General features: G+C 51.9%; 42 protein-coding genes, 1 tRNA gene, 2 other RNA genes and 1 pseudogene. 30 read left to right on the plus strand and 16 right to left on the minus strand.

Annotated elements, in window-relative coordinates; all coding sequences use genetic code 11:
• Positions 1-993, plus strand: a pseudogene (locus tag FTE26_RS02355) (IS3-like element IS150 family transposase); the annotation flags it as partial.
• Positions 994-1094: 101 nt separating this feature from the next.
• Positions 1095-1247, plus strand: a complete 153-nt coding sequence (gene hokA / locus FTE26_RS02360; protein WP_001135738.1) for a type I toxin-antitoxin system toxin HokA — start codon at positions 1095-1097, stop codon at positions 1245-1247.
• Here hokA and FTE26_RS02365 read toward each other — a convergent pair.
• From FTE26_RS02365 to FTE26_RS02375, 3 genes are all read right to left on the minus strand, one after another.
• Positions 1236-1295, minus strand: a complete 60-nt coding sequence (locus FTE26_RS02365) for a hypothetical protein (RefSeq protein WP_212591412.1) — start codon at positions 1293-1295, stop codon at positions 1236-1238. The genes hokA and FTE26_RS02365 overlap by 12 nt on opposite strands.
• A gap of 139 nt (positions 1296-1434) precedes the next feature.
• The gene (gene cspE / locus FTE26_RS02370; protein ID WP_000014594.1) at positions 1435-1647 is read right to left on the minus strand and encodes a transcription antiterminator/RNA stability regulator CspE; all 213 of its coding nucleotides are present in this window, start codon (positions 1645-1647) and stop codon (positions 1435-1437) included.
• Positions 1648-1927: 280 nt separating this feature from the next.
• Positions 1928-2218, minus strand: a complete 291-nt coding sequence (locus tag FTE26_RS02375; RefSeq protein WP_000455798.1) for an HTH-type transcriptional regulator — start codon at positions 2216-2218, stop codon at positions 1928-1930.
• Between the two features lie 433 nt (positions 2219-2651).
• Here FTE26_RS02375 and FTE26_RS02380 point away from each other — a divergent pair, with 433 nt between their 5' ends.
• Positions 2652-3362: a DUF3053 domain-containing protein gene (locus FTE26_RS02380; RefSeq protein ID WP_000190517.1), complete on the plus strand. Its 711-nt coding sequence runs from the start codon at positions 2652-2654 to the stop codon at positions 3360-3362.
• A 49-nt stretch (positions 3363-3411) separates the two neighbouring features.
• Here FTE26_RS02380 and ghrB read toward each other — a convergent pair whose 3' ends face one another.
• The gene (gene ghrB / locus FTE26_RS02385) at positions 3412-4386 is read right to left on the minus strand and encodes a glyoxylate/hydroxypyruvate reductase GhrB (protein ID WP_000805027.1); all 975 of its coding nucleotides are present in this window, start codon (positions 4384-4386) and stop codon (positions 3412-3414) included.
• A 103-nt stretch (positions 4387-4489) separates the two neighbouring features.
• Positions 4490-5149 (minus strand): OmpA family lipoprotein, encoded by a 660-nt coding sequence (locus tag FTE26_RS02390; RefSeq protein ID WP_000747625.1) that lies wholly within the window; start codon positions 5147-5149, stop codon positions 4490-4492.
• Between the two features lie 152 nt (positions 5150-5301).
• On the opposite strand from FTE26_RS02390, the gene bisC reads away from it, so the two are divergent.
• On the plus strand, positions 5302-7635 hold the full coding sequence (gene bisC / locus FTE26_RS02395) for a biotin sulfoxide reductase (RefSeq protein WP_000013916.1): 2334 nt from the start codon (positions 5302-5304) through the stop codon (positions 7633-7635).
• Here the strand turns inward: bisC and FTE26_RS02400 are convergent.
• Positions 7604-8044 carry an N-acetyltransferase gene (locus FTE26_RS02400; RefSeq protein WP_000617478.1) on the minus strand — a complete coding sequence of 147 codons (441 nt, stop codon included), beginning with the start codon at positions 8042-8044 and terminating at the stop codon, positions 7604-7606. The genes bisC and FTE26_RS02400 overlap by 32 nt on opposite strands.
• A complete protein-coding gene (tag, locus tag FTE26_RS02405; protein WP_000438953.1) occupies positions 8041-8604 on the minus strand; it encodes a DNA-3-methyladenine glycosylase I in 564 nt (187 codons plus the stop codon). The genes FTE26_RS02400 and tag overlap by 4 nt, the downstream gene beginning before the upstream one ends.
• Positions 8605-8761: 157 nt before the next feature.
• On the opposite strand from tag, the gene FTE26_RS02410 reads away from it, so the two are divergent.
• The 11 genes from FTE26_RS02410 to dppF all read left to right on the plus strand — a co-directional run bounded on the left by FTE26_RS02410 (position 8762) and on the right by dppF (position 19845).
• The gene (locus tag FTE26_RS02410) at positions 8762-9460 is read left to right on the plus strand and encodes an autotransporter outer membrane beta-barrel domain-containing protein (protein ID WP_001296791.1); all 699 of its coding nucleotides are present in this window, start codon (positions 8762-8764) and stop codon (positions 9458-9460) included.
• A gap of 228 nt (positions 9461-9688) precedes the next feature.
• Entirely contained in the window at positions 9689-10897 is a 1209-nt protein-coding gene (locus tag FTE26_RS02415; RefSeq protein WP_000189037.1) for an L-lactate MFS transporter, read from the plus strand.
• A 323-nt stretch (positions 10898-11220) separates the two neighbouring features.
• Entirely contained in the window at positions 11221-12912 is a 1692-nt protein-coding gene (gene eptB, locus FTE26_RS02420; RefSeq protein WP_001269222.1) for a kdo(2)-lipid A phosphoethanolamine 7''-transferase, read from the plus strand.
• A 91-nt stretch (positions 12913-13003) separates the two neighbouring features.
• A tRNA-Pro gene (locus FTE26_RS02425) sits at positions 13004-13080 on the plus strand.
• Positions 13081-13114: 34 nt separating this feature from the next.
• Positions 13115-13248, plus strand: a non-coding RNA gene (locus FTE26_RS02430) — RtT sRNA.
• Between the two features lie 34 nt (positions 13249-13282).
• Positions 13283-13416: non-coding RNA, RtT sRNA (locus tag FTE26_RS02435), on the plus strand.
• Between the two features lie 744 nt (positions 13417-14160).
• Positions 14161-15768: a dipeptide ABC transporter substrate-binding protein DppA gene (gene dppA / locus FTE26_RS02440; RefSeq protein ID WP_001222883.1), complete on the plus strand. Its 1608-nt coding sequence runs from the start codon at positions 14161-14163 to the stop codon at positions 15766-15768.
• Positions 15769-15918: 150 nt separating this feature from the next.
• Entirely contained in the window at positions 15919-16938 is a 1020-nt protein-coding gene (gene dppB / locus FTE26_RS02445) for a dipeptide ABC transporter permease DppB (RefSeq protein WP_000938855.1), read from the plus strand.
• Positions 16939-16947: 9 nt separating this feature from the next.
• Positions 16948-17850 (plus strand): dipeptide ABC transporter permease DppC, encoded by a 903-nt coding sequence (gene dppC / locus FTE26_RS02450; protein ID WP_000084677.1) that lies wholly within the window; start codon positions 16948-16950, stop codon positions 17848-17850.
• A 10-nt stretch (positions 17851-17860) separates the two neighbouring features.
• Positions 17861-18844: a dipeptide ABC transporter ATP-binding protein gene (gene dppD / locus FTE26_RS02455; protein WP_001196486.1), complete on the plus strand. Its 984-nt coding sequence runs from the start codon at positions 17861-17863 to the stop codon at positions 18842-18844.
• Positions 18841-19845: a dipeptide ABC transporter ATP-binding subunit DppF gene (gene dppF, locus FTE26_RS02460; RefSeq protein WP_000107026.1), complete on the plus strand. Its 1005-nt coding sequence runs from the start codon at positions 18841-18843 to the stop codon at positions 19843-19845. Before dppD ends, dppF begins: the two co-directional genes overlap by 4 nt.
• A gap of 29 nt (positions 19846-19874) precedes the next feature.
• Here dppF and FTE26_RS02465 read toward each other — a convergent pair whose 3' ends face one another.
• Positions 19875-21146: an aromatic amino acid transport family protein gene (locus tag FTE26_RS02465; RefSeq protein WP_001296805.1), complete on the minus strand. Its 1272-nt coding sequence runs from the start codon at positions 21144-21146 to the stop codon at positions 19875-19877.
• 475 nt (positions 21147-21621) lie between these two features.
• Here FTE26_RS02465 and FTE26_RS02470 point away from each other — a divergent pair, with 475 nt between their 5' ends.
• Positions 21622-21729: a type I toxin-antitoxin system toxin Ldr family protein gene (locus FTE26_RS02470; protein ID WP_001295224.1), complete on the plus strand. Its 108-nt coding sequence runs from the start codon at positions 21622-21624 to the stop codon at positions 21727-21729.
• A gap of 86 nt (positions 21730-21815) precedes the next feature.
• Here FTE26_RS02470 and bcsG read toward each other — a convergent pair whose 3' ends face one another.
• From bcsG to bcsE, 3 genes are read right to left on the minus strand one after another with little or no spacing between them, the layout of a single operon-like run.
• Positions 21816-23495, minus strand: a complete 1680-nt coding sequence (gene bcsG / locus FTE26_RS02475) for a cellulose biosynthesis protein BcsG (protein ID WP_000191596.1) — start codon at positions 23493-23495, stop codon at positions 21816-21818.
• On the minus strand, positions 23492-23683 hold the full coding sequence (gene bcsF / locus FTE26_RS02480) for a cellulose biosynthesis protein BcsF (protein WP_000988308.1): 192 nt from the start codon (positions 23681-23683) through the stop codon (positions 23492-23494). The genes bcsG and bcsF overlap by 4 nt, the downstream gene beginning before the upstream one ends.
• Positions 23680-25251: a cellulose biosynthesis c-di-GMP-binding protein BcsE gene (bcsE, locus tag FTE26_RS02485; RefSeq protein ID WP_001204931.1), complete on the minus strand. Its 1572-nt coding sequence runs from the start codon at positions 25249-25251 to the stop codon at positions 23680-23682. Before bcsE ends, bcsF begins: the two co-directional genes overlap by 4 nt.
• A gap of 272 nt (positions 25252-25523) precedes the next feature.
• Between bcsE and bcsR the strand changes: the two genes are divergently transcribed.
• From bcsR to FTE26_RS02530, 9 genes are all read left to right on the plus strand, one after another.
• Positions 25524-25712 carry a cellulose biosynthesis protein BcsR gene (bcsR, locus tag FTE26_RS02490; RefSeq protein WP_001063318.1) on the plus strand — a complete coding sequence of 63 codons (189 nt, stop codon included), beginning with the start codon at positions 25524-25526 and terminating at the stop codon, positions 25710-25712.
• Between the two features lie 11 nt (positions 25713-25723).
• Entirely contained in the window at positions 25724-26476 is a 753-nt protein-coding gene (gene bcsQ / locus FTE26_RS02495; RefSeq protein WP_000279528.1) for a cellulose biosynthesis protein BcsQ, read from the plus strand.
• A complete protein-coding gene (gene bcsA / locus FTE26_RS02500; protein ID WP_000025892.1) occupies positions 26473-29091 on the plus strand; it encodes a UDP-forming cellulose synthase catalytic subunit in 2619 nt (872 codons plus the stop codon). The genes bcsQ and bcsA overlap by 4 nt, the downstream gene beginning before the upstream one ends.
• Before the next feature lie 10 nt (positions 29092-29101).
• Positions 29102-31441 (plus strand): cellulose biosynthesis cyclic di-GMP-binding regulatory protein BcsB, encoded by a 2340-nt coding sequence (bcsB, locus tag FTE26_RS02505; RefSeq protein WP_001300150.1) that lies wholly within the window; start codon positions 29102-29104, stop codon positions 31439-31441.
• Positions 31442-31447: 6 nt separating this feature from the next.
• Positions 31448-32554 (plus strand): cellulose synthase complex periplasmic endoglucanase BcsZ, encoded by a 1107-nt coding sequence (gene bcsZ / locus FTE26_RS02510; RefSeq protein WP_001307453.1) that lies wholly within the window; start codon positions 31448-31450, stop codon positions 32552-32554.
• Complete coding sequence (bcsC, locus tag FTE26_RS02515) at positions 32536-36009, plus strand: cellulose synthase complex outer membrane protein BcsC (RefSeq protein ID WP_001225112.1); 3474 nt, start codon at positions 32536-32538, stop codon at positions 36007-36009. The genes bcsZ and bcsC overlap by 19 nt, the downstream gene beginning before the upstream one ends.
• An 81-nt stretch (positions 36010-36090) precedes the next feature.
• On the plus strand, positions 36091-38079 hold the full coding sequence (gene hmsP / locus FTE26_RS02520) for a biofilm formation regulator HmsP (protein WP_001266306.1): 1989 nt from the start codon (positions 36091-36093) through the stop codon (positions 38077-38079).
• Positions 38080-38261: 182 nt separating this feature from the next.
• Positions 38262-39548 (plus strand): C4-dicarboxylate transporter DctC, encoded by a 1287-nt coding sequence (gene dctA, locus FTE26_RS02525; protein WP_000858214.1) that lies wholly within the window; start codon positions 38262-38264, stop codon positions 39546-39548.
• Positions 39549-39768: 220 nt separating this feature from the next.
• Positions 39769-41265 carry a M16 family metallopeptidase gene (locus FTE26_RS02530; RefSeq protein ID WP_001163140.1) on the plus strand — a complete coding sequence of 499 codons (1497 nt, stop codon included), beginning with the start codon at positions 39769-39771 and terminating at the stop codon, positions 41263-41265.
• Positions 41266-41360: 95 nt separating this feature from the next.
• Here FTE26_RS02530 and kdgK read toward each other — a convergent pair whose 3' ends face one another.
• Positions 41361-42290, minus strand: a complete 930-nt coding sequence (kdgK, locus tag FTE26_RS02535; RefSeq protein ID WP_001296796.1) for a 2-dehydro-3-deoxygluconokinase — start codon at positions 42288-42290, stop codon at positions 41361-41363.
• 231 nt (positions 42291-42521) lie between these two features.
• On the opposite strand from kdgK, the gene pdeH reads away from it, so the two are divergent.
• The gene (pdeH, locus tag FTE26_RS02540; protein ID WP_001295219.1) at positions 42522-43289 is read left to right on the plus strand and encodes a cyclic-guanylate-specific phosphodiesterase; all 768 of its coding nucleotides are present in this window, start codon (positions 42522-42524) and stop codon (positions 43287-43289) included.
• 69 nt (positions 43290-43358) lie between these two features.
• Positions 43359-45419 carry an AsmA family protein gene (locus tag FTE26_RS02545; RefSeq protein WP_001296794.1) on the plus strand — a complete coding sequence of 687 codons (2061 nt, stop codon included), beginning with the start codon at positions 43359-43361 and terminating at the stop codon, positions 45417-45419.
• Between the two features lie 233 nt (positions 45420-45652).
• Here the strand turns inward: FTE26_RS02545 and FTE26_RS02550 are convergent, their stop codons facing one another.
• The 3 genes from FTE26_RS02550 to FTE26_RS02560 all read right to left on the minus strand — a co-directional run bounded on the left by FTE26_RS02550 (position 45653) and on the right by FTE26_RS02560 (position 49347).
• Positions 45653-46975 (minus strand): MFS transporter, encoded by a 1323-nt coding sequence (locus FTE26_RS02550; protein ID WP_001149003.1) that lies wholly within the window; start codon positions 46973-46975, stop codon positions 45653-45655.
• Between the two features lie 410 nt (positions 46976-47385).
• A complete protein-coding gene (gene yhjD / locus FTE26_RS02555) occupies positions 47386-48399 on the minus strand; it encodes an inner membrane protein YhjD (RefSeq protein WP_000191257.1) in 1014 nt (337 codons plus the stop codon).
• A 48-nt stretch (positions 48400-48447) separates the two neighbouring features.
• Entirely contained in the window at positions 48448-49347 is a 900-nt protein-coding gene (locus FTE26_RS02560) for a LysR family transcriptional regulator (protein ID WP_001307449.1), read from the minus strand.
• 519 nt (positions 49348-49866) lie between these two features.
• Here FTE26_RS02560 and FTE26_RS02565 point away from each other — a divergent pair.
• Positions 49867-50469: a helix-turn-helix transcriptional regulator gene (locus FTE26_RS02565; protein WP_001167676.1), complete on the plus strand. Its 603-nt coding sequence runs from the start codon at positions 49867-49869 to the stop codon at positions 50467-50469.
• A gap of 50 nt (positions 50470-50519) precedes the next feature.
• Here the strand turns inward: FTE26_RS02565 and FTE26_RS02570 are convergent, their stop codons facing one another.
• Positions 50520-52169 carry an alpha,alpha-trehalase gene (locus FTE26_RS02570; protein WP_000934224.1) on the minus strand — a complete coding sequence of 550 codons (1650 nt, stop codon included), beginning with the start codon at positions 52167-52169 and terminating at the stop codon, positions 50520-50522.
• 404 nt (positions 52170-52573) lie between these two features.
• Here FTE26_RS02570 and ccp point away from each other — a divergent pair, with 404 nt between their 5' ends.
• Positions 52574-53971 carry a cytochrome c peroxidase gene (gene ccp / locus FTE26_RS02575; protein WP_000784830.1) on the plus strand — a complete coding sequence of 466 codons (1398 nt, stop codon included), beginning with the start codon at positions 52574-52576 and terminating at the stop codon, positions 53969-53971.
• A gap of 210 nt (positions 53972-54181) precedes the next feature.
• A partial coding sequence (locus FTE26_RS02580) for a pyridoxal-dependent decarboxylase (RefSeq protein WP_032201315.1) occupies positions 54182-54508 on the plus strand: 327 nt, incomplete at its 3' end.

The raw sequence follows: 54508 nt of genomic DNA on the forward strand, positions 1-54508 counted from the left end.
AGTTGATCCAGAAAAAGCGGCATCAGCATTGGAGCTGTCAAAAGACCGACGCATTGAGGATCTTGAAAGGCAAGTTCGATTTCTTGAAACGCGGCTTATGTATCTAAAAAAGCTGAAAGCCTTAGCTCATCCCACGAAAAAGTGAAAGTACTCAACGAGCTAAGGCAGTTTTATCCTCTTGATGAGCTTCTCAGGGCTGCGGAGATACCGCGCAGTACGTTTTATTATCATCTAAAGGCTCTCAGCAAGCCTGACAAGTATGCGGACGTTAAAAAGCGTATTAGTGAGATTTATCACGAGAATAGAGGCCGATACGGATACCGTAGGGTAACGCTGTCTCTTCATCGAGAAGGGAAACAGATTAACCATAAAGCTGTTCAGCGCCTGATGGGAACCCTCTCACTTAAAGCAGCGATTAAGGTCAAGCGATACCGCTCTTACAGAGGAGAGGTAGGGCAAACCGCCCCTAATGTTCTCCAAAGAGATTTCAAGGCTACGCGGCCAAACGAGAAGTGGGTTACCGATGTTACTGAATTTGCAGTCAATGGGCGCAAGCTGTATTTGTCTCCAGTAATAGATCTCTTCAACAACGAAGTTATTTCTTACAGCCTTTCGGAAAGACCAGTGATGAACATGGTTGAGAATATGCTCGATCAGGCATTCAAAAAGCTTAATCCTCACGAGCATCCTGTTCTGCACTCTGACCAGGGATGGCAGTATCGTATGAGAAGATATCAAAATATCCTTAAAGAACATGGTATTAAACAAAGCATGTCCAGAAAAGGCAATTGTCTGGATAATGCTGTGGTGGAGTGTTTCTTTGGAACCTTAAAGTCGGAGTGTTTTTATCTTGATGAGTTCAGTAATATAAGCGAACTGAAGGATGCTGTTACGGAATATATTGAATACTACAACAGCAGAAGAATTAGCCTGAAATTAAAAGGTCTGACTCCAATTGAATATCGGAATCAGACCTATATGCCTCGTGTTTAACTGTCCAACTTTTTGGGGTCAGTACAAAGTGAGGCTACCCTATGCCTGAACACCATAAGGTTAGCCTCTTACTCGTTGGAAATCAACACAGGGGGCTGGGAATGCCGCAGAAATATAGATTACTTTCTTTAATAGTGATTTGTTTCACGCTTTTATTTTTCACCTGGATGATAAGAGATTCACTGTGTGAATTGCATATTAAACAGGGGAGTTATGAGCTGGCGGCATTTTTAGCCTGCAATTTAAAAGAGTAAGAGTCTTCGGCGGGAAGTTATTCCCGCCTTTCTTACGGCGTTGCGCATTCTCATTGCACCCAAATTTATTTTTCACAAAAATAATACTAGATTTTATTACGCGATCGATTATTTATTTCCTGAAAAACAAATAAAAAAATCCCCGCCAAATGGCAGGGATCTTAGATTCTGTGCTTTTAAGCAGAGATTACAGGCTGGTTACGTTACCAGCTGCCGGGCCTTTAGCGCCGCTTTCGATGGTGAAGGACACTTTCTGACCTTCGTCCAGAGATTTGTAACCATCGTTCTGGATAGCAGAGAAGTGTACGAACACGTCTTTAGAGCCATCGTCAGGAGTGATGAAGCCGAAGCCTTTGTCAGCGTTGAACCATTTTACGATACCAGTCATTTTACCGGACATAGTGTATTACCTTTAATAATTAAGTGTGCCTTTCGGCGATATGGCGTGCTTTACAGATTTTGAAGCGTTAAAGGAATGTGCACTACGAGGGGTATCAACGATAACTCTTGAAGGGACTTGCCTTACTACACTGCTTTAATGGTCTGTACGTCAAACCGTTGATGTGCATTAAGCCACGCATTGGCGGGTGATGCAACAATTATTTTTCATATTTATGATTAATCGGTTGGAAAACGGTCCTGTCATCAGGACCGTAAACAGCAATAAAGTGGATAAAAGTCTATTCCATCAACTGCTTACTTAATGCCGGGTTGGCTTGAATCAAACGCATCAATTTTAGTTCGGCACTTGAAGGCTTCACGCGTCTGGATTCCCATTCCTTTACCATGGCGACTGATACGCCCAAAACCCGGGCGAAATCATCGATTTTTAACCCTGTCCCTTTTCGTAACTGCTCAATTTCGGTACAGGACGTTGTTCTGTGCGTCAGGGTAATTTTCTGCGTTTCATCTTTAAAAACAATCTGTTCCAGGCTGCTCAACAGCTCATGCATTGGATCTTTATATTCCATTGAAAACTCCTCAAATCACACTGCGGGATCGTGAATTGCATCGAAGCTCATTAAGAATAGTCGGGAAAAGCAGACACAGCGGGGTGAAGTCAGGGCATGCTCTGGCTATGATTCGATTCAGCCTGTCATTTAGCGTGACTTATAGCCACCTAACGATCTGATAAATGCCGATATATCTCTTACCACTCCTGTTTTGTAAAGATTTCGAAAATCTAACCTTCTGCGAAGGCGTAAATCTCTGGCTACAAAAAAGGCAACGGCACTATCATTTTTTAACAATGAAACAACAAATTAACCTTGTTTCATTTTCTCCATGATTTTACCAGGAAGATTACGTAGAAAGGGTATCCTGCAAGCCTGTCCTGGACTATCCTTGTCACGTCAGACACGCGTGTGTCGTTGTGCGCTTTTTTTGGGTGAAAGGAGTAAGAAAATGGCGACAGGAAAGTCCTGCTCTCGCTGGTTTGCGCCTCTTGCGGCGTTATTAATGGTAGTTAGCCTGAGTGGGTGTTTTGATAAAGAAGGCGATCAGCGTAAAGCGTTTATCGACTTCCTGCAGAATACAGTGATGCGTAGCGGTGAACGTCTACCAACCCTGACTGCCGATCAGAAAAAACAGTTTGGTCCTTTTGTCTCTGATTACGCGATTCTGTATGGTTATTCTCAGCAGGTGAATCAGGCGATGGATTCCGGTCTGCGCCCGGTCGTAGACAGCGTTAACGCAATTCGCGTACCGCAGGATTACGTTACGCAAAGCGGTCCGCTGCGTGAAATGAACGGTTCGCTGGGTGTGCTGGCGCAACAACTGCAAAATGCGAAGTTGCAGGCCGATGCTGCGCACTCTGCGCTAAAACAGACCGATGATTTGAAACCGGTCTTTGATCAGGCATTCACCAAAGTGGTAACGACGCCAGCTGATGCATTGCAACCGTTGATTCCGGCTGCACAAACTTTCACGCAACAACTGGTGATGGTTGGAGACTACATTGCTCAGCAAGGTACTCAGGTGAGCTTTGTCGCAAATGGCATCCAGTTCCCGACTTCACAGCAGGCAAGTGAATATAACAAACTGATTGCGCCATTACCGGCACAACATCAGGCGTTTAATCAGGCCTGGACTACAGCAGTTACTGCAACCCAATAAAGAGTAAAAGCCCGAGCGATTATCGGGCTTTACTTCACGCAGTCGCGGCTTAGTCCGCGACGTGCGGATTCACACAGTTCTTCTCAACCTTTCCTTGTAACGCATCAATCAAATTATCCACGGCACAGGCGGCCATGCCATAACGCGTCTCATGGGTGGCAGATCCAATATGCGGTACTGCGACGACGTTGGCCATTGAGAGCAACGGCGAATCTACGGACAGTGGCTCTTGTTCGAAGACATCCAGCCCGGCGGCGTGAATTTCGCCTTTCTGCAATGCAGCAATCAGTGCATTTTCATCAACCACCGGGCCACGTCCGGCATTAATGAAAATGGCGGAGGATTTCATTTTGGCGAATTGTTCTGCGCCAAACAGATGATGCGTCTCATCAGTTAACGGCAGGATCAGGCAAACGAAATCTGACTCTTGTAACAGAGTATCCAAATCGCAGTAGCGGGCGTTGAAGCGTTCTTCTGCTTCTTTATGGTGGCGGCGCGCGTTATAGAGGATGGGCATGTTGAAGCCAAAGTGCGCACGTTGTGCCAGCGCCATACCGATCCGTCCCATCCCGACAATGCCCAGTGTTTTATGGTGAACGTCAGTGCCGTACCAGTCCGGGCCTATGCTCGCGGTCCATTCGCCTGCTTTTACCCGTTCTGCTACCTCCACAACCCGACGAGCGGTAGACAACACCAGCGCCATCAGCGTATCGGCGACGGTTTCTGTTAATACGGTTGGCGTGTGCATCAGCAGAATTTTTCGGGCGGTAAGCGCATCGACATCAAAATTGTCATAGCCGACGGAGATCGTTGATGTGGCACGCAGTTTCGGCATTTTTTCCAGCAATGCGGCATCAACATTCTCGTTTGAACCCAGTAAACCTTCAGCTTCGGCAAAAATTGCTGCATTTTGTTCGACGGTTTGTGGGCTGAGGTTTGCCACCTGGTGAACGGTGAAATGCTCTTGCAGGCGTTGCAGTAAATCATCAGGTAAGGCTTTGTAGAGGATAACGGACGGCTTCATGCTTCTCTCCATTCACTGATAAGGCGATCACCTTAGCCTGAAATATGATGAAGGAAAACTGAAGAATGCCAGGTGATTTCTGCATCACCTGGCATGAAAGGGATTACAGCGGGCTTAAGGTAATTTCTACACGGCGGTTTTGCGCCTTACCTTCTGCGGTGCTGTTGCTGGCGATTGGGTTAGCCGGGCCAAGGCCCTGAGTACGGATGCGGCTGGCGTCCACGCCCTGGGTGATCAACGCGCTGGCAACGGAATCCGCACGTTGCTGGGAGAGACGCATGTTCAGGTCGTGACCACCCGTGCTGTCGGTATAACCAATCACGTTAACCGCCGTTTTCGGATACTCTTTCAGCACCATTGCCACGCCGGTCAGGGTGTTAGCGCCCGCAGGTTTCAGGGTCGCGCTGCTGCTGTCGAAGGTCACATTGTTCGGCATATTGAGGATAATGTTATCCCCGCTGCGGGTTACGCTAACACCAGTGCCGCGCATTTTGTCACGCAGCTTCGCTTCCTGCACATCCATGTAATAACCCACGCCGCCGCCCAGAGCTGCGCCTGCTGCTGCGCCAATCAGCGCGCCTTTACCGCGATCTTTCTTCGAAGAAGAGAGCGCACCAATACCCGCGCCCACGAGAGAGCCCAGACCTGCGCCGATAGCAGATTTACCTGCTTCGCGTTCGCCGGTGTAAGGGTTAGTTGTGCAGCCAGATACCGCCAGAGCGCCACTCACTACGGCGGCAATAAGATAAACACGTTTCTTCATTGTTAATCCTTAATAACCTTTTTATTCTTTGCCACGGGTTCCGTGGCGGGAGATTATGCCGCGTGAACATGAAGATTATTCCTGGGAATACTCGGAAATTTGTAAGTAATATTTAACTGCTCAATACATCTAACCTTTCAGGAGTTTTCGGTTTGGCCAACTCATCCTCACGATATTCCGTTCTGACTGCCGCCCATTGGGGGCCCATGCTGGTTGAAACCGACGGCGAAACCGTGTTTAGCTCGCATGGCGCGTTAGCCACAGGAATGGAAAACTCCTTGCAGAGCGCGGTTCGCGACCAGGTTCACAGCAATACACGGGTACGATTTCCAATGGTGCGCAAAGGCTTTCTTGCGTCACCGGAAAATCCGCAAGGCATTCGTGGGCAGGATGAATTTGTTCGCGTGAGTTGGGATGAGGCGCTGGATCTTATTCACCAACAACATAAACGCATTCGTGAGGCTTATGGTCCGGCATCGATTTTTGCTGGTTCCTACGGCTGGCGTTCAAACGGCGTGCTGCATAAGGCCTCGACATTATTACAACGCTATATGGCGCTGGCAGGCGGTTATACCGGGCATCTGGGGGATTATTCGACCGGCGCGGCACAGGCGATCATGCCGTATGTCGTGGGTGGTAGCGAAGTTTATCAACAGCAAACCAGTTGGCCGCTGGTGCTGGAACATAGCGATGTCGTGGTGTTGTGGAGTGCTAACCCACTCAATACGCTGAAAATTGCGTGGAATGCATCTGATGAGCAGGGGCTTTCTTACTTTTCCGCACTGCGTGACAGCGGGAAAAAGCTGATCTGTATTGATCCAATGCGATCGGAAACCGTCGATTTCTTTGGCGATAAAATGGAGTGGGTGGCACCGCACATGGGCACCGATGTTGCGCTGATGCTGGGGATCGCCCATACGCTGGTGGAAAATGGTTGGCACGACGAAGCGTTTCTGACGCGTTGCACCACAGGTTATGCCGTCTTCGCCTCTTATTTGCTGGGCGAGAGTGACGGAATAGCGAAAAACGCCGAATGGGCGGCAGAGATTTGTGGGGTTAACGCAGCGAAAATCCGCGAGCTGGCGGCTCTTTTCCACCAAAACACGACCATGCTGATGGCTGGCTGGGGAATGCAGCGCCAACAGTTTGGTGAGCAAAAACACTGGATGATCGTCACGCTGGCGGCAATGTTGGGGCAAATCGGCACACCCGGCGGCGGTTTTGGTCTTTCTTATCATTTTGCCAATGGTGGTAACCCCACGCGGCGTTCTGCGGTGCTCTCTTCCATGCAGGGCAGCTTGCCGGGTGGCTGCGATGCGGTGGATAAAATCCCTGTTGCCCGCATTGTTGAAGCACTGGAAAACCCTGGTGGCGCATATCAACACAACGGTATGAACCGACATTTCCCGGATATTCGTTTTATCTGGTGGGCGGGCGGTGCCAACTTTACTCATCATCAGGATACCAATCGTCTGATCCGTGCCTGGCAAAAACCGGAGCTGGTGGTGATCTCTGAATGCTTCTGGACGGCGGCGGCGAAACACGCGGATATCGTTCTGCCTGCGACTACCTCTTTTGAGCGTAATGATCTCACCATGACCGGTGATTACAGTAATCAGCATCTGGTGCCGATGAAGCAAGTGGTGCCGCCACGCTATGAAGCGCGTAATGATTTTGATGTTTTTGCCGAGTTGAGTGAACGTTGGGAGAAGGGCGGCTATGCGCGGTTTACGGAAGGAAAAAGTCAGCTGCAATGGCTGGAAACGTTTTATAACGTTGCCCGGCAGCGCGGGGCAAGCCAGCAGGTTGAATTGCCGCCATTTGCTGAGTTCTGGCAAGCCAACCAGTTAATTGAGATGCCGGAAAACCCGGACAGCGAGCGGTTTATTCGCTTCGCTGATTTTTGCCGCGATCCGCTGGCGCATCCGTTAAAAACCGCCAGCGGCAAGATTGAAATCTTCTCACAGCGTATTGCCGATTACGGTTACCCGGATTGCCCTGGGCATCCAATGTGGCTGGAGCCGGACGAATGGCAGGGCAATGCCGAACCAGAACAGTTGCAGGTACTTTCTGCCCATCCGGCGCACCGCCTGCACAGCCAGCTGAATTACAGTTCTCTGCGCGAATTGTACGCGGTAGCAAACCGTGAGCCTGTCACCATTCATCCTGACGATGCTCAGGCGCGCGGCATAACCGAAGGGGATATGGTGCGGGTGTGGAACTCCCGTGGGCAGATCCTTGCCGGAGCGGTCATTAGCGAGGGAATTAAACCTGGCGTGATTTGCATTCACGAAGGGGCATGGCCGGATCTGGATTTAACCGCTGACGGTATTTGTAAAAACGGCGCAGTGAACGTGCTGACCAAAGATCTCCCCAGCTCGCGGCTGGGGAATGGCTGTGCGGGTAATACGGCGCTGGCATGGCTGGAAAAATACAACGGTCCGGAACTGACACTTACAGCGTTTGAACCACCGGCCAGCTCATAATCCAGGTGGGTAGTTGGGTTTCATCCTGCCATGCGCAATCGACAATGTGAAAACCCTGCGCACGGTAAAAATCTATCGCCGGTTGATTTTTTTGATAAACCTCCAGCATCAGATGGGGATAGCGCTGCTGCACATACTGCATCAGCGCCTTACCAATACCGCGTCTGACGGCCTTCGGTGCGACAAACATTGCTGCCAGAAATCGGCCTTCCATAATGCTGACAAAACCGAGAAGCTTACCGTCCTCTTCCCAGACCCAGTTTTGCGCGTTGGCAAGATAGGCATCCCGCACCAGCGGAATGCAGTCACGCCAGTAATTCGCTTTTATAAAGGGATGCCCCCAGGTTGTACTTTCCAGCCACAGTTCGAGGATCGCGGGGAGTTCTGAACGTTGCGCTTCCCGAATCATGGTTTATTTCCCGGATAGCAACAGCAGCCAACCACATGATCATTCACCAGCCCACATGCCTGCATAAAGGAGTAACAGATTGTGGTGCCGACAAACTTAAAACCACGTTTTTTCAGTGCCTTAGATAGGGCGTCGGAGGCGGATGTAGATGTGGGAATTTCGCTCAACGTTGTGGCTTGTGTCACCTGTGGCTGATGATTTACAAACGACCAGACAAAGTCGGCAAACGGTTCGCCGTTCTGTTCCATTTGCAGGTACGCCCGCGCATTACCAATAATTGCCTGAATTTTCCCTCGATGGCGGATAATCCCGGCGTCCTGTACCAGTCTTTCGACATCCTCTTCCTGCATTGCTGCGACCTTCACCGGATCGAACTGATGAAAGCAGGCGCGATAGTTTTCGCGTTTTTTGAGGACGGTGATCCACGATAACCCAGCCTGCTGCCCTTCAAGGCAGATCATTTCGAACAGTTTTTTACTGTCAGTTTCAGGCACGCCCCATTCATTATCATGGTAGGCAATATAAAGCGGGTCCTGACTCACCCAGCCGCAACGTTCCATACTTTCCCTCGCTATGTACCCGATCGTAAAAATTTCAGCCGCTTTTCTTGACGCATCGGTGAAAAAGTCAATATTTAATACAGGGCTACTATGCCCGATATCCTTCATACAATGACAATAATATTGCCGAATTCGGCTCTTCCCTGGAGTCGTGTTAATGATCATAAAAAAAAGCGGTGGTCGCTGGCAGCTAAGCCTGCTGGCGAGCGTGGTAATCAGTGCCTTTTTTCTCAACACAGCTTACGCCTGGCAACAAGAATATATCGTTGATACGCAACCCGGACATTCCACAGAGCGTTACACCTGGGATAGTGATCATCAACCTGATTACAACGATATTTTGTCGCAACGTATTCAAAGTAGCCAAAGGGCGCTGGGACTGGAAGTCAATCTGGCGGAAGAAACTCCTGTGGATGTGACCAGCAGTATGAGTATGGGCTGGAATTTTCCTTTATATGAACAGGTTACAACCGGCCCGGTCGCGGCATTACATTACGATGGCACAACCACCTCGATGTATAACGAGTTTGGCGACAGTACTACCACGCTGACCGATCCGTTATGGCATGCCAGCGTGAGTAGCTTAGGCTGGCGTGTTGACTCCCGGCTTGGCGATCTCCGACCCTGGGCGCAAATCAGCTATAACCAGCAATTTGGCGAGAATATCTGGAAGGCGCAATCAGGCCTGAGCCGGATGACGGCGACAAACCAGAACGGCAACTGGCTGGATGTCACCGTAGGCGCTGATATGTTGCTCAATCAAAATATTGCCGCCTATGCCGCGCTAACTCAGGCAGAAAATACCACTAATAATAGCGACTATCTGTATACGATGGGGGTTAGTGCCAGATTTTAACGTAACAGTCACAATTGAAACCATTGAATAACAACAGTTGTGGCGATAGTGGGTGCTAACTTACCAAATAATAAATTTGGTGAATAATTGTCGCGTCATTCATTCCTGAACTAAGGCATTTCATTCCGTTCTGATGGCATTTCATGCCGTTTTTCCCCAGGCATAAAATGCACTTCGTTATGGTTGTCGGCAGAGATTTTTCCTTTTTATTACTGCAGGAATACTGCCATGACACCTTCAAATTATCAGCGTACCCGCTGGCTGACACTCATCGGTACTATCATTACCCAGTTTGCACTGGGGTCGGTTTATACCTGGAGCCTGTTTAATGGCGCGCTTTCTGCCAAGCTGGATGCGCCGGTAAGCCAGGTCGCTTTCTCTTTCGGCTTGTTAAGTCTGGGGCTGGCAATTTCGTCTTCTGTTGCGGGCAAATTGCAGGAACGTTTTGGCGTTAAACGCGTCACCATGGCTTCCGGCATTTTGCTGGGATTAGGCTTCTTCCTGACCGCGCATTCCAACAACCTGATGATGCTGTGGTTAAGCGCCGGTGTGCTGGTCGGTCTGGCGGATGGCGCGGGTTACCTGCTGACGCTCTCTAACTGCGTGAAGTGGTTCCCGGAGCGTAAAGGTCTGATATCCGCGTTCGCTATCGGTTCTTATGGTCTGGGTAGCCTGGGTTTCAAATTTATCGACACGCAGCTGCTGGAAACGGTGGGTCTGGAAAAAACCTTTGTGATTTGGGGAGCGATTGCGCTGGTGATGATTGTTTTCGGCGCAACGTTAATGAAAGACGCACCAAAACAGGAAGTGAAAACCAGCAATGGTGTGGTGGAGAAAGATTACACGCTGGCAGAGTCGATGCGTAAACCGCAGTACTGGATGTTAGCGGTAATGTTCCTGACTGCCTGCATGAGCGGCCTGTACGTGATTGGGGTAGCGAAAGATATCGCCCAAAGTCTGGCACACCTTGATGTGGTTTCCGCAGCTAATGCAGTCACTGTTATTTCCATCGCCAACCTTTCAGGTCGTCTGGTTCTGGGGATACTGTCTGACAAAATCGCCCGTATCCGTGTTATCACCATTGGTCAGGTGATTTCGCTAGTGGGTATGGCGGCCCTGCTGTTTGCACCACTGAATGCAGTGACGTTCTTTGCAGCGATTGCCTGCGTGGCATTTAACTTTGGCGGCACTATTACCGTCTTTCCGTCACTGGTCAGTGAGTTCTTCGGCCTCAATAACCTGGCGAAAAACTACGGTGTGATTTACCTCGGTTTCGGTATCGGTAGCATTTTTGGTTCGATTATCGCCTCACTGTTTGGCGGTTTCTATGTGACCTTCTACGTGATTTTCGCCCTGCTGATTCTGTCATTGGCGCTTTCTACGACGATTCGTCAGCCAGAGCAGAAAATGTTGCGTGAGGCGCATGGCTCCCTTTAATGCTCAGCCGCGAGCTACTGGGCTTCAGCTTCCGTGTGCATCAAACGCATCAACGAAATGTATAAACAATGACTCGTAAAATTTGGGCCAGTTAACTGGCCCTTTTTACTGCTTTTTGTAACGCTAAAGTCTCTTTTCAAACTTGCATTTTTGTAAATTTGTGCTTCATGCACACTCTTTCCCCACACTTTTTCGCTTTGCTGTGGTCTACTTATTCGCGCGTGTAGATTTTACTTATCTGACTACCTCCGCACTTTTCCCCTGCCGGGCCTGAAAAGCCGCTAAGCAGGGTGTTATCACCTGTTTGTCCAGGGTTTGTTTGCATGAGATACATCAAATCGATTACACAGCAGAAGCTGAGCTTTTTGCTTGCAATCTATATTGGCCTTTTTATGAATGGCGCGGTTTTTTATCGCCGCTTCGGCAGCTATGCGCACGATTTTACCGTCTGGAAAGGCGTTTCTGCTGTTGTTGAACTGGCCGCCACCGTACTGGTGACCTTCTTTTTACTACGTCTTCTATCGCTGTTTGGCCGCCGCAGCTGGCGTATTCTGGCGTCGCTGGTGGTGCTCTTTTCCGCAGGTGCCAGCTATTACATGACCTTCCTTAATGTGGTCATTGGTTATGGCATCATCGCTTCCGTCATGACCACCGATATCGACCTGTCAAAAGAAGTTGTTGGTCTGAACTTTATTCTCTGGTTAATCGCCGTTAGTGCATTGCCTCTTATCCTTATCTGGAATAACCGCTGTCGCTACACCTTGCTCCGACAACTGCGAACCCCAGGGCAGCGTATTCGCAGCCTGGCGGTCGTCGTACTGGCGGGTATTATGGTTTGGGCACCGATTCGTTTGCTGGATATCCAGCAGAAGAAAGTGGAGAGGGCGACCGGCGTTGATTTGCCGAGTTATGGCGGTGTCGTAGCGAACTCTTATCTGCCATCAAACTGGCTTTCTGCGTTGGGGCTGTATGCCTGGGCGCGGGTCGATGAATCTTCCGATAATAATTCATTGCTTAATCCGGCGAAGAAATTCACTTATCAGGCACCGCAAAACGTTGATGACACTTATGTCGTGTTTATCATCGGTGAAACCACGCGTTGGGACCATATGGGTATTTTCGGCTATGAGCGTAATACCACGCCGAAACTGGCCCAGGAGAAAAATCTGGCGGCGTTCCGTGGTTACTCCTGTGATACCGCAACCAAACTCTCACTGCGTTGCATGTTTGTACGTCAGGGGGGCGCGGAAGATAATCCGCAGCGCACATTAAAAGAACAGAACATTTTCGCGGTTCTGAAGCAGTTAGGATTCAGTTCTGACCTCTACGCTATGCAGAGCGAAATGTGGTTCTACAGCAACACGATGGCGGACAACATTGCTTATCGTGAGCAGATTGGTGCGGAGCCACGTAATCGTGGCAAGCCGGTAGATGATATGTTGCTGGTAGACGAAATGCAGCAATCGCTAGGGCGCAACCCGGATGGTAAGCATCTGATCATTCTGCATACCAAAGGTTCGCATTTTAACTACACCCAGCGTTATCCGCGTAGCTTCGCGCAGTGGAAGCCGGAATGTATTGGTGTTGATAGCGGCTGTACCAAAGCGCAGATGATCAACTCCTATGACAACTCGGTGACCTATGTGGATCACTTTATCTCCAGCGTGATTGATCAGGTTCGCGATAAGAAAGCGATTGTGTTCTACGCAGCTGACCACGGTGAGTCAATTAATGAACGCGAGCACCTGCACGGCACGCCGCGTGAACTGGCACCGCCGGAGCAGTTCCGCGTACCGATGATGGTCTGGATGTCAGATAAATATCTGGAAAATCCGGCCAATGCGCAGGCGTTTGCGCAGCTGAAAAAAGAAGCCGACATGAAAGTGCCACGCCGTCACGTAGAGCTGTACGACACCATCATGGGTTGTCTTGGCTATACTTCACCGGATGGTGGAATTAACGAAAACAACAACTGGTGTCACATCCCGCAGGCAAAAGAGGCAGCGGCTAACTAAGCGGCCTGCTGACTTTCTCGCCGATCAAAAGGCATTTTGCTATTAAGGGATTGACGAGGGCGTATCTGCGCAGTAAGATGCGCCCCGCATTCGGTGATTGGCGCAGCCTGGTAGCGCACTTCGTTCGGGACGAAGGGGTCGGAGGTTCGAATCCTCTATCACCGACCAAATTCGAAAAGCCTGCTCAACGAGCAGGCTTTTTTGCATCTGCAGCTCATGAGGATGAGAACCTCCGGGGGCAGGGAGGTTCGACTCGAGCGAAGCGAGAGAACGTTGCGCCAGCAACGGCCCGCAGGGCGAGCCACGAAGTGGCGAGTAATCCTCTATCACCGACCAAATTCGAAAAGCCTGCTCAGCGAGCAGGCTTTTTTGCATTTGAAGCCCATGAGGATGAGAACCTCCGGGGGCTGGGAGGTTCGACTCGAGCGAAGCGAGAGAACGTTGCGCCAGCAACGGCCCGCAGGGCGAGCCACGAAGTGGCGAGTAATCCTCTATCACCGACCAAATTCGAAAAGCCTGCTCAACGAGCAGGCTTTTTTGCATCTGCAGCTCATGAGGATGAGAACCTCCGGGGGCAGGGAGGTTCGACTCGACGTAGGCCTGATAAGACGCGTCAGCGTCGCATCAGGCAATGGCACCGCACTTATTGTCGGATGCGGCGTGAACGCCTTATTCGACCTACACGCCACACATTTCCCTGCCAAATTTGCGCCCCATATCTCACTATCCATTAACGGATTTGTGACAGAAACCATTGTCTTTTTTTATATTTGCTTAAATCTTTTTTTGCGTTACTTATGGCTGGCGCTGGCATTTTCCGCTGTGCGTTTTAGCGTTCATGGTATTAATCGCTCAGATATCCACCTTTTCCTCAGATTTTTTTCACTAAATGCATAAAACTTAATCACCAAATGTTGCTAAATATTAAGCTGATTGTTCTGGTCATGTTGGAGTAGCACAAATTTCTCTGCTGCAAATAGCTGTTTGAAGTTTTTTTAATCTTTGTTTGTGGATTCTCACCGTTGGTGTAAATCCCGGTTGGCTGTATTGACGTTTTCACATTCTGTTGACAGATTGTAGGTCACGAGGGGCATTTTATGGAGGATCCGCACTGTTACACTGATGTTAATTAGTACGGCATCCCCACCTCATAACGTTGACCCGACCGGGCAAAAAACAAAAAAGGTCAGGCAGCGACAACCCACTGCAAAGGGTTAAAACAACAAACATCACAATTGGAGCAGAATAATGCGTATTTCCTTGAAAAAGTCAGGGATGCTGAAGCTTGGTCTCAGCCTGGTGGCTATGACCGTCGCAGCAAGTGTTCAGGCTAAAACTCTGGTTTATTGCTCAGAAGGATCTCCGGAAGGGTTTAACCCGCAGCTGTTTACCTCCGGCACCACCTATGACGCCTCTTCCGTACCGCTTTATAACCGCCTGGTTGAATTTAAAATCGGCACCACTGAAGTGATCCCGGGCCTCGCTGAAAAGTGGGAAGTCAGCGAAGACGGTAAAACCTATACCTTCCATCTGCGTAAAGGTGTGAAGTGGCACGACAATAAAGAATTCAAACCGACGCGCGAACTGAACGCCGATGATGTGGTGTTCTCGTTTGATCGTCAGAAAAACGCGCAAAACCCGTACCATAAAGTTTCTGGCGGCAGCTACGAATACTTCGAAGGCATGGGCTTGCCGGAGCTGATCAGCGAAGTGAAAAAGGTGGACGACAACACCGTTCAGTTTGTGCTGACTCGCCCGGAAGCGCCGTTCCTCGCTGACCTGGCAATGGACTTCGCCTCTATTCTGTCAAAAGAATATGCTGACGCGATGATGAAAGCCGGTACACCGGAAAAACTGGACCTCAACCCAATCGGCACCGGTCCGTTCCAGTTACAGCAGTACCAAAAAGACTCCCGTATCCGCTACAAAGCGTTTGATGGCTACTGGGGCACCAAACCGCAGATCGATACGCTGGTCTTCTCTATTACTCCTGACGCTTCCGTGCGTTATGCGAAATTGCAGAAGAATGAATGCCAGGTGATGCCGTACCCGAACCCGGCAGACATCGCTCGCATGAAGCAGGATAAATCCATCAACCTGATGGAAATGCCGGGGCTGAACGTCGGCTACCTCTCCTATAACGTGCAGAAAAAACCGCTGGATGACGTGAAAGTTCGCCAGGCACTGACCTACGCGGTGAACAAAGACGCGATCATCAAAGCGGTTTATCAGGGCGCGGGTGTATCAGCGAAAAACCTGATCCCGCCAACCATGTGGGGCTATAACGACGACGTTCAGGATTACACCTACGATCCTGAAAAAGCGAAAGCCTTGCTGAAAGAAGCGGGTCTGGAAAAAGGTTTCTCCATCGACCTGTGGGCGATGCCGGTACAGCGCCCATATAACCCGAACGCTCGCCGCATGGCGGAGATGATTCAGGCTGACTGGGCGAAAGTCGGCGTGCAGGCCAAAATTGTCACCTACGAATGGGGTGAGTACCTCAAGCGTGCGAAAGATGGCGAGCACCAGACGGTAATGATGGGCTGGACTGGCGATAACGGGGATCCGGATAACTTCTTCGCCACCCTGTTCAGCTGCGCCGCCTCTGAACAAGGCTCCAACTACTCAAAATGGTGCTACAAACCGTTTGAAGATCTGATTCAACCGGCGCGTGCTACCGACGACCATAACAAACGCGTTGAACTGTACAAGCAAGCGCAGGTGGTGATGCACGATCAGGCTCCGGCACTGATCATCGCTCACTCCACCGTGTTTGAACCGGTACGCAAAGAAGTTAAAGGCTATGTGGTTGATCCATTAGGCAAACATCACTTCGAAAACGTCTCTATCGAATAATTAAAAGCCATACCCGGTGGCGCTGTGCCTCTGCGTGCAGCGCCATCCGGCAGCAATACTTCATTCTCTGTCCGACAAGGGCGGGAATTGATTTGTGAGCAATACAGACACGCAGTTCCAGGCTGCGGGTCACTATAGAGAATCCGGGTTATGTTGCAGTTTATTCTCCGACGTTTGGGACTCGTCATCCCCACGTTTATCGGTATTACCCTTCTCACATTTGCCTTTGTCCACATGATCCCGGGCGATCCGGTGATGATCATGGCAGGCGAACGTGGGATCTCCCCTGAGCGTCACGCGCAGCTGCTGGCTGAACTCGGCTTAGATAAACCGATGTGGCAGCAGTATCTCCATTACATTTGGGGCGTAATGCACGGCGATCTAGGCATTTCAATGAAAAGCCGAATTCCAGTATGGGAAGAGTTCGTGCCGCGCTTTCAGGCCACGCTGGAACTTGGCGTCTGCGCGATGATTTTTGCTACGGCAGTCGGTATTCCGGTTGGTGTGCTGGCTGCGGTTAAACGCGGTTCCATTTTCGATCACACAGCGGTTGGCCTGGCGCTGACCGGCTACTCGATGCCGATCTTCTGGTGGGGCATGATGCTGATCATGCTGGTTTCGGTGCACTGGAACCTGACGCCCGTCTCCGGTCGCGTGAGTGATATGGTGTTCCTCGATGACTCCAATCCGTTAACCGGTTTTATGCTAATCGACACCGCCATCTGGGGTGAAGACGGCAACTTTATCGATGCCGTCGCCCATATGATCTTGCCTGCCATTGTGCTGGGTACTATTCCGCTGGCGGTCATTGTGCGTATGACACGCTCCTCGATGCTGGAAGTGCTGGGCGAGGATTACATCCGCACCGCGCGCGCCAAAGGGCTAACCCGCATGCGGGTGATTATCGTCCATGCGCTGCGTAACGCGATGCTGCCGGTGGTGACCGTTATCGGCCTGCAGGTGGGAACATTGCTGGCGGGGGCGATTCTGACCGAAACCATCTTCTCGTGGCCCGGTCTGGGACGCTGGTTGATTGACGCACTGCAACGCCGCGACTATCCGGTAGTGCAGGGCGGCGTATTGCTGGTGGCGACGATGATTATCCTCGTCAACTTGCTGGTCGATCTGCTGTACGGCGTGGTGAACCCGCGTATTCGTCATAAGAAGTAAGGGGACATCATGTCACAGGTTACTGAAAATAAAGTGATTAGCGCACCGGTGCCGATGACCCCGTTACAGGAGTTCTGGCACTATTTTAAACGCAACAAAGGCGCGGTCGTCGGGCTGGTTTACGTCGTCATCGTGCTGTTCATCGCGATCTTTGCCAACTGGATTGCACCCTATAACCCGGCGGAACAGTTCCGCGATGCACTGCTCGCCCCGCCAGCCTGGCAGGAAGGCGGCAGCATGGCGCACTTGCTGGGCACCGATGACGTAGGCCGTGATGTGCTGTCGCGCCTGATGTACGGTGCGCGCCTGTCGCTGCTGGTTGGCTGTCTGGTAGTTGTGTTATCGCTGATTATGGGCGTTATTCTCGGCCTGATCGCCGGTTACTTTGGCGGCCTGGTCGATAACATCATTATGCGCGTGGTCGATATCATGCTGGCGCTGCCAAGTCTGCTGCTGGCGCTGGTGCTGGTGGCAATTTTCGGCCCGTCGATTGGTAACGCCGCGCTGGCACTGACCTTCGTTGCCTTGCCGCACTATGTGCGCTTAACCCGCGCCGCCGTGCTGGTGGAAGTTAACCGCGATTACGTCACCGCGTCTCGCGTGGCGGGTGCCGGGGCGATGCGTCAGATGTTTATTAACATCTTCCCGAACTGCCTTGCGCCGCTGATTGTTCAGGCGTCGCTCGGTTTCTCTAACGCCATTCTCGATATGGCTGCTCTTGGTTTCCTCGGCATGGGGGCACAGCCGCCAACGCCTGAGTGGGGCACCATGCTCTCCGACGTGTTGCAGTTCGCGCAAAGCGCCTGGTGGGTCGTGACCTTCCCGGGTCTGGCGATCCTGCTGACGGTGCTGGCATTTAACCTGATGGGTGACGGTCTGCGTGACGCGCTCGATCCCAAACTGAAGCAGTAAGAGGTTCGAGATGGCGTTATTAAATGTAGATAAATTATCGGTGCATTTCGGCGACGAAAGCGCGCCGTTCCGCGCCGTAGACCGCATCAGCTACAGCGTAAAACAGGGTGAAGTGGTCGGGATTGTGGGTGAGTCCGGCTCCGGTAAGTCGGTCAGTTCACTGGCGATTATGGGGCTGATTGATTATCCGGGCCGCGTAATGGCAGAAAAACTGGAGTTTAACGGCCAGGATTTGCAGCGTATCTCAGAAAAAGAGCGCCGCAACCTGGTGGGTGCCGAAGTGGCGATGATCTTCCAGGACCCGATGACCAGCCTTAACCCGTGCTACACCGTGGGTTTCCAGATTATGGAAGCGATTAAGGTGCATCAGGGCGGCAACAAAAGTACCCGCCGTCAGCGAGCGATTGACCTGCTGAATCAGGTCGGTATTCCCGATCCGGCATCGCGTCTGGATGTTTACCCGCATCAGCTTTCCGGCGGCATGAGCCAGCGCGTGATGATCGCCATGGCGATTGCCTGTCGGCCAAAACTGCTGATTGCCGATGAACCGACCACCGCGCTGGACGTGACCATTCAGGCGCAAATCATCGAACTACTGCTGGAGCTACAGCAGAAAGAGAACATGGCGCTGGTGTTAATTACCCATGACCTGGCGCTGGTGGCGGAAGCGGCACATAAAATCATCGTGATGTATGCAGGCCAGGTGGTGGAAACCGGTGATGCGCACGCCATCTTCCATGCGCCGCGTCACCCGTATACTCAGGCATTGCTGCGTGCGCTGCCAGAATTTGCTCAGGACAAAGAACGTCTGGCGTCGTTGCCAGGTGTCGTTCCCGGTAAGTACGACCGCCCGAACGGCTGCCTGCTTAACCCGCGCTGCCCCTATGCCACTGACAGATGTCGCGCTGAAGAACCGGCGCTGAATATGCTCGCTGATGGGCGTCAGTCCAAATGCCATTACCCACTTGATGATGCCGGGAGGCCGACACTATGAGTACGCAAGAGGCCACCTCGCAACAACCGCTGTTGCAGGCTATCGACCTGAAAAAACATTATCCGGTGAAGAAAGGCATGTTCGCGCCGGAACGTCTGGTTAAAGCGCTGGATGGCGTTTCGTTTAACCTTGAACGTGGCAAAACGCTGGCAGTAGTGGGCGAATCTGGCTGCGGTAAATCGACCCTCGGTCGGTTGCTGACGATGATTGAAATGCCCACCGGTGGCGAGCTGTATTACCAGGGGCAGGATCTGCTTAAGCACGATCCGCAGGCGCAGAAGCTGCGTCGGCAGAAAATCCAGATCGTCTTCCAGAACCCTTACGGTTCGCTGAATCCGCGTAAAAAAGTTGGGCAAATTCTCGAAGAGCCGCTGCTTATTAACACCAGCTTAAGCAAAGAACAGCGTCGGGAAAAAGCCCTGTCGATGATGGCGAAAGTCGGCCTGAAAACCGAGCACTATGACCGCTATCCGCATATGTTCTCCGGCGGACAACGTCAGCGTATCGCTATTGCCCGTGGTCTGATGCTCGACCCGGATGTGGTGATTGCCGATGAGCCGGTTTCTGCGCTGGACGTCTCAGTGCGTGCGCAAGTGCTGAATCTGATGATGGATTTACAGCAGGAACTGGGGCTTTCTTATGTCTTTATCTCCCACGACCTGTCGGTGGTGGAGCACATTGCCGATGAAGTGATGGTGATGTACCTGGGCCGCTGCGTGGAGAAGGGAACGAAAGACCAAATCTTCAATAACCCGCGCCATCCGTACACTCAGGCGCTACTCTCCGCGACGCCGCGCCTGAACCCGGACGATCGCCGCGAACGCATCAAACTCACCGGTGAACTGCCAAGCCCGCTGAATCCACCGCCGGGTTGCGCCTTCAACGCCCGCTGTCGTCGGCGCTTCGGCCCCTGCACCCAGTTGCAGCCGCAGCTAAAAGACTACGGCGGTCAACTGGTAGCTTGTTTTGCTGTTGATCAGGATGAAAATCCGCAGCGTTAACTCACAAAACCGGGGCCATGCGCTCCGGTTTACTCAATCAGCTTCAACAGTGGCGACAAGCATAGCAAAATGCCGTAAAGCAGAATTAGCCAGGCTTTAAATCCGCGAAGTTTTTCCAGTTGTGCGACTTTATAGATCAGGAAAAACGGAATGAGGCACGACACAATGCCATATAACGGGCTTCCCAACTGAAAGAACACCAGCACCGATACACGAAACGAAACCCAAATCGTCAATGTAATGACGATAAAAGCGCAGATCGCCAGAGTCAGCATGCGTGAGTTAATTTTCTTGGTATCAATAATTCGGCTTAACAGATTGAGAATAATGCCTTTAATAGCCTCGTGGAAACCGAGATAAATGCCAAAGAATGCGGTCAGTACGGCAAAGATATTCAGCACCGTAGAGGTGATATGAATGATATGTCCAGGGATCACCTGCGCGGCCAGCGCCAGTGCCGAGATATTTTGTTCAAAGGCAGAAACGGCTTCTTCGTGGCTAATTGAGAAGGTAAACGAAAAGGCAAAAAACAGGATCACCGCGATGAGCGTGATATAACTAATTCGGTGGGTACGCAGCGCGAGCCGGGTTGCCAGTACTTTATCCGCTTCCCGTTTACGATAGGCAATATTCATTGGGTTAAGTACCTGAATAAATACTGCAGAAAAGAAGCAAAATGGAATGGTAAGCAAGACATCGCGGAAAAAGACGGAGGCTTGCGGGAAGGCGGTTATATTGGCGAAATTCCAGTGCGGGATCATCGCAAAACCGAACACGACAATAATCCCTACTTTGACCACCACCATTGGCCCGGAAATCTTAAACAGTAATCGTTCACCACCAGACGCAATCGCCACCAGTACGGCGAAAATAGCGACTTTATAAAGTAGAGATTGTGAAAGATCGGCATCGGTTAAACCGAAGGTTTTCAGGTACGAGGCGCTGTCGAAAACCACGGAGAGAGAGTAGATAAAAATCCCGTGGATAATCATCAAAAAGTAGATAACCCCGAGGAAAATTCCCCAGTTCTTCCCCAGGTAATGACTGATAATATCGGTGTAGTCATTACAGGAATCGCTTTCAGAAAGGGTTTTTAAATAAATGTCCTGCACTACCCAGGTGGCAGGATAAGCAATGATCGCTGCGGTAATAAATACCCAAATTCCCTTCAAGCCAATTTGTACTGGCATCAGCACGGTTCCGGCACCAATCGCCATGCCTATGCATAATAAAACCCAGCCGAAGTCGTAGCGTGTAAACGGCAATTTCTGATTGTGTTTCGATAGTGTGTTGTGCTGCATAAAGTCCTGTCCAGAAAGAAGTCGGCCTCGCAAAAATGAATAAACCCAGTTTCTCTTGCGCAACAGGTGGAGAAGTCGAATACGCAGTATGTAAAAAATGAGGCAACAGATTCACTGGGGAGGTCGCGAGGAGGCGCAATTCTACAAAATTGCGCATTTCACTACCAGTCTGGAGTCAGCCCGGATATGAACTGCAACTATTGCAAATAAAGAAATTAAGCTGGAAGGCATCGCGCAATGAGGAAGATTGCCGGGTGCTGACAGTAAAAAGCAATCGTAAAATCAGCGGCAAGCCGAAAGGGTTCCGGTGAGGCGCAATGTTGCGGGGGCTTTATCCCTGGTGGCATTGGTTGCTGGAGAGAGAAAACCCCCGCACGTTGCAGGTATGCACCTGACAACATCACGGGGGCCATTCTTGAACCTGAACAACTCAAGAATAGCCGCGAAACGTTGTCATTACAACACAGGCGGCTATATGACGCTCGCAGAACTGGGCATGGCCTTCTGGCATGATTTAGCGGCTCCGGTCATTGCTGGCATTCTTGCCAGTATGATCGTGAACTGGCTGAACAAGCGGAAGTAACGTGTCATGCGGGCGTCAGGCTGCCGTAATGGCAATTTGCGCCCGGACCAGGCCGCAGGGGTGAAACTCTGCGGCCTTTTTCGTGCTTACTGCGGGTAAGGCACCCAGTCGCCGCCGTTCAGGCGAACGTACGGTTTATCCTGGTATTGAATAACTACTGCATTTGAGTTCTCGGAGACCGGTGCTGTTTGTGGCAACCCACTGGTGAGTTTTTTCCAGTCAACATTGTCTTCGGTGAAAATCTTGCCATCAAGAACGCGAACCACCAGATCGGAGATAGCCAGGAAGCTGCTCGGTTGGTCAATGACAATCGGTGCCCCCTGATGTGGTGCCTTCATGCCGAAGAATTTCACCCCAACGGGGACGTCTGTGATAGACGGGCTAGGGATATCACGTAGGCCAGATACCTGCATTCTGTCGCCCTTCAGCGCGCCGCCGTGTTCCGGCACCACGACCACCATCACTTTACGACCCGATTTCTCCAGTTCAGTAAAGAAGGCGTCCAGTTCATCAAAGAATTTCTGCGCCCGCGCTTTGTAATCCGCTGTTTTGCTGACCCCCGGATAATGGTTGCCGTCATGCAGTGGAAGCGTGTTGTAGAACGTGGCACTACGGCTATTTTTATCTTTTTCGGTAACGTCCAGCCAGCGGTTAAGCACGGCGGTATCGTCATAAACCGGCGAACCATCAAAGCCCAGCAAAATAACCGGCAGATTTGTTTGATCCATCAATTCAGTCTGCATGCCGCCATTTTCGCGAACTTCTTTCAAAAAACCGCCGAACTGGCCGTTATGCCCCATCATCAGGTGCTGGGTAAAGCCCAGTTTCGAAAGGTTATCAAACAGATAGCAGTCGTTATTTGCCGGTTGATACAGATTAGTGTGCGAAGTCTGCCCGCAGCTGGCGCGCAGTAAACGGATCGCCGCCGGGCCACTGTAGGAGGTGGCGGAGTTAAAGTTCTTGAACTCAATATCGAAATGCGACCACAGTGGATGCGACATCAACCCGGCGGCTTCTATATCTGACCAGGAAAGCGAACAGATGTTAATCACCAGTAGTTCAAATGGCTGAGCATCAGCGGGCAGCGAAGACGGGAAGGTCGATTTACGTTTCGCCTCCGCGTTATAGAAATTATTCAGCCAGGCGTTAAGGTTCGCCGTTGTTGGCGGTGCAGTTTGTGCGGGCATATCACCCACTACCGGTGCGCCACCCGTCGCCGCAACGGTTGCCGCTGCGTTACCACCCGTCGTTGTTACAGTGGTCGTCGGTTGTCCGGCTGGCCACAAGGAGAAACTTGGTCCCGCCAGGGTAAGTACGTTCAGCCATAGCAGTATGGCAACCACAAAAACGGTAATGCGAATCCATTGTGACAGGAATAACCAGGCCACTAATAAAACAAAAATGGCCCCAATCATCTGCCAGTTAATAAAGCGTGTGACAAGGTCGATTAAATAATCGGTACTGAACCCCGCCACCTGCGAACCCTGGCTCATTATGCTTTCCGGGCCAGGCAACCAGGTGTCATGCCAGAACAAAGCAAAGCCGATCGGCAGGGCAATCCAGTGGCGCAAGCGATGCAGGCTGTAGCGCGGAATGGGCATCAGCAGAAACGCGGCAAACACCAAATTGAGGAGCGGATGGAAGTTAAGATATCCCGCCCACAACAGGCCGAACTTAACCAGAAAATAGAAGTTCCAGCCGGAAAGGCCGCGCCAGTATTGCCAGAGGGAAGAAGGCATGGCGGTATTTTGCGTAAATTGAGTCATTTTTTGGTTGCCCTGGCTTTTTCCGTGCGGCGTAACGTCCCGGCCGGTTTAACATAACGAGGTTTAGCAAAGAACAAACGTAAGGTGTCGCGAATGCGTCGCAAAGAGTGCCGCGCCAGATAGCCCAGCGGGAAAAATATCAGTGCGCAAACGACAATAATTTCAATGATATCGCTGATGGTCATCATGATGAGCGCTCCACAGCATCATCTAACAGTCGCATGGGTTCTGGTATTCGTCGCCAGTGGCGACCATCGTGCTCGGCATTGATGACCGGTTTAGAACTTTGCGTTAAAGGCAGCGGCATGCCCCATTGTTCTGGGGCAAGCAAGCGCATCTGCACCAGCTCGGCACTGATTTGATCATCTTCAAACCAGACCATACGGTTTGAGAAAATGTCGCCAGTAGGCAATGGGAAAATATGATTCAACGCGGTATCCAGATCGTTAATCCGACAGAATGAGAGAAACAGCACCAGCCGATTACCGCCAATGGTCATGATATCGCCGGTACGGTTAGGGCGACACAGCGTCAGGGCTTGTTCAACGCGGATACCCGGTACCGGACGTAGGGCAACCAGAACGCCTTTACCGTGGGCAGGTAATAGAGGGTTATTCATCATGTTGTTGACGGCATTACAGAACACATCCCACTTCTGGAAACCACGCAGTTTGAGCGGCTGGGTCATTGACAGCAAGGTAGTGATATCTTCCGGCACATAGCGACTAAACTTCTGCCCTTGCACGCTTTCGATCATCGTCAGACAACGGGAGAGTGGCGCATTCCACGGAATAACCATATTTGCACCGCAGGCCAATAACAAACGTTCATCGGTGGCGCGCAGGCTAGCGGTATTTTCCCGCACGAGGATTTTCATCGCACTACCGCGCTGGCGACGCAGGGTATGAATGCTGCGGGCCAGTGGCTCGATTTGCGCATTTTGCTGTAAAGAAAAGACCACCGTCGCCGCCTGAGCGGTACGGGCTTCATTGAACAGGACTTCGTTATTGTTGAACAGTTGCCAGTGTTCCGATAGCGGCGGCGCACCTTCCAGTACAGCAACATTACTCAGAATGCGTTTTTCGTCGCTGCGTGGTTGGATCTCCGCCTCTTCGCTTTGAACTAATGTCCAGATACCATTTTGTTGCTGAACGCTAAGCTGCTGACGGGCGCTGACCCCTTTTTCGTTGCACCAGAAGGCAATATCCAGCAAATGTTGGTCACCCTGAAAACGCAAACTGGCAAGACCAAAAAGTGAACGGTATTCCTCAAGCAACAATGAAAATTGTTTATCGTTATTATTTCCGGGATTAATTACCAAAAGCGAACAATGGTTTAACCTGCTCCATTTATTCATTTTATCCAACCATGAGCGAAGCCGCTCGGCAGGAATGTTTTGCCATGCGTTATTTGCGCAAACAAGAATAAAAAGGTAATTATGGGGATCAATAGAACACTGCAAATCACGGGTCAAATAGTATAGACCTTTTTCATGATTTAGCATTGAAAATAATTTTATTTTTTCCGGCCCTTGAGAATCATCTAATTGAAAGATTTTCGCCGGATCGCTGTCCATGCTAATGACCGCGACGTGTGCGGTTTCAGCCTGGGATGCAATTGTTTGATTCGCCAGACTGATAGCATCTTCATGGCGATCGACGTTAAACCACCAGACGCCGCCTGCTGGCATATGTCGCAGCTCATCCCATAATGATGAGATACCGATAGAGAATACAGGGTCCACAATGTCCCTCATGTCACCATTTTGTCTGATTATCAGTTTACTAGCGAAAGCTAAGAAATAAACCTACCATTGAAATTAAAACTTATCAGATTTAGCATGTGAATCAATTTAGAAGGTCACAAGACGTGTGATTTTAGTCTTTTCGTTTTTAACTTTTTCTGTTGCGTAACGGAAAGTCAAAAAGTGAGCAAATTCCCGTCTCGCCGTAAACAATAAACCGGCGAAATGCTCACGGTTAGAATTGTCTCATGAACGGTACAGTTATTTCATAGGGATCAAGCAAAATGAATAACAATGAACCAGATACTCTGCCTGATCCCGCGATAGGCTATATCTTCCAGAATGATATTGTGGCGTTAAAGCAGGCATTTTCACTGCCTGATATTGATTATGCCGATATTTCCCAACGCGAACAGTTGGCCGCGGCATTAAAACGCTGGCCGTTGCTGGCAGAGTTTGCGCAACAAAAGTAGGGGATTGGTGAATGGCCGTACTGGGATTGCAGGGGGTGCGGGGAGGCGTGGGGACAACAACCATCACCGCCGCATTAGCCTGGTCATTACAAATGTTGGGAGAAAATGTTCTGGTGGTCGATGCCTGCCCGGACAACTTGTTGCGCCTGTCATTTAATGTTGATTTTACCCACCGTCAGGGCTGGGCCAGAGCGATGCTGGATGGCCAGGACTGGCGTGACGCTGGGTTGCGCTACACCTCGCAGCTCGATTTGCTGCCTTTTGGTCAGTTATCCATTGAAGAACAAGAAAATCCACAGCACTGGCAAACCCGGCTGAGCGATATTTGCTCCGGCTTACAGCAACTAAAAGCCAGCGGGCGTTACCAGTGGATTTTAATCGACTTACCGCGTGATGCCTCGCAGATAACCCACCAGCTGCTGAGTTTGTGCGATCACTCGCTGGCAATCGTCAATGTGGATGCCAACTGCCATATCCGACTGCATCAGCAAGCGCTGCCGGATGGCGCACATATTTTGATTAATGACTTCCGTATTGGCAGTCAGGTTCAGGACGATATTTACCAGCTTTGGTTGCAAAGCCAGCGCCGATTACTGCCGATGCTCATTCATCGTGATGAAGCGATGGCTGAATGCCTGGCGGCTAAGCAACCAGTAGGTGAATATCGCAGTGATGCGCTGGCGGCTGAAGAGATACTGACGCTGGCGAACTGGTGCCTGTTGAACTATTCCGGGCTGAAAACGCCAGTCGGGAGTGCATCATGAGTATCCTGACCCGGTGGTTGCTTATCCCGCCGGTCAACGCGCGGCTTATCGGGCGTTATCGCGATTATCGTCGCCACGGTGCGTCGGCTTTCAGCGCGACGCTCGGCTGTTTCTGGATGATCCTGGCCTGGATTTTTATTCCGCTGGAGCACCCGCGCTGGCAGCGTATTCGCGCAGAACATAAAAACCTGTATCCGCATATCAACGCCTCGCGTCCGCGTCCGCTGGACCCGGTCCGTTATCTCATTCAAACATGCTGGTTATTGATCGGTGCATCGCGCAAAGAAACGCCGAAACCGCGCAGGCGGGCATTTTCAGGTCTGCAAAATATTCGTGGACGTTACCATCAATGGATGAACGAGCTGCCTGAGCGCGTTAGCCATAAAACACAGCATCTGGATGAGAAAAAAGAGCTCGGTCATTTGAGTGCCGGGGCGCGGCGGTTGATCCTCGGTATCATCGTCACCTTCTCGCTGATTCTGGCGTTAATCTGCGTTACTCAGCCGTTTAACCCGCTGGCGCAGTTTATCTTCCTGATGCTGCTGTGGGGGGTAGCGCTGATCGTACGGCGGATGCCGGGGCGCTTCTCGGCGCTAATGTTGATTGTGCTGTCGCTGACCGTTTCTTGCCGTTATATCTGGTGGCGTTACACCTCTACGCTGAACTGGGACGATCCGGTCAGCCTGGTGTGCGGGCTTATTCTGCTCTTCGCTGAAACGTACGCGTGGATTGTGCTGGTGCTCGGCTACTTCCAGGTAGTATGGCCGCTGAATCGTCAGCCGGTGCCATTGCCGAAGGATATGTCGCTGTGGCCGTCGGTGGATATCTTTGTCCCGACTTACAACGAAGATCTCAATGTGGTGAAAAATACCATTTACGCCTCGCTGGGTATCGACTGGCCGAAAGACAAACTGAACATCTGGATCCTCGATGACGGCGGCAGGGAAGAGTTTCGCCAGTTTGCGCAAAACGTGGGGGTGAAATATATCGCCCGCACCACTCATGAACATGCGAAAGCGGGCAACATCAACAATGCGCTGAAATATGCCAAAGGCGAGTTCGTGTCGATTTTCGACTGCGACCACGTACCAACGCGATCGTTCCTGCAAATGACCATGGGCTGGTTCCTGAAAGAGAAACAGCTGGCGATGATGCAGACTCCACACCACTTCTTCTCGCCGGACCCGTTTGAACGCAACCTGGGGCGTTTCCGTAAAACACCGAACGAAGGCACGCTGTTCTATGGTCTGGTGCAGGATGGCAACGATATGTGGGACGCCACTTTCTTCTGCGGTTCCTGTGCAGTAATTCGTCGCAAACCATTGGATGAAATTGGCGGTATTGCTGTCGAAACGGTAACCGAAGATGCGCACACGTCTCTGCGCCTGCACCGTCGTGGCTACACCTCTGCATATATGCGTATTCCGCAGGCGGCGGGGCTGGCGACCGAAAGTCTGTCGGCGCATATCGGTCAGCGTATTCGCTGGGCACGCGGGATGGTGCAAATCTTCCGTCTCGATAACCCGCTTACCGGTAAAGGGCTGAAATTCGCCCAGCGGCTGTGCTACGTCAACGCCATGTTCCACTTCTTGTCGGGCATTCCACGACTGATCTTCCTGACTGCGCCGCTGGCGTTCCTGCTGCTTCATGCCTACATCATCTATGCGCCAGCGTTGATGATCGCCCTGTTCGTGCTGCCGCATATGATCCATGCCAGCCTGACCAACTCGAAGATCCAGGGCAAATATCGCCACTCTTTCTGGAGTGAAATCTACGAAACGGTGCTGGCGTGGTATATCGCACCACCGACGCTGGTGGCGCTGATTAACCCGCACAAAGGCAAATTTAACGTCACCGCCAAAGGTGGACTGGTGGAAGAAGAGTACGTCGACTGGGTGATCTCGCGGCCCTACATCTTCCTTGTTCTACTCAACCTGGTGGGCGTTGCGGTAGGCATCTGGCGCTACTTCTATGGCCCGCCAACCGAGATGCTCACCGTGGTCGTCAGTATGGTGTGGGTGTTCTACAACCTGATTGTTCTTGGCGGCGCAGTTGCGGTATCGGTAGAAAGCAAACAGGTACGCCGATCGCACCGCGTGGAGATGACGATGCCCGCGGCAATTGCCCGCGAAGATGGTCACCTCTTCTCGTGTACCGTTCAGGATTTCTCCGACGGTGGTTTGGGGATCAAGATCAACGGTCAGGCGCAGATTCTGGAAGGGCAGAAAGTGAATCTGTTGCTTAAACGCGGTCAGCAGGAATACGTCTTCCCGACCCAGGTGGCGCGCGTGATGGGTAATGAAGTTGGGCTGAAATTAATGCCGCTCACCACCCAGCAACATATCGATTTTGTGCAGTGTACGTTTGCCCGTGCGGATACATGGGCGCTCTGGCAGGACAGCTACCCGGAAGATAAGCCGCTGGAAAGTCTGCTGGATATTCTGAAGCTCGGCTTCCGTGGCTACCGCCATCTGGCGGAGTTTGCGCCTTCTTCGGTGAAGGGCATATTCCGTGTGCTGACTTCTCTGGTTTCCTGGGTTGTATCGTTTATTCCGCGCCGCCCGGAGCGGAGCGAAACGGCACAACCATCGGATCAGGCTTTGGCTCAACAATGATGATAACGCGATGAAAAGAAAACTATTCTGGATTTGTGCAGTGGCTATGGGGATGAGTGCGTTCCCCTCTTTCATGACGCAGGCGACGCCAGCAACGCAACCACTGATCAATGCTGAGCCAGCTGTAGCCGCCCAGACGGAACAAAATCCGCAGGTGGGGCAAGTGATGCTGGGCGTGCAGGGCGCTGATGCGCCAGTCGTGGCGCAGAACGGTCCTTCGCGTGATGTGAAGCTGACCTTTGCGCAAATTGCGCCGCCGCCGGGCAGCATGGTGCTACGTGGCATTAACCCGAACGGCAGCATTGAGTTTGGTATGCGCAGCGATGAAGTGGTGACGAAGGCGATGCTCAACCTCGAATACACGCCATCGCCATCGTTACTGCCTGTCCAGTCGCAGTTAAAGGTTTATCTCAATGATGAGCTGATGGGCGTGCTGCCAGTGACCAAAGAACAGTTGGGTAAAAAAACGCTGGCGCAAATGCCCATTAACCCACTGTTTATTACCGACTTCAACCGTGTGCGGCTGGAGTTTGTCGGCCATTATCAGGACGTGTGCGAAAACCCGGCCAGCACCACGCTTTGGCTGGATGTTGGGCGGAGCAGTGGACTGGATCTGACCTATCAGACCCTGAATGTGAAGAATGACCTGTCACACTTCCCGGTGCCATTCTTTGATCCGCGTGATAACCGCACCAACACCTTGCCGATGGTCTTTGCGGGTGCGCCGGATGTTGGGCTGCAACAAGCCTCTGCCATTGTCGCCTCGTGGTTTGGTTCGCGTTCTGGCTGGCGTGGGCAGAACTTCCCGGTACTCTATAACCAACTGCCGGATCGCAATGCCATTGTCTTTGCAACCAACGACAAACGGCCGGACTTCCTGCGCGATCATCCGGCGGTAAAAGCCCCTGTGATTGAGATGATTAACCATCCGCAGAATCCTTACGTCAAACTGCTGGTGGTGTTTGGTCGTGACGACAAAGACCTGTTGCAGGCAGCGAAAGGTATCGCTCAGGGTAACATTCTGTTCCGTGGTGAAAGCGTGGTAGTGAATGAAGTGAAACCGCTGCTACCGCGTAAGCCGTACGATGCGCCGAACTGGGTACGTACCGATCGTCCGGTCACATTTGGCGAACTGAAAACCTATGAAGAACAGTTACAATCCAGCGGTCTTGAGCCAGCAGCGATTAACGTTTCGCTAAACCTGCCGCCGGATCTCTACCTGATGCGCAGTACCGGCATTGATATGGATATTAATTACCGCTACACCATGCCGCCGGTGAAAGACAGTTCGCGGATGGATATCAGCCTGAATAACCAGTTCCTGCAATCCTTCAACCTGAGCAGCAAACAGGAGGCGAACCGCCTGCTGCTGCGGATTCCGGTATTACAAGGTTTGCTGGATGGCAAAACAGATGTCTCTATTCCGGCGCTGAAACTGGGCGCGACCAACCAGCTGCGCTTCGACTTTGAGTATATGAACCCGATGCCGGGCGGTTCGGTGGATAACTGTATTACCTTCCAGCCGGTGCAGAATCATGTGGTGATTGGTGACGACTCCACCATCGACTTCTCGAAGTATTACCACTTCATCCCGATGCCGGATCTACGCGCCTTTGCTAACGCGGGCTTCCCATTCAGCCGGATGGCGGATCTGTCGCAAACCATCACCGTGATGCCGAAAGCGCCTAACGAAGCACAGATGGAAACGTTGCTGAATACTGTTGGTTTTATCGGCGCACAGACGGGCTTCCCGGCGATTAATCTGACGGTGACCGATGATGGCAGCACCATTCAGGGCAAAGATGCCGACATCATGATCATCGGTGGTATCCCGGACAAACTGAAAGACGATAAGCAGATCGACCTATTGGTGCAGGCGACCGAAAGCTGGGTGAAAACACCGATGCGCCAGACCCCGTTCCCCGGCATTGTGCCGGACGAGAGCGATCGCGCGGCAGAAACCCGGTCAACGCTGACCTCTTCCGGTGCGATGGCGGCGGTGATTGGCTTCCAGTCGCCGTATAACGACCAGCGCAGCGTGATTGCGCTGTTGGCAGATAGCCCACGCGGTTATGAAATGCTTAACGATGCGGTGAACGATAGCGGCAAACGCGCCACCATGTTCGGTTCGGTCGCGGTGATCCGCGAGTCCGGTATCAACAGCCTACGTGTTGGCGACGTTTATTACGTAGGTCATCTGCCGTGGTTCGAGCGCTTGTGGTATGCGCTGGCAAACCATCCGATTCTGCTGGCGGTGCTGGCGGCTATCAGTGTGATATTGCTGGCATGGGTACTGTGGCGTCTGCTGCGAATTATTAGTCGTCGTCGTCTTAACCCGGATAACGAGTAATTGAAGATGAATGTGTTGCGTAGTGGAATCGTGACGATGCTGCTGTTGGCTGCCTTTAGTGTTCAGGCAGCCTGTACCTGGCCTGCCTGGGAGCAGTTTAAAAAGGATTACATCAGTCAGGAAGGGCGCGTCATCGACCCCAGCGACGCGCGCAAAATCACCACCTCCGAAGGGCAAAGTTACGGTATGTTCTTTGCCCTGGCGGCTAACGACCGTGTAGCTTTCGATAATATTCTCGACTGGACGCAGAACAATCTCGCTCAGGGTTCTTTAAAAGAACGTTTGCCCGCCTGGCTGTGGGGCAAGAAAGAGAACAGTAAGTGGGAAGTGCTGGACAGCAATTCGGCCTCCGATGGTGATGTCTGGATGGCCTGGTCGTTGCTGGAGGCGGGGCGTTTGTGGAAAGAGCAGCGTTATACCGACATCGGCAGCGCGTTGCTAAAACGTATCGCGCGGGAGGAAGTGGTGACGGTGCCTGGGCTGGGTTCCATGTTGTTACCGGGCAAAGTGGGTTTTGCTGAGGATAACAGCTGGCGTTTTAACCCCAGCTACCTGCCGCCGACGCTGGCGCAGTATTTCACCCGCTTTGGCGCGCCGTGGACCACGCTGCGCGAAACCAATCAACGTTTATTGCTGGAAACCGCCCCGAAAGGTTTTTCGCCAGACTGGGTGCGCTATGAGAAAGACAAAGGCTGGCAGCTAAAAGCCGAAAAAACATTGATCAGCAGCTACGACGCTATCCGCGTTTACATGTGGGTAGGCATGATGCCTGACAGCGATCCGCAAAAAGCGCGGATGCTCAACCGGTTTAAACCGATGGCGACATTCACTGAGAAAAACGGTTATCCGCCGGAAAAAGTGGATGTGGCTACGGGGAAAGCGCAGGGTAAAGGACCGGTCGGTTTTTCTGCCGCCATGCTGCCCTTTTTACAAAACCGCGATGCGCAGGCCGTTCAGCGCCAGCGCGTGGCCGATAACTTTCCCGGCAGCGATGCCTATTACAACTATGTGCTGACCCTGTTTGGACAAGGCTGGGATCAACACCGTTTCCGCTTCTCGACAAAAGGTGAGTTATTACCTGACTGGGGCCAGGAATGCGCAAATTCACACTAAACATATTCACGCTTTCCCTCGGTCTGGCCGTCATGCCGATGGTCGAGGCAGCACCAACCGCTCAGCAACAGTTGCTGGAGCAAGTTCGGTTAGGCGAAGCGACCCATCGTGAAGATCTGGTGCAACAGTCGTTATATCGGCTGGAACTTATTGATCCGAATAACCCGGACGTCGTTGCCGCCCGTTTCCGTTCTTTGTTACGTCAGGGCGATATTGATGGCGCGCAAAAACAGCTCGATCGGCTGTCGCAGTTAGCGCCGAGTTCAAATGCGTATAAATCGTCGCGGACTACGATGCTACTTTCCACGCCGGATGGTCGTCAGGCACTGCAACAGGCACGATTGCAGGCGACGACCGGTCATGCAGAAGAAGCTGTGGCGAGTTACAACAAACTGTTCAACGGTGCGCCGCCGGAAGGTGACATTGCTGTCGAGTACTGGAGTACGGTGGCGAAAATTCCGGCTCGCCGTGGCGAAGCGATTAATCAGTTAAAACGCATCAATGCGGATGCACCGGGCAATACGGGCCTGCAAAACAATCTGGCGCTATTGCTGTTTAGTAGCGATCGCCGTGACGAAGGTTTTGCCGTCCTGGAACAGATGGCAAAATCGAACGCCGGGCGCGAAGGGGCCTCTAAAATCTGGTACGGGCAGATTAAAGACATGCCCGTCAGTGATGCCAGTGTGTCGGCGCTGAAAAAATATCTCTCGATCTTTAGTGATGGCGATAGCGTGGCGGCTGCGCAATCGCAACTGGCAGAACAGCAAAAACAGCTGGCCGATCCTGCTTTCCGCGCTCGTGCGCAAGGTTTAGCGGCGGTGGACTCTGGTATGGCGGGTAAAGCCATTCCCGAACTACAACAGGCGGTGCGGGCGAACCCGAAAGACAGTGAAGCTCTGGGGGCGCTGGGCCAGGCGTATTCTCAGAAAGGCGATCGCGCCAATGCAGTGGCGAATCTGGAAAAAGCCCTCGCACTGGACCCGCACAGCAGCAACAACGACAAATGGAACAGTCTGCTGAAAGTAAACCGCTACTGGCTGGCGATCCAGCAGGGCGATGCTGCGCTGAAAGCCAATAATCCTGACCGGGCAGAACGCCTGTTCCAGCAGGCGCGTAATGTCGATAACACCGACAGTTATGCAGTGCTGGGGCTGGGCGATGTGGCGATGGCGCGAAAAGATTATCCCGCCGCCGAACGTTATTATCAGCAGACCTTGCGTATGGACAGCGGCAACACTAACGCCGTGCGCGGGCTGGCAAATATTTACCGCCAGCAATCGCCAGAAAAAGCTGAAGCGTTTATCGCCTCGCTCTCTGCCAGTCAGCGGCGTAGCATTGATGATATCGAACGCAGCCTGCAAAACGACCGTCTGGCACAGCAGGCAGAGGCACTGGAAAACCAGGGCAAATGGGCGCAGGCGGCAGCACTTCAGCGGCAACGACTGGCGCTGGACCCCGGCAGCGTATGGATTACTTACCGACTTTCGCAGGATCTCTGGCAGGCCGGACAACGCAGCCAGGCCGATACGTTAATGCGCAATCTGGCGCAGCAGAAGCCGAACGACCCGGAGCAGGTTTACGCTTACGGGCTGTACCTCTCTGGTCATGACCAGGACAGAGCGGCGCTGGCGCATATCAACAGCCTGCCGCGCGCGCAGTGGAACAGCAATATTCAGGAGCTGGTTAATCGACTGCAAAGCGATCAGGTGCTGGAAACCGCTAATCGCCTGCGAGAAAGCGGCAAAGAAGCTGAAGCGGAAGCGATGCTGCGTCAGCAACCACCTTCCACGCGTATTGACCTCACGCTGGCTGACTGGGCGCAGCAGCGACGTGATTACACCGCCGCCCGCGCTGCATATCAGAATGTCCTGACGCGGGAGCCAACTAACGCCGATGCCATTCTGGGGCTGACGGAAGTGGATATTGCTGCCGGTGACACAGCGGCGGCACGTAGCCAGCTGGCGAAACTGCCCGCTACCGATAACGCCTCGCTGAACACACAGCGGCGCGTGGCGCTGGCGCAGGCGCAGCTTGGAGATACCGCAGCGGCGCAGCAGACGTTTAATAAGTTGATCCCGCAGGCAAAATCTCAGCCACCGTCGATGGAAAGCGCGATGGTGCTGCGCGACGGTGCGAAGTTTGAAGCGCAGGCGGGCGATCCAAAGCAGGCGCTGGAAACCTACAAAGACGCCATGGTCGCATCCGGTGTGACTACGACGCGTCCGCAGGATAACGACACATTCACCCGACTGACCCGTAACGACGAGAAAGATGACTGGCTGAAACGCGGCGTGCGCAGCGATGCGGCGGACCTCTATCGCCAGCAGGATCTTAACGTCACCCTCGAGCACGATTACTGGGGTTCGAGCGGCACCGGTGGTTACTCCGATCTGAAAGCGCACACTACCATGTTGCAGGTGGATGCGCCGTATTCTGACGGGCGGATGTTCTTTCGCAGTGATTTCGTCAATATGAACGTCGGCAGTTTCTCCACTAATGCCGATGGCAAATGGGATGACAACTGGGGCACCTGTACATTACAGGACTGTAGCGGCAACCGCAGCCAGTCGGATTCCGGTGCCAGCGTGGCGGTCGGCTGGCGAAATGACGTCTGGAGCTGGGATATCGGTACCACGCCGATGGGCTTCAACGTGGTGGATGTGGTCGGCGGCATCAGTTACAGCGATGATATCGGGCCGCTGGGTTACACCGTTAACGCCCACCGTCGGCCCATCTCCAGTTCTTTGCTGGCCTTTGGTGGGCAAAAAGACTCCCCGAGCAATACCGGGAAAAAATGGGGTGGCGTACGTGCCGACGGTGTGGGGCTAAGTCTGAGCTACGATAAAGGTGAAGCAAACGGCGTCTGGGCATCGCTTAGTGTCGACCAGTTAACCGGTAAAAATGTCGAAGATAACTGGCGCGTGCGCTGGATGACGGGCTATTACTATAAGGTCATTAACCAGAACAATCGCCGCGTCACAATCGGCCTGAACAACATGATCTGGCATTACGACAAAGATCTGAGTGGCTACTCACTCGGTCAGGGCGGTTACTACAGTCCGCAGGAATACCTGTCGTTTGCCATACCGGTGATGTGGCGGGAGCGCACGGAAAACTGGTCGTGGGAGCTGGGGGCGTCTGGCTCGTGGTCGCATTCACGCACCAAAACCATGCCGCGTTATCCGCTGATGAATCTGATCCCGACCGACTGGCAGGAAGAAGCTGCGCGGCAATCCAACGATGGCGGCAGCAGTCAGGGCTTCGGCTACACGGCGCGGGCATTACTTGAACGACGTGTTACTTCCAACTGGTTTGTTGGCACGGCAATTGATATCCAGCAGGCGAAAGATTACGCACCCAGCCATTTCCTGCTCTACGTACGTTATTCCGCCGCCGGATGGCAGGGTGACATGGATTTACCGCCGCAGCCGCTGATACCTTACGCCGACTGGTAAGTTTTCAGATAGCGCCTCTCTTAATGCCGCTGCGATCGGGTATACTCGGGCGGCAATCTGGGATTTCCGGGGGGAGACAATTTGCGCGTAAGTCGCTCGTTAACAATCAAGCAGATGGCAATGGTGGCAGCCGTTGTCCTGGTGTTCGTTTTTATTTTTTGCACCGTTTTGCTGTTCCATCTGGTCCAACAGAATCGCTATAACACGGCTACGCAACTGGAAAGCATTGCTCGCTCTGTCCGCGAACCCTTATCTTCAGCTATTTTGAAAGGCGATATTCCCGAAGCGGAAGCTATTCTTGCCAGCATTAAACCGGCAGGCGTGGTCAGCCGTGCCGATGTAGTGCTGCCTAACCAGTTCCAGGCGCTGCGTAAAAGTTTTATTCCAGAGCGCCCGGTGCCGGTAATGGTTACTCGCCTGTTTGAGCTACCGGTTCAAATCTCGCTGGGCGTTTACTCGCTCGAACGTCCGGCAAACCCGCAGCCAATTGCCTATCTGGTACTACAGGCGGATTCCTTCCGTATGTATAAGTTCGTGATGAGCACCCTCTCAACGTTAGTGACCATTTACTTACTTTTGTCGCTTATCCTGACCGTCGCCATCAGCTGGTGCATTAACCGCCTGATTTTGCATCCGTTACGCAATATTGCTCGCGAACTTAACGCCATCCCAGCCCAGGAGCTTGTTGGTCACCAACTGGCATTACCGCGTCTGCATCAGGACGATGAAATCGGTATGTTGGTGCGCAGTTACAACCTCAACCAGCAATTGCTGCAGCGCCATTATGAAGAACAGAACGAAAATGCGATGCGCTTCCCGGTGTCGGATTTGCCGAACAAAGCCTTGCTGATGGAGATGCTGGAGCAGGTTGTCGCGCGTAAACAAACCACCGCGCTGATGATCATCACCTGTGAAACCCTGCGTGATACTGCGGGCGTGCTGAAAGAGGCGCAACGAGAAATTCTGCTGCTGACGCTGGTGGAAAAACTCAAATCGGTACTGTCGCCACGTATGATCCTCGCGCAGATTAGCGGTTATGACTTTGCTGTCATTGCCAACGGTGTACAGGAACCGTGGCACGCAATCACCTTAGGTCAGCAAGTGCTCACTATCATGAGCGAGCGCCTGCCGATTGAACGTATTCAACTCCGTCCGCACTGTAGCATTGGCGTGGCGATGTTCTACGGCGATCTCACCGCCGAACAGCTTTACAGTCGCGCTATTTCTGCGGCATTTACCGCTCGCCATAAAGGCAAGAATCAGATTCAGTTCTTTGATCCGCAGCAGATGGAAGCCGCCCAGAAGCGGTTGACGGAAGAGAGCGATATCCTTAATGCACTGGAAAATCATCAGTTTGCAATTTGGTTACAGCCACAGGTCGAGATGACCAGCGGTAAACTGGTCAGTGCGGAAGTGTTACTGCGTATCCAGCAACCGGATGGCAGTTGGGACCTGCCGGATGGCTTAATCGATCGCATTGAGTGCTGTGGGCTGATGGTTACCGTCGGTCACTGGGTGCTGGAAGAGTCCTGTCGATTGCTTGCAGCCTGGCAAGAGCGCGGCATTATGCTGCCCTTGTCGGTAAACCTCTCTGCGCTGCAACTGATGCACCCGAATATGGTGGCGGATATGCTGGAACTGTTAACCCGCTATCGCATTCAGCCGGGAACACTGATTCTGGAAGTGACAGAAAGCCGACGTATTGACGACCCTCATGCTGCGGTGGCAATCCTCCGTCCGCTGCGCAATGCCGGAGTTCGGGTGGCGCTGGATGATTTCGGCATGGGCTACGCAGGGCTGCGTCAGCTGCAGCATATGAAATCGTTGCCAATCGACGTACTGAAAATCGACAAAATGTTTGTTGAAGGCTTGCCGGAAGATAGCAGCATGATTGCTGCAATTATCATGCTGGCGCAGAGCCTGAACTTACAAATGATTGCCGAAGGCGTGGAGACTGAAGCACAACGCGACTGGCTGGCAAAAGCGGGCGTTGGTATTGCCCAGGGCTTCCTTTTTGCTCGCCCACTCCCTATTGAAATCTTCGAAGAGAGTTACCTGGAAGAAAAGTAGCTACCCCAAACTGATTACAAAACTTTAAAAAGTGCTGGTTTGTGCGAGCCAGCTCAAACTTTTTAACCTTTTTGTTTCAATTATGATCCAGGTACATTTCTGTGATGTTGTCTGGGTGTTATTTTAAGGCCGCAGGTACCCCATAACCTTACAAGACCTGTGGTTTTACTAAAGGACACCCTATGAAAACCTCTCTGTTTAAAAGCCTTTACTTTCAGGTCCTGACAGCGATAGCCATTGGTATTCTCCTTGGCCATTTCTATCCTGAAATAGGCGAGCAAATGAAACCGCTTGGCGACGGCTTCGTTAAGCTCATTAAGATGATCATCGCTCCTGTCATCTTTTGTACCGTCGTAACGGGCATTGCGGGCATGGAAAGCATGAAGGCGGTCGGTCGTACCGGCGCAGTCGCACTGCTTTACTTTGAGATTGTCAGTACCATCGCGCTGATTATTGGTCTTATCATCGTTAACGTCGTGCAGCCTGGTGCCGGAATGAACGTCGATCCGGCAACGCTTGATGCGAAAGCGGTAGCGGTTTACGCCGATCAGGCGAAAGACCAGGGCATTGTCGCCTTCATTATGGATGTCATCCCGGCGAGCGTCATTGGCGCATTTGCCAGCGGTAACATTCTGCAGGTGCTGCTGTTTGCCGTACTGTTTGGTTTTGCGCTCCACCGTCTGGGCAGCAAAGGCCAACTGATTTTTAACGTCATCGAAAGTTTCTCGCAGGTCATCTTCGGCATCATCAATATGATCATGCGTCTGGCACCTATTGGTGCGTTCGGGGCAATGGCGTTTACCATCGGTAAATACGGCGTCGGCACACTGGTGCAACTGGGGCAGCTGATTATCTGTTTCTACATTACCTGTATCCTGTTTGTGGTGCTGGTATTGGGTTCAATCGCTAAAGCGACTGGTTTCAGTATCTTCAAATTTATCCGCTACATCCGTGAAGAACTGCTGATTGTACTGGGGACTTCATCTTCCGAGTCGGCGCTGCCGCGTATGCTCGACAAGATGGAGAAACTCGGCTGCCGTAAATCGGTGGTGGGGCTGGTCATCCCGACAGGCTACTCGTTTAACCTTGATGGCACATCGATATACCTGACAATGGCGGCGGTGTTTATCGCCCAGGCCACTAACAGTCAGATGGATATCGTCCACCAAATCACGCTGTTAATCGTGTTGCTGCTTTCTTCTAAAGGGGCGGCAGGGGTAACGGGTAGTGGCTTTATCGTGCTGGCGGCGACGCTCTCTGCGGTGGGCCATTTGCCGGTAGCGGGTCTGGCGCTGATCCTCGGTATCGACCGCTTTATGTCAGAAGCTCGTGCGCTGACTAACCTGGTCGGTAACGGCGTAGCGACCATTGTCGTTGCTAAGTGGGTGAAAGAACTGGACCACAAAAAACTGGACGATGTGCTGAATAATCGTGCGCCGGATGGCAAAACGCACGAATTATCCTCTTAATCTCATCACTTATGCCCGCACTCCCTTCCCCGAGTGCGGGTGTTTGCGCATAATTGACCCCTGTGCCTGAACTTACCACCTGGGTGAGTTCAGGTTTATTTCACTTCTTCCGTGACATTTTCATGTTCTTGCGGTCTAACACGAAGTGTTTTTAACGTCATTTAGACTGACCGACAACGGGCAGTTTTTTTATTACCAGGATAGTTGATCAGGGGTTCACATGCAGGGCACAAAAATTCGACTTTTAGCGGGCGGTTTGCTGATGATGGCCACTGCTGGCTATGTGCAGGCAGATGCGCTCCAGCCTGATCCAGCATGGCAACAGGGGACGCTTTCCAACGGTTTACAGTGGCAAGTGCTGACCACCCCCCAGCGTCCCAGCGATCGTGTTGAAATTCGCCTGCTGGTTAATACCGGTTCGCTCGCCGAAAGTACACAACAGAGCGGTTACAGTCACGCCATCCCTCGTATTGCGCTAACGCAAAGCGGTGGCCTTGACGCAGCACAGGCGCGTTCATTGTGGCAGCAGGGGATCGACCCTAAACGCCCGATGCCGCCGGTAATTGTCTCGTATGACACTACGCTGTTTAATCTGAGTTTGCCCAATAACCGTAACGATTTGCTGAAAGAGGCGCTCTCTTACCTGGCAAATGCCACTGGCAAACTGACTATCACACCAGAAACCATCAACCACGCGCTGCAAAGTCAGGACATGGTGGCAACCTGGCCTGCCGATACTAAAGAGGGCTGGTGGCGTTATCGTCTGAAAGGATCAACCTTGTTAGGTCACGATCCTGCCGATCCGCTGAAACAACCCGTTGAAGCGGAAAAAATTAAAGATTTCTATCAGAAATGGTACACCCCGGATGCAATGACGCTACTGGTGGTGGGAAACGTGGATGCGCGCTCGGTTGTCGACCAAATCAACAAAACGTTTGGCGAACTGAAAGGCAAACGTGAAACGCCAGCTCCGGTGCCGACGCTTTCTCCGCTGCGTGCGGAAGCGGTGAGTATTATGACTGACGCGGTGCGTCAGGACCGGTTATCTATCATGTGGGATACGCCGTGGCAGCCGATTCGTGAATCAGCCGCACTGCTGCGCTACTGGCGTGCGGACCTGGCCCGCGAGGCGCTGTTCTGGCATGTTCAGCAAGCGTTAAGCGCCAGTAACAGCAAAGACATCGGTCTTGGATTTGACTGCCGTGTGCTGTATCTGCGTGCGCAGTGTGCCATCAACATCGAATCACCAAACGACAAGCTGAACAGCAACCTTAATCTGGTGGCGCGTGAACTGGCGAAGGTTCGCGATAAAGGTCTGCCGGAAGAAGAGTTCAATGCGTTAGTGGCGCAAAAGAAACTGGAGCTGCAGAAACTGTTTGCCGCCTATGCGCGGGCTGATACCGATATTCTGATGGGTCAGCGGATGCGTTCGTTGCAAAATCAGGTCGTCGATATCGCGCCGGAGCAGTATCAGAAACTGCGGCAGGATTTCCTTAACAGCCTGACGGTGGAGATGTTAAATCAGGATCTGCGTCAGCAGTTGTCGAATGATATGGCGTTAATACTGCTGCAGCCGAAAGGCGAGCCGGAATTTAACATGAAAGCGTTGCAGGCGGCCTGGGATCAAATCATGGCCCCATCTACCACCGCTGCGACCACCTCTGTCGCCACGGATGACGTACATCCTGAAGTGACGGATATTCCACCTGCACAGTAATGCCTGATGGTGATGAGTTAGCACAATCATCAGGTATTTATGGATGAGCTGGATAGAGGGGTAACACTTTATCCAGCCTTTTGCATATGCTGCTTTTACGCTGGCATCGCCTCACGCGGGATAATCGCGCCGCGATACTGAATAACGGTACTTGCGGTCAGGTGCCCGCGTTTCGCCGCGTTTTCCGCACTGCCGCCCGTTAAACGTACCGCCAGATAACCGGCACTGAAAGAGTCGCCAGCTGCGGTGGTATCGATCACTTTTTCTTTCGGCAGTTTCACCGCCGGAACATCCACTAACCCTTCGCCAGCAATGGACACCAGGCAAGAATCCGCCCCGCGTTTCACCACCACTTCTTTCACGCCCGCGTTATGGGTGCGCGCAATGACGTCTTCCACCGGCTGTTGACCCCACAGCGCGTCTTCGTCGTCCAGCGTCAGGAAGGCGATATCCGTGCATTCCAGCATTTGTTGGTACACCTGCTGTGTCTCTTCTTTGCTGGCCCACAGGCGCGGACGATAGTTATTGTCGAAAATCACTTTTCCGCCGTTGGCGCGGCATTCGCGCAGCAGGGAAAGCAGCTTTTCGCGGCTGGTCGGGCTTAAGATCGCCAGGCTAATCCCGCTCAGGTAGAGATAATCGAAATTCGCCAGCTCTTCGCAAATCGCCGCAGACTGCTCGCTCTCCAGCCAGAATTTGGCAGCGGCTTCGTTACGCCAGTAGTAGAACGTACGTTCACCGGTGCTGTCGGTTTCAATGTAGTAAAGGCCCGGCAGACGGTTTTCCATCCGTTGGGTCAGGGAAGTATCAACGTTCTCGCCGTGCCAGGCGTCCAGCATTTGCTGGCTAAAACTGTCCGTTCCCAGCGCCGTTACGTAATGAACGGTTAATGCCGCAGGATCGACCTGACGGGCGATATAGACGGAAGTGTTCAGGGTATCGCCGCCGAAACCGCGCTTAACGTCCGCGCCTTTCTCGGAAAGCTCAATCATGCATTCGCCAATCACGGCAATCTTTTTGGACATAGTCGTGAACCTGATCTGTAAAAAATTAGCGTTAGTTTGCGCTGTGGTGGTTTGCTGGTCAACCATATTAAAACAGTGTTCCATTATTTTTTTGAGCCAGGACGTATTCCTGAAAGATTCCGTTGTGGAGTGAGGAAATTTACCCCGGCCAGGCGGTAAAGTTCTGCCCTTACGCGCCGATAATCTTTGTCGAGTCCGGGCAGCATCACTTTTAAACACAGGACATCTTTGATGATAAGGCAGGTTATCCAGCGAATAAGCAACCCTGAAGCAAGCATCGAGAGCTTGCAGGAACGGCGTTTTTGGTTGCAGTGTGAGCGTGCTTACACCTGGCAGCCGATCTATCAAACATGCGGGCGGTTAATGGCCGTGGAGCTATTAACGGTGGTCACGCATCCCTTGAACCCTTCGCAACGCCTGCCGCCGGATCGCTATTTTACTGAAATCACCGTCAGCCATCGGATGGAGGTTGTGAAAGAGCAGATTGATTTGTTGGCGCAAAAAGCCGACTTCTTTATAGAGCACGGCCTGCTGGCATCGGTCAATATTGATGGCCCTACGCTCATCGCCCTGCGTCAGCAACCAAAAATCCTGCGCCAGATTGAGCGTCTTCCCTGGCTGCGTTTCGAACTGGTGGAACACATCCGCCTGCCGAAAGATTCAACCTTTGCCTCGATGTGTGAATTTGGCCCGCTGTGGCTGGATGATTTTGGCACCGGGATGGCAAATTTCTCTGCGCTAAGTGAAGTGCGTTATGACTACATCAAAATCGCGCGAGAGCTGTTCGTGATGCTGCGTCAGTCGCCGGAAGGCCGCACACTCTTTTCTCAGCTTTTACATCTAATGAATCGCTATTGTCGCGGGGTGATTGTCGAGGGCGTAGAAACACCGGAAGAGTGGCGTGATGTTCAGAACTCGCCCGCATTCGCCGCACAAGGCTGGTTTCTTTCACGCCCGGCACCGATAGAAACGCTGAATACGGCGGTTCTGGCGCTATAAGCTGCCTCATTTTCCGCCTGGCTGGACTATCTTTAGGACTGGCACAGGAAGAATATGAGGAAGCGAACGATGAGCAAGGCAGGCAAAATAACCGCTGCGATTTCAGGGGCTTTCTTGTTGTTGATTGTCGTGGCGATCATTTTGATTGCAACTTTTGACTGGAATCGACTCAAACCGACCATCAACCAGAAAGTCTCTGCGGAGTTGAATCGTCCGTTCGCTATCCGTGGCGATCTGGGCGTGGTGTGGGAGCGGCAAAAACAAGAAACTGGCTGGCGCAGCTGGGTGCCGTGGCCCCATGTACACGCGGAAGACATCATTCTTGGCAATCCACCGGATATTCCCGAAGTCACGATGGTGCATTTGCCACGCGTAGAGGCAACGCTGGCCCCGCTGGCGCTGCTGACCAAAACGGTCTGGCTGCCGTGGATCAAGCTCGAAAAGCCCGACGCGCGCCTGATTCGCCTCTCCGAAAAGAACAATAACTGGACGTTTAATCTCGCCAACGATGATAACAAAGACGCGAATGCAAAGCCGTCGGCATGGTCGTTTCGGCTGGATAATATTCTTTTCGATCAAGGGCGGATCGCCATTGATGACAAAGTAAGCAAAGCGGATCTGGAGATTTTTGTTGATCCGTTAGGCAAGCCGCTGCCGTTCAGCGAAGTTACTGGATCGAAAGGTAAAGCGGATAAAGAAAAGGTGGGCGATTACGTTTTTGGCCTGAAGGCGCAGGGACGTTATAACGGTGAACCGCTCACGGGTACGGGAAAAATAGGCGGTATGCTGGCGCTGCGTGGCGAAGGGACGCCGTTTCCGGTACAGGCTGATTTCCGCTCTGGTAACACCCGTGTTGCTTTTGATGGCGTCGTGAATGACCCAATGAAGATGGGCGGTGTCGATTTACGGCTTAAATTTTCTGGCGATTCACTGGGTGATCTCTATGAACTGACGGGCGTTCTGCTGCCCGATACCCCGCCGTTTGAAACGGATGGTCGGCTGGTAGCGAAAATCGACACTGAAAAATCGTCGGTCTTTGATTATCGCGGTTTTAATGGGCGAATTGGCGATAGCGATATCCACGGTTCTCTGGTCTACACCACCGGAAAGCCACGACCAAAACTGGAAGGTGATGTCGAGTCGCGGCAATTGCGGCTGGCGGACCTGGGACCGTTAATTGGCGTTGACTCCGGGAAAGGGGCAGAAAAGTCGAAACGGTCTGAACAGAAGAAGGGCGAAAAAAGCGTTCAGCCTGCGGGCAAAGTGCTGCCTTATGACCGCTTCGAAACCGATAAATGGGACGTTATGGATGCCGATGTTCGCTTCAAAGGGCGGCGCATTGAGCATGGCAGTAGCCTGCCGATTAGCGATCTTTCTACTCATATCATCCTCAAAAATGCTGACCTGCGCCTGCAACCGCTGAAATTTGGCATGGCGGGCGGCAGCATTGCGGCGAATATTCATCTGGAAGGCGATAAAAAGCCGATGCAGGGGCGGGCAGATATTCAGGCTCGTCGACTGAAACTGAAAGAACTGATGCCCGATGTGGAACTGATGCAGAAGACGCTGGGGGAAATGAACGGTGACGCGGAACTACGCGGTAGCGGTAACTCGGTGGCGGCACTTTTAGGCAACAGTAACGGCAACCTGAAACTGTTGATGAATGACGGGCTGGTGAGCCGCAACCTGATGGAGATTGTTGGGCTGAATGTCGGCAACTACATTGTCGGTGCGATATTTGGTGACGATGAGGTGCGGGTGAACTGCGCGGCGGCGAATCTGAATATTGCCAACGGCGTGGCGCGCCCGCAGATTTTTGCTTTCGATACTGAGAACGCGTTGATTAATGTTACCGGCACGGCAAGTTTTGCTTCGGAACAGCTGGATTTGACTATTGATCCGGAGAGTAAAGGGATTCGGATTATCACACTGCGTTCGCCGCTGTATGTGCGTGGGACGTTTAAAAATCCGCAGGCTGGGGTGAAAGCCGGGCCGTTGATTGCCCGTGGTGCTGTTGCTGCGGCACTGGCAACGCTGGTAACACCGGCGGCGGCGTTACTGGCACTGATCTCACCTTCCGAAGGGGAGGCTAATCAGTGTCGGACGATATTGTCGCAGATGAAGAAGTGATGAGGTTGGATTGTGTTTGCTGGTGAGTTCGGGAGCAGCGTGTTCCCCTCACCCTAACCCTCTCCCCAAAGGGGCGAGGGGACTGTTTTGTACGTGTTGAAACAACGAGTACCGCTTTTCCGTTCACTTTCTGGGGGAGGGCTGTTATGTTCGCGATATAACATCTCGCTCCGCTTTTCTCCCTCTCCCTTTCAGGGAGAGGGCTGGGGTGAGGGTGGCTGCCCACACGATACTTACAACGACTGATGTCGCGTCTCATGGGTCAGCAGCAGGGCGATTAACGTCAAGCCAGCCATCGCCGCCAGATATAACCCCACCGCACCTAACCCGTAGTTAGTCTGCAACCAGGCTGCGATATACGGCGCAACGGAAGCCCCGAGAATCGACGCTACGTTGTAAGAGAACGATGCTCCGGTGTAACGCACTTCTGTTGGGAACAGCTCTGGTAACAGCGCGCCCATCGGCCCGAAGGTCAGCCCCATCAGACTTAACCCCAGCAGCAGGAAGGCAAAAACCAGAATCGGGTTGCCAGAACCGAGCAGCGGGTTAAAGGCGAACAGCGCGAACAGGATGATCAGCGTGGTGATAATTACCATGCTTTTACGGCGACCAAAGGCATCAGCCAGTAATCCGGCGACTGGCACCATCACGCCAAAACCAATAACTGCCATCATCAGCATCCACAACACTTCGTTACGTGGCAGGCCAAGCCCAACTGGCGCGGCGGCGGTACTGAAGGTCATAGAGTAGACCGTCATGATGTAAAACAGCGTATATGTTGCCAGCATGATGAACGTACCCAGTACGGTTACGCGAACATGTTTGGTCAGCAGCGTACCCAGCGGGATCTTCACCTGTTTTTTCGCTTTAGCGACTTTCTCAAACACCGGCGACTCATGCAGCGACACGCGAACATACAGGCCGATAATGACCAGCACCGCCGAGAAGATAAATGGCACACGCCAGCCCCAGCTCATAAACTGCTCATCGGTCAGTAGCCAGGAAAGCAGCAAGAAAGTGCCGTTGGCAAAGAAGAAGCCAATCGGTGCGCCCAGCTGTGGGAAGGAGCCATACAGTGCACGTTTGCGCGGTGGGGCGTTTTCAGTCGCCAGCAGCGCCGCGCCGCCCCATTCACCGCCTAAGCCCAGACCCTGACCAAATCGAGCCAGCGCCAGCAGCAGTGGGGCGAAAATACCAATCGTGGCATAGCCCGGCAGCAGACCAATCACCACGGTCGAAATCCCCATCGTTAGCAACGAGGCGACCAGCGTCGCTTTACGCCCAACGCGATCGCCAAAATGACCAAAAACGGCAGAGCCAATGGGGCGCGCGACGAAGGCGATGGCGAAGGTGGCGAGCGACTGTAGCGTTGCTGCCGTTGGATCGCCCTGCGGGAAGAAGATATGCGGAAACACAATAACGGCCGCAGTGGCGTAAATGTAAAAGTCGAAGAACTCAATGGCCGTGCCAATGAGAGAGGCGACAAGGACTTTATTACGCGAGTTGATCGGCGTGTATTCTTGCTCGTGGTCGAGTGTTGTGGCTGTTGCTTGCATAATCTTTTCTTATTTTTTGGCTAACGAATAGCCATATTACGCACAGCAAAAGTGATATTTCAATGTGTAACAAATCGCGGAAATGGTCAAAAACCAGGCAAAAAGGGGATAATGTTTAGGCCAGTGATTTTTCTTCTATGAAATGCTTCACATAATTTTATAAATAGTGGATAAAACTGGTTTCAGGTTAAATAAAAGTTACCAACTGGATTTATATGCTGGGGTTATGAGTTGGAATGAAATTGTTTGCTCCCAAATAGATGGCTGAAGAGGCTCTGGGGAAGAGTTTCAAGAGGTTATGTGCGCATTATAGCCGGATGCGATGCTGGCGCATCTTATCCGGCCTACGGGGAGCCAGGCCGAATAAAATCGTATGCCGGATAAGGCGTTTACGCCGCATCCGGCCTATTTTAAGGCTGCGTTTTCCCTGGCATTCGCGGGTCGTCTTTATATTCGGCGGTGGCAATCCACGCCGCGCAAAACAGCGTCAAACGGGCGAAGAAGTAGAAAAATGCCATCAGCCCCAGCACGGAACCAAATGCTGCGCCAGAGGGGGATTTCATCAGCGATGGCAGGGTGTAGGTCATCACGATTTTAATCACTTCAAAACCAATAGCAGCCAGAAATGTTCCGCGAATCAGGGCTTTTTTGCGCGGACGGTGGCGCGGTAACCGCCAGAAGATCCAGAAGAAAAGCAGATAGTTGGCGAAGATGGAAATCGCCAGGCCAATCAACCGCCACGTCGGTTTCAGCCACTCAATGCTGTTCAGGTGCAGGGCGCTAATAATCATTTGCTGCGCCGAACCGGCAACCGAGGTGATCGAAAGCGTCACAATCAGCGCAATCAACAAACCAATCAGCGAAATAAAATCACGCAGATATTTTACCCAGAACTTCTCCTGATCTTGCGGCGAGCGTTCCCAGACATCGCGCGACTGGGCACGAATCGCTTCACGCAGGTTACCCATCCAGTTGATGCCGGAATAAAGCGCCACCGCCAGGCCGACAAGCCCTACAGTCGTACGCTGCTGAACGGCGGTGTTGATGGTGTTTTTCAACGTGGCGGCTAGCGTCGGATCGCTGATGTTTTGCAGAATTTTGTCGAAGATATCCTGTAGCAACATCGGATGGGAGGCCAGCACAAAGCCCCCTGCGGCAAACGACACCATCAAAATCGGGATCATCGATAAAAATGAGAAATAGGTGATAGCCGCACCAAACTGGTTACCCAGCCGATCGTTAAAGCGTTCTGTCGCGCGAATCAGGTGCGCAATAACCGGTTGGCGTTGGACTTTTTCGGCAGTGGTGGTGACGGTTTCCAGCGCCTGGCTAACTTTGCCGCCTTTCTCGCTATTATCCAACTGCTTAATCGGCTCGTGCTCCAGATCCTGGGTGGGACGTTTGATCTCGTTTTCCTGCGTCATCCGCTCTTTTGTCCTTCTGTCGTGGTCATTCTTAAAAAGTATAGTCGGTCAGTCCAGGTGCTCTTTCATTACGCCAGCCAGCCACTGCATAAACAGGTTTACACGCCGGGAAAGCTCCCGACGCTGCGGGTAAACCAGCGAAAGGGAGAGCGGCTCGGCACGGTAGCCTGGCAACACTTCAATAAGCCGCCCGGCACGCAGGGCTTCGCGCACGGCAATGCGCGGGATCTGAATAATCCCCAGACCGGCAAGACCGGCGGCGAGATAGTTTTCGCTACTGTTTACCGTCAACATGCCGCCAGACTTAAACCACTGGACGCCATTAACGCTGGCAACCTCAAAACCTAACGGATGTACACCCAGGTGCGGTGTATAACGCACTATTGCGTGTGAAGTCAGATCATCGGGGCTTTGCGGATAACCAAAGCGCGTCAGATAGTGCGGACTGGCACAGTTGACCATGGTCAGTTTGCCGAGGGGACGGGCGATAACGCCATCTTCCGGTAACGCGCCAGTGCGTATCACGCAATCAAAACCATCATGAAGAATATCTACCGGACGGTCATGGCTACTCAGTTCCAGCTCAATTCCCGGATGCAGATAGAGAAATTCCGACAGGCGCGGCAGTAACAGGCTTTTCGCGATTCCTGGCGGGATGTCGATGCGTAATTTACCGCTGATACTGGTGGCATCCTGTTGAAACAGACCGTCCAGTTCGCTGAGATTACTCAACACATCTTTTGCTCGTTGATAATAGGTCATGCCTTCTGGCGTGAGTTTGACCCGTCGCGTGGTGCGCTGGAGAAGCTGGGTGCCAAGTTGATGTTCCAGTGCCTGTATCTGGCGCGAAACACTTCCTTTTGGCAAAGCAAAGAAATCCGCCGCGCGGGAAAAACTTTCCAGCTCCGCGACTTTGATGAACAACTGCATTGCGTGAATTTTATCCATTTCTTTGACCGATTGTTGTTCACAGCGAAACAGTAACGCGCATATCGCATTGTTTATTGTTTTTTCTAACATCTAATGCCGGGTTTCACAATGTTGTCATGACGAATGTGGCGATTTCTCAGCAGGAAAAGGGCGGAATAGCTTTCTGAGAAAGGTGAATCCCCCTAAACAGAGCGTATTTTTCAGCGATTCCCTTTAAAGTGAATAGAGGACGTGTTGGCTATTTGTGCTTATTTTTGTCTCATTGCCGTTTGTTATTTTTGCTTGTGGTCGCGGAGTTTCATTTTTAATTGCATGCGTACTAACCACCAATATAAGGAAATCCTCAAAATTGTTTTAAATAGTGCCCTCGACATGTAATTTCAGGCGTTTAGCTGTAACTATTTATATCGGTAACTATTTTCTACGCGTCATCTCTGTAGAATGGCCACCGCCAAATGGCGAATTCTTATTTTTTCTCGCGGGTAATACCCTTCCACTACTTAAGTCTTTTTAACGTATTCAGGTGGAGATTCAGTTATGCAAATAGTCATGTTTGACAGGCAGTCAATATTTATTCATGGAATGAAAATCAGTTTACAGCAGCGTATTCCAGGAGTGAGTATTCAGGGGGCCAGTCAGGCAGACGAGTTATGGCAAAAGCTGGAAAGTTACCCTGAAGCCTTAGTTATGCTCGATGGCGATCAGGATGGTGAGTTTTGCTACTGGTTGCTGCAAAAAACCGTGGTGCAGTTTCCTGAGGTTAAGGTGTTAATCACGGCGACGGATTGCAATAAACGGTGGTTACAGGAAGTTATTCATTTTAATGTGCTGGCCATTGTGCCTCGTGATTCAACCGTCGAGACATTTGCGTTGGCGGTAAATAGTGCGGCGATGGGGATGATGTTTCTGCCTGGAGACTGGCGGACGACGCCGGAAAAGGACATTAAAGATCTCAAATCGTTAAGCGCCCGCCAGCGGGAGATTTTAACCATGTTAGCGGCGGGCGAATCAAATAAGGAGATCGGCAGAGCGCTGAATATCAGTACCGGAACGGTAAAAGCGCATCTGGAATCCCTGTATCGCCGTCTGGAAGTGAAAAATCGCACCCAGGCGGCAATGATGTTAAATATCTCCTCCTGAAGAGGATAATTTTACAGCCAGCAGGAAGTTAGCGGCTGGCTGTAAAAATATTATGGTTCGCCGTACAAACCAATTAAACGGCGTACCACACCGTTAGTCCAGCCAAACCCATCCTGCAACGGATACTCGCCACCGCCGCCTTCGCGGGGAACACCATCGGCAATATGGTATTTCTCGATCATTTTGTGCTGTTCCAGATAGAACTGATTCACCGTTTTCAGCCAGCTGCGCGCGATTTCATCACCCAGAAGGTCATCGCCATACATTTTAAATCCCTGAATTGCCATCCATTGTAACGGTGCCCAGCCATTGGGTTTATCCCACTGTTCACCGGTTTCGTACTCGCTTGCCAGAATCCCGCCAGGTGTCAGTAACCGGCTGCGTACGGCGTTTGCCAGACGATCGGCCTGTTCATGGTTCGCCATGCCGACATAGAGCGGCACAATGGCGGCAGCGGAAAACAGCGCCAGTTGTTCGCGTCGCCAGTCGTAATCGCGGTAGATGCCGTTTTCATCATCCCAGAGGTAACGGTTTACCGCATCGCGACGGGCACTGGCCTTCTGGCGGAACAGCGCTTCTGTCTCTTTCTCGCCTTTCAGCGCCGAGATGTTGGCGATGGCGCTCTCCAGTTTAAACAGGAAGGCATTCAGATCGATGGGGATGAACTGGGTGGTACGAATGCTCGCCAGACGACCAGTATCACGCAGCCAACGGGAAGAGTAATCCCAACCTGAGGCCGCTCCCGCGCGTAAATCGCGGTACACCTCGTTGGGCGGGCGACCAGAATTTTTCGCGGTTTCAACGTCCTCAAGCCAGGATTCGTCACGCGGCGTGTCGCGATCGTCCCAATAACGGTTGAGCAGCGATCCGTCCGGCATCCGCACAACATGGCGATAGGCCTGATTAGGGATCAACGATTCTGCACCGTCCATCCAGAAGGCATATTCCATTTTAAGGTGGTCGAGATAGCGGCGCGCACCGCGTACACCATCTTCTTCAAACAACTCCACCATCAGCGCAAAAACCGGTGGTTGCGATCGGCTCAAATAATAGGTGCGGTTGCCGTTGGGGATGTGACCATAGTTTTCGATCATCCAGGCGAAGTTATCGGCCATGCATTTCAGCAAATCTTCCCGACCACTTTCCGCCAGCCCCAGCATGGTGAAATAGGAATCCCAATAGTAGGTTTCGCTAAAACGGCCGCCCGGGACAATATATGACTGCGGTAGCGCCAGCAGAGAAGACCACGGAATGTGATCCTGTGGTTCGCGGGTTAGCACCGGCCACAGCTGGTCGATATGCTCTTTCAGGGAATTTTGCGGGTCCGATACATACTCGCTGGAGTAGACCTCCGGCAGCCAGAAGTGATTTTCAACAAACTTGCGCAAGTCAAAATCACGATGACGGCGCACTTTACGGTAGCGGATTAAAATATCCAGCGGGTCCATTTTGGGTGCGCAGTCGGGAAAGGTTTTACTGTCGGGGAAAATTTTCGCCGACTGAACATGCTCGAACAGTTCGAGATAGCGATCGGCAGGCGTCAGCGCATCAGAGGCGGGCAGCCCTTCAATCATCTCGGGTTCCGGTTCTGCCTCGATCATCTCATCCAGTTTTAATTCATACGGGTCCAGCTCATAGCAGAGATCGACTTCGATCATCAGTTCGTCTGGATTAGGGTTTTGAATTTTCTGATTGAGCATAAGGATCCAACCTCCGAAATTCGTCGCTAATTATCGGGCTTTTCTTTAAGGGTAGTCATTCGCTCCGCCTGATGGGCGACAAAGCGTGCGGTGGATCACGTTTATTAACCTGTCAAAAAATATAACGCACTAATATCCATGGAATTTATAAAAATACGGATTTCGTGTTGTTTTTCATTTTCAGAACATTCAATCCTGCTCTCGCCGCAATCATGATATGCCATTCCTGATCTGGGTAATAGGCACAGGCTATCTTATTGATAGTTTATATTCATGTAATTGATTGATTCCTATCAAAAAGCGTATCTCCCTGTTTTTTATGATGGCTTTGTCTCGCAGAGACGTTTGCAGCATTCTGGAAAATTTTCTGGGTCACAATAACTCACCACCGTGAGGGAAGAATAATGAAAATGGTCTCACGTATTACCGCGATCGGCCTGGCTGGCGTCGCGATTTGCTATTTAGGGTTATCTGGTTATGTGTGGTACCACGATAATAAACGCAGTAAACAGGCCGATGTTCAGGCATCTGCTGTCAGTGAAAATAATAAGGTTTTAGGCTTTCTCCGCGAAAAAGGATGCGACTATTGCCACACGCCTTCGGCAGAATTACCCGCCTATTATTATATTCCTGGCGCGAAACAGTTGATGGATTACGACATTAAGCTTGGATATAAATCTTTTAACCTCGAGGCCGTGCGTGCGGCACTGCTGGCTGATAAACCCGTTTCGCAAAGCGATCTGAATAAGATTGAATGGGTGATGCAGTATGAAACTATGCCACCAACGCGTTATACCGCGCTACACTGGGCGGGTAAGGTGAGTGATGAAGAGCGGGCGGAAATACTGGCCTGGATTGCAAAACAGCGCGCGGAATATTACGCCAGCAATGATACTGCTCCGGAGCATCGCAATGAACCGGTGCAGCCCATCCCGCAAAAACTGCCTACCGATGCGCAAAAAGTGGTGTTGGGCTTTGCGCTGTATCACGATCCCCGTTTATCGGCTGATAGCACCATTTCATGCGCTCATTGCCATGCGTTGAATGCGGGGGGCGTCGATGGCAGAAAAACATCGATTGGTGTTGGTGGCGCAGTTGGGCCGATTAACGCGCCGACGGTATTTAACTCAGTATTTAACGTTGAGCAGTTCTGGGATGGTCGTGCGGCAACATTGCAGGATCAGGCAGGTGGACCGCCGTTGAACCCGATTGAAATGGCGTCGAAATCCTGGGACGAAATTATTGCTAAGCTGGAAAAAGATCCGCAGCTTAAAGCGCAGTTCCTCGAAGTTTATCCGCAAGGTTTCAGTGGCGAAAATATTACTGATGCCATTGCTGAATTTGAGAAAACATTAATTACGCCGGATTCCCCATTTGATAAATGGTTGCGTGGAGATGAAAATGCGCTGACGGCGCAACAGAAAAAAGGCTATCAATTATTTAAAGATAATAAATGTGCAACTTGTCATGGTGGTATTATTCTCGGCGGACGTTCCTTTGAACCGTTGGGGCTGAAAAAAGACTTTAACTTTGGGGAAATTACGGCGGCGGATATTGGTCGTATGAATGTGACTAAAGAAGAGCGTGATAAATTGCGTCAGAAAGTACCCGGTTTACGTAACGTTGCTTTAACGGCACCGTACTTCCATCGCGGTGACGTGCCGACGCTGGACGGGGCGGTGAAACTGATGCTGCGCTATCAGGTAGGCAAAGAGCTGCCGCAGGAGGATGTGGATGATATCGTAGCTTTCCTGCACAGTCTGAACGGGGTGTACACGCCGTATATGCAGGATAAACAATAATTAATTTGATCGCCCGAACAGGAATGTTTGGGCGATTTTTATTACGATAATAAAGTCTGTTTTTAATATTATCATGTTAAATGTTTATATTATAAAAAGTCGTTTTTCTGCTTAGGATTTTGTTATTTAAATTAAGCCTGTAATGCCTTGCTTCCATTGCGGATAAATCCTACTTTTTTATTGCCTTCAAATAAATTTAAGGAGTTCGAAATGGACCAGAAGCTGTTAACGGATTTCCGCTCAGAACTACTCGATTCACGTTTTGGCGCAAAGGCCATTTCTACTATCGCGGAGTCAAAACGATTTCCGCTGCACGAAATGCGCGATGATGTCGCATTCCAGATTATCAATGATGAATTATATCTTGATGGCAACGCTCGTCAGAACCTGGCCACTTTCTGCCAGACCTGGGACGACGAAAACGTCCATAAATTGATGGATTTGTCGATCAATAAAAACTGGATCGACAAAGAAGAATATCCGCAATCCGCAGCCATCGACCTGCGTTGCGTAAATATGGTTGCCGATCTGTGGCAT

It is taken from the genome of Escherichia sp. S10b, from assembly GCF_028421345.1.
Classification (GTDB): Bacteria; Pseudomonadota; Gammaproteobacteria; order Enterobacterales; family Enterobacteriaceae; genus ECMA0423.

What these genes read in the sequence shown, in the direction of transcription:
- FTE26_RS02390 (WP_000747625.1), bottom strand. Translation starts at nt 5,149, where the DNA reads ATGAAGAAACGTGTTTATCTTATTGCCGCCGTAGTGAGTGGCGCTCTG.
- tag (WP_000438953.1), bottom strand. Translation starts at nt 8,604, where the DNA reads ATGGAACGTTGCGGCTGGGTGAGTCAGGACCCGCTTTATATTGCCTAC.
- cspE (WP_000014594.1), bottom strand. Translation starts at nt 1,647, where the DNA reads ATGTCCGGTAAAATGACTGGTATCGTAAAATGGTTCAACGCTGACAAA.
- eptB (WP_001269222.1), top strand. Translation starts at nt 11,221, where the DNA reads ATGAGATACATCAAATCGATTACACAGCAGAAGCTGAGCTTTTTGCTT.
- FTE26_RS02470 (WP_001295224.1), top strand. Translation starts at nt 21,622, where the DNA reads ATGACGCTCGCAGAACTGGGCATGGCCTTCTGGCATGATTTAGCGGCT.
- bcsG (WP_000191596.1), bottom strand. Translation starts at nt 23,495, where the DNA reads ATGACTCAATTTACGCAAAATACCGCCATGCCTTCTTCCCTCTGGCAA.
- hokA (WP_001135738.1), top strand. Translation starts at nt 1,095, where the DNA reads ATGCCGCAGAAATATAGATTACTTTCTTTAATAGTGATTTGTTTCACG.
- bcsQ (WP_000279528.1), top strand. Translation starts at nt 25,724, where the DNA reads ATGGCCGTACTGGGATTGCAGGGGGTGCGGGGAGGCGTGGGGACAACA.
- bcsE (WP_001204931.1), bottom strand. Translation starts at nt 25,251, where the DNA reads ATGAGGGACATTGTGGACCCTGTATTCTCTATCGGTATCTCATCATTA.
- kdgK (WP_001296796.1), bottom strand. Translation starts at nt 42,290, where the DNA reads ATGTCCAAAAAGATTGCCGTGATTGGCGAATGCATGATTGAGCTTTCC.
- dppF (WP_000107026.1), top strand. Translation starts at nt 18,841, where the DNA reads ATGAGTACGCAAGAGGCCACCTCGCAACAACCGCTGTTGCAGGCTATC.
- FTE26_RS02380 (WP_000190517.1), top strand. Translation starts at nt 2,652, where the DNA reads ATGGCGACAGGAAAGTCCTGCTCTCGCTGGTTTGCGCCTCTTGCGGCG.
- FTE26_RS02465 (WP_001296805.1), bottom strand. Translation starts at nt 21,146, where the DNA reads ATGCAGCACAACACACTATCGAAACACAATCAGAAATTGCCGTTTACA.
- FTE26_RS02570 (WP_000934224.1), bottom strand. Translation starts at nt 52,169, where the DNA reads ATGCTCAATCAGAAAATTCAAAACCCTAATCCAGACGAACTGATGATC.
- FTE26_RS02545 (WP_001296794.1), top strand. Translation starts at nt 43,359, where the DNA reads ATGAGCAAGGCAGGCAAAATAACCGCTGCGATTTCAGGGGCTTTCTTG.
- FTE26_RS02400 (WP_000617478.1), bottom strand. Translation starts at nt 8,044, where the DNA reads ATGATTCGGGAAGCGCAACGTTCAGAACTCCCCGCGATCCTCGAACTG.
- dctA (WP_000858214.1), top strand. Translation starts at nt 38,262, where the DNA reads ATGAAAACCTCTCTGTTTAAAAGCCTTTACTTTCAGGTCCTGACAGCG.
- pdeH (WP_001295219.1), top strand. Translation starts at nt 42,522, where the DNA reads ATGATAAGGCAGGTTATCCAGCGAATAAGCAACCCTGAAGCAAGCATC.
- bcsF (WP_000988308.1), bottom strand. Translation starts at nt 23,683, where the DNA reads ATGATGACCATCAGCGATATCATTGAAATTATTGTCGTTTGCGCACTG.
- bcsZ (WP_001307453.1), top strand. Translation starts at nt 31,448, where the DNA reads ATGAATGTGTTGCGTAGTGGAATCGTGACGATGCTGCTGTTGGCTGCC.
- FTE26_RS02375 (WP_000455798.1), bottom strand. Translation starts at nt 2,218, where the DNA reads ATGGAATATAAAGATCCAATGCATGAGCTGTTGAGCAGCCTGGAACAG.
- FTE26_RS02530 (WP_001163140.1), top strand. Translation starts at nt 39,769, where the DNA reads ATGCAGGGCACAAAAATTCGACTTTTAGCGGGCGGTTTGCTGATGATG.
- bcsB (WP_001300150.1), top strand. Translation starts at nt 29,102, where the DNA reads ATGAAAAGAAAACTATTCTGGATTTGTGCAGTGGCTATGGGGATGAGT.
- ccp (WP_000784830.1), top strand. Translation starts at nt 52,574, where the DNA reads ATGAAAATGGTCTCACGTATTACCGCGATCGGCCTGGCTGGCGTCGCG.
- FTE26_RS02565 (WP_001167676.1), top strand. Translation starts at nt 49,867, where the DNA reads ATGCAAATAGTCATGTTTGACAGGCAGTCAATATTTATTCATGGAATG.
- FTE26_RS02560 (WP_001307449.1), bottom strand. Translation starts at nt 49,347, where the DNA reads ATGGATAAAATTCACGCAATGCAGTTGTTCATCAAAGTCGCGGAGCTG.
- yhjD (WP_000191257.1), bottom strand. Translation starts at nt 48,399, where the DNA reads ATGACGCAGGAAAACGAGATCAAACGTCCCACCCAGGATCTGGAGCAC.
- dppB (WP_000938855.1), top strand. Translation starts at nt 15,919, where the DNA reads ATGTTGCAGTTTATTCTCCGACGTTTGGGACTCGTCATCCCCACGTTT.
- FTE26_RS02410 (WP_001296791.1), top strand. Translation starts at nt 8,762, where the DNA reads ATGATCATAAAAAAAAGCGGTGGTCGCTGGCAGCTAAGCCTGCTGGCG.
- FTE26_RS02415 (WP_000189037.1), top strand. Translation starts at nt 9,689, where the DNA reads ATGACACCTTCAAATTATCAGCGTACCCGCTGGCTGACACTCATCGGT.
- FTE26_RS02550 (WP_001149003.1), bottom strand. Translation starts at nt 46,975, where the DNA reads ATGCAAGCAACAGCCACAACACTCGACCACGAGCAAGAATACACGCCG.
- bcsC (WP_001225112.1), top strand. Translation starts at nt 32,536, where the DNA reads ATGCGCAAATTCACACTAAACATATTCACGCTTTCCCTCGGTCTGGCC.
- ghrB (WP_000805027.1), bottom strand. Translation starts at nt 4,386, where the DNA reads ATGAAGCCGTCCGTTATCCTCTACAAAGCCTTACCTGATGATTTACTG.
- dppD (WP_001196486.1), top strand. Translation starts at nt 17,861, where the DNA reads ATGGCGTTATTAAATGTAGATAAATTATCGGTGCATTTCGGCGACGAA.
- bcsR (WP_001063318.1), top strand. Translation starts at nt 25,524, where the DNA reads ATGAATAACAATGAACCAGATACTCTGCCTGATCCCGCGATAGGCTAT.
- bcsA (WP_000025892.1), top strand. Translation starts at nt 26,473, where the DNA reads ATGAGTATCCTGACCCGGTGGTTGCTTATCCCGCCGGTCAACGCGCGG.
- dppC (WP_000084677.1), top strand. Translation starts at nt 16,948, where the DNA reads ATGTCACAGGTTACTGAAAATAAAGTGATTAGCGCACCGGTGCCGATG.
- dppA (WP_001222883.1), top strand. Translation starts at nt 14,161, where the DNA reads ATGCGTATTTCCTTGAAAAAGTCAGGGATGCTGAAGCTTGGTCTCAGC.